This window comes from Bradyrhizobium sp. BR 1433, from assembly GCF_051547665.1.
GTDB lineage: Bacteria > Pseudomonadota > Alphaproteobacteria > Rhizobiales > Xanthobacteraceae > Bradyrhizobium > Bradyrhizobium australafricanum.
This window is the reverse complement of record NZ_JBPUGG010000001.1, coordinates 4903277-4958915: the sequence shown is the minus strand read 5'-3', so window position 1 is coordinate 4958915 and position 55639 is coordinate 4903277. Positions and strand designations below refer to the sequence as shown.

Annotated in this window: 53 protein-coding genes, 2 tRNA genes and 2 pseudogenes (2 of these 57 cut by a window edge); 33 read left to right on the top strand and 24 right to left on the bottom strand. The window is 64.4% G+C overall.

Going from position 1 to position 55639, the window contains the following annotated elements; translation table 11 throughout:
- The 3 genes from ACSKB9_RS23930 to tsaD form a co-directional block, all read right to left on the bottom strand.
- Positions 1-115, bottom strand: partial view of an alpha/beta hydrolase gene (locus ACSKB9_RS23930; RefSeq protein WP_438076192.1) — the 5' portion only. The gene continues 1013 nt to the left of window position 1, outside the view; only the first 115 of its 1128 coding nucleotides appear in the window; it begins with the start codon at positions 113-115; its stop codon lies beyond the left edge, outside the window.
- Between the two features lie 241 nt (positions 116-356).
- Positions 357-1334, bottom strand: coding sequence for an NAD(P)H-dependent glycerol-3-phosphate dehydrogenase (locus tag ACSKB9_RS23925; RefSeq protein WP_438076190.1), 978 nt, complete (start codon positions 1332-1334; stop codon positions 357-359).
- Positions 1335-1521: 187 nt separating this feature from the next.
- Positions 1522-2595, bottom strand: a complete 1074-nt coding sequence (tsaD, locus tag ACSKB9_RS23920; protein ID WP_438080370.1) for a tRNA (adenosine(37)-N6)-threonylcarbamoyltransferase complex transferase subunit TsaD — start codon at positions 2593-2595, stop codon at positions 1522-1524.
- Between the two features lie 174 nt (positions 2596-2769).
- Between tsaD and ACSKB9_RS23915 the strand changes: the two genes are divergently transcribed.
- The 7 genes from ACSKB9_RS23915 (at position 2770) to ACSKB9_RS23885 (ending at position 9079) form a co-directional block, all read left to right on the top strand.
- Positions 2770-3510, top strand: coding sequence for a uroporphyrinogen-III synthase (locus tag ACSKB9_RS23915; RefSeq protein ID WP_438080368.1), 741 nt, complete (start codon positions 2770-2772; stop codon positions 3508-3510).
- 112 nt (positions 3511-3622) lie between these two features.
- Entirely contained in the window at positions 3623-4900 is a 1278-nt protein-coding gene (locus ACSKB9_RS23910; protein WP_438076188.1) for a hypothetical protein, read from the top strand.
- A gap of 20 nt (positions 4901-4920) precedes the next feature.
- A complete protein-coding gene (locus ACSKB9_RS23905) occupies positions 4921-6702 on the top strand; it encodes a heme biosynthesis protein HemY (protein ID WP_438076186.1) in 1782 nt (593 codons plus the stop codon).
- A 108-nt stretch (positions 6703-6810) separates the two neighbouring features.
- Positions 6811-6886, top strand: a tRNA-Thr gene (locus ACSKB9_RS23900).
- A gap of 467 nt (positions 6887-7353) precedes the next feature.
- Positions 7354-7773, top strand: a complete 420-nt coding sequence (locus ACSKB9_RS23895; protein WP_438076184.1) for a hypothetical protein — start codon at positions 7354-7356, stop codon at positions 7771-7773.
- Between the two features lie 495 nt (positions 7774-8268).
- Positions 8269-8640 carry a hypothetical protein gene (locus tag ACSKB9_RS23890; protein ID WP_438076183.1) on the top strand — a complete coding sequence of 124 codons (372 nt, stop codon included), beginning with the start codon at positions 8269-8271 and terminating at the stop codon, positions 8638-8640.
- Between the two features lie 4 nt (positions 8641-8644).
- Positions 8645-9079 (top strand): hypothetical protein, encoded by a 435-nt coding sequence (locus ACSKB9_RS23885; RefSeq protein WP_438076181.1) that lies wholly within the window; start codon positions 8645-8647, stop codon positions 9077-9079.
- Between the two features lie 70 nt (positions 9080-9149).
- Here the strand turns inward: ACSKB9_RS23885 and ACSKB9_RS23880 are convergent, their stop codons facing one another.
- Both ACSKB9_RS23880 and ACSKB9_RS23875 read right to left on the bottom strand, forming a co-directional pair.
- A complete protein-coding gene (locus tag ACSKB9_RS23880) occupies positions 9150-9380 on the bottom strand; it encodes a hypothetical protein (protein WP_438076179.1) in 231 nt (76 codons plus the stop codon).
- Between the two features lie 244 nt (positions 9381-9624).
- A complete protein-coding gene (locus ACSKB9_RS23875) occupies positions 9625-10692 on the bottom strand; it encodes a hypothetical protein (RefSeq protein ID WP_438076178.1) in 1068 nt (355 codons plus the stop codon).
- Between the two features lie 307 nt (positions 10693-10999).
- Between ACSKB9_RS23875 and ACSKB9_RS23870 the strand changes: the two genes are divergently transcribed.
- The 4 genes from ACSKB9_RS23870 to ACSKB9_RS23855 all read left to right on the top strand — a co-directional run bounded on the left by ACSKB9_RS23870 (position 11000) and on the right by ACSKB9_RS23855 (position 14825).
- Positions 11000-12019 (top strand): helix-turn-helix transcriptional regulator, encoded by a 1020-nt coding sequence (locus ACSKB9_RS23870; RefSeq protein ID WP_438076176.1) that lies wholly within the window; start codon positions 11000-11002, stop codon positions 12017-12019.
- A gap of 593 nt (positions 12020-12612) precedes the next feature.
- Positions 12613-13530 (top strand): NADP-dependent oxidoreductase, encoded by a 918-nt coding sequence (locus ACSKB9_RS23865; protein WP_438080366.1) that lies wholly within the window; start codon positions 12613-12615, stop codon positions 13528-13530.
- Between the two features lie 97 nt (positions 13531-13627).
- The gene (locus tag ACSKB9_RS23860; protein ID WP_438076174.1) at positions 13628-14245 is read left to right on the top strand and encodes a nitroreductase family protein; all 618 of its coding nucleotides are present in this window, start codon (positions 13628-13630) and stop codon (positions 14243-14245) included.
- Positions 14246-14279: 34 nt separating this feature from the next.
- Positions 14280-14825: a carboxymuconolactone decarboxylase family protein gene (locus tag ACSKB9_RS23855; protein WP_438076172.1), complete on the top strand. Its 546-nt coding sequence runs from the start codon at positions 14280-14282 to the stop codon at positions 14823-14825.
- A 237-nt stretch (positions 14826-15062) separates the two neighbouring features.
- Here the strand turns inward: ACSKB9_RS23855 and ACSKB9_RS23850 are convergent, their stop codons facing one another.
- Positions 15063-16121 (bottom strand): polysaccharide deacetylase family protein, encoded by a 1059-nt coding sequence (locus ACSKB9_RS23850; protein WP_438076170.1) that lies wholly within the window; start codon positions 16119-16121, stop codon positions 15063-15065.
- 312 nt (positions 16122-16433) lie between these two features.
- On the opposite strand from ACSKB9_RS23850, the gene ACSKB9_RS23845 reads away from it, so the two are divergent.
- Positions 16434-16649, top strand: coding sequence for a cysteine rich repeat-containing protein (locus tag ACSKB9_RS23845; protein ID WP_438076168.1), 216 nt, complete (start codon positions 16434-16436; stop codon positions 16647-16649).
- Between the two features lie 137 nt (positions 16650-16786).
- Here the strand turns inward: ACSKB9_RS23845 and ACSKB9_RS23840 are convergent, their stop codons facing one another.
- Positions 16787-18466 carry an MFS transporter gene (locus ACSKB9_RS23840; RefSeq protein ID WP_092087790.1) on the bottom strand — a complete coding sequence of 560 codons (1680 nt, stop codon included), beginning with the start codon at positions 18464-18466 and terminating at the stop codon, positions 16787-16789.
- Between the two features lie 173 nt (positions 18467-18639).
- On the opposite strand from ACSKB9_RS23840, the gene ACSKB9_RS23835 reads away from it, so the two are divergent.
- The 7 genes from ACSKB9_RS23835 to ACSKB9_RS23805 all read left to right on the top strand — a co-directional run bounded on the left by ACSKB9_RS23835 (position 18640) and on the right by ACSKB9_RS23805 (position 26642).
- Complete coding sequence (locus tag ACSKB9_RS23835; RefSeq protein ID WP_438076166.1) at positions 18640-20046, top strand: hydrolase; 1407 nt, start codon at positions 18640-18642, stop codon at positions 20044-20046.
- An 84-nt stretch (positions 20047-20130) separates the two neighbouring features.
- Positions 20131-21516 carry a cytochrome P450 gene (locus tag ACSKB9_RS23830; RefSeq protein ID WP_438076164.1) on the top strand — a complete coding sequence of 462 codons (1386 nt, stop codon included), beginning with the start codon at positions 20131-20133 and terminating at the stop codon, positions 21514-21516.
- A gap of 41 nt (positions 21517-21557) precedes the next feature.
- A complete protein-coding gene (locus ACSKB9_RS23825) occupies positions 21558-22967 on the top strand; it encodes an adenylate/guanylate cyclase domain-containing protein (protein WP_076834983.1) in 1410 nt (469 codons plus the stop codon).
- A gap of 277 nt (positions 22968-23244) precedes the next feature.
- On the top strand, positions 23245-23748 hold the full coding sequence (locus ACSKB9_RS23820) for a TerB family tellurite resistance protein (RefSeq protein WP_016847256.1): 504 nt from the start codon (positions 23245-23247) through the stop codon (positions 23746-23748).
- Positions 23749-23974: 226 nt separating this feature from the next.
- Positions 23975-24754, top strand: a complete 780-nt coding sequence (locus tag ACSKB9_RS23815) for an SDR family NAD(P)-dependent oxidoreductase (RefSeq protein WP_438076161.1) — start codon at positions 23975-23977, stop codon at positions 24752-24754.
- A gap of 146 nt (positions 24755-24900) precedes the next feature.
- Positions 24901-25716, top strand: coding sequence for a glutamine amidotransferase (locus ACSKB9_RS23810; RefSeq protein WP_438076159.1), 816 nt, complete (start codon positions 24901-24903; stop codon positions 25714-25716).
- A 116-nt stretch (positions 25717-25832) separates the two neighbouring features.
- Entirely contained in the window at positions 25833-26642 is an 810-nt protein-coding gene (locus tag ACSKB9_RS23805; RefSeq protein ID WP_253605611.1) for an enoyl-CoA hydratase, read from the top strand.
- A gap of 322 nt (positions 26643-26964) precedes the next feature.
- Here ACSKB9_RS23805 and ACSKB9_RS23800 read toward each other — a convergent pair.
- A tRNA-Ala gene (locus tag ACSKB9_RS23800) sits at positions 26965-27040 on the bottom strand.
- A gap of 296 nt (positions 27041-27336) precedes the next feature.
- On the opposite strand from ACSKB9_RS23800, the gene ACSKB9_RS23795 reads away from it, so the two are divergent.
- From ACSKB9_RS23795 to folD, 3 genes are read left to right on the top strand one after another with little or no spacing between them, the layout of a single operon-like run.
- Positions 27337-27627, top strand: a complete 291-nt coding sequence (locus tag ACSKB9_RS23795) for a YggT family protein (RefSeq protein WP_016847252.1) — start codon at positions 27337-27339, stop codon at positions 27625-27627.
- 21 nt (positions 27628-27648) lie between these two features.
- Positions 27649-27984: a DUF167 domain-containing protein gene (locus tag ACSKB9_RS23790; RefSeq protein ID WP_016847251.1), complete on the top strand. Its 336-nt coding sequence runs from the start codon at positions 27649-27651 to the stop codon at positions 27982-27984.
- Between the two features lies 1 nt (position 27985).
- Positions 27986-28870, top strand: coding sequence for a bifunctional methylenetetrahydrofolate dehydrogenase/methenyltetrahydrofolate cyclohydrolase FolD (gene folD, locus ACSKB9_RS23785; RefSeq protein ID WP_438076156.1), 885 nt, complete (start codon positions 27986-27988; stop codon positions 28868-28870).
- Positions 28871-29024: 154 nt separating this feature from the next.
- Here the strand turns inward: folD and ppa are convergent, their stop codons facing one another.
- Together ppa and ACSKB9_RS23775 are read right to left on the bottom strand one after the other, a co-directional pair.
- Positions 29025-29555 (bottom strand): inorganic diphosphatase, encoded by a 531-nt coding sequence (gene ppa / locus ACSKB9_RS23780; protein WP_028337382.1) that lies wholly within the window; start codon positions 29553-29555, stop codon positions 29025-29027.
- A 165-nt stretch (positions 29556-29720) separates the two neighbouring features.
- Positions 29721-30230, bottom strand: coding sequence for a GNAT family N-acetyltransferase (locus ACSKB9_RS23775; RefSeq protein WP_016847248.1), 510 nt, complete (start codon positions 30228-30230; stop codon positions 29721-29723).
- A 372-nt stretch (positions 30231-30602) separates the two neighbouring features.
- Here ACSKB9_RS23775 and ACSKB9_RS23770 point away from each other — a divergent pair, with 372 nt between their 5' ends.
- From ACSKB9_RS23770 to ACSKB9_RS23760, 3 genes are all read left to right on the top strand, one after another.
- Positions 30603-31070: a DUF2269 family protein gene (locus ACSKB9_RS23770; RefSeq protein WP_253605604.1), complete on the top strand. Its 468-nt coding sequence runs from the start codon at positions 30603-30605 to the stop codon at positions 31068-31070.
- A 63-nt stretch (positions 31071-31133) separates the two neighbouring features.
- On the top strand, positions 31134-32462 hold the full coding sequence (locus tag ACSKB9_RS23765) for an SDR family oxidoreductase (RefSeq protein WP_438076153.1): 1329 nt from the start codon (positions 31134-31136) through the stop codon (positions 32460-32462).
- Between the two features lie 58 nt (positions 32463-32520).
- Positions 32521-32928, top strand: a complete 408-nt coding sequence (locus ACSKB9_RS23760) for a thiol-disulfide oxidoreductase DCC family protein (protein WP_438076151.1) — start codon at positions 32521-32523, stop codon at positions 32926-32928.
- 88 nt (positions 32929-33016) lie between these two features.
- Here ACSKB9_RS23760 and ACSKB9_RS23755 read toward each other — a convergent pair whose 3' ends face one another.
- The 6 genes and pseudogenes from ACSKB9_RS23755 to ACSKB9_RS23730 form a co-directional block, all read right to left on the bottom strand.
- Complete coding sequence (locus ACSKB9_RS23755) at positions 33017-34264, bottom strand: flavin monoamine oxidase family protein (protein WP_438076149.1); 1248 nt, start codon at positions 34262-34264, stop codon at positions 33017-33019.
- 174 nt (positions 34265-34438) lie between these two features.
- Positions 34439-36265 (bottom strand): translational GTPase TypA, encoded by a 1827-nt coding sequence (gene typA / locus ACSKB9_RS23750; RefSeq protein WP_438076147.1) that lies wholly within the window; start codon positions 36263-36265, stop codon positions 34439-34441.
- Positions 36266-36541: 276 nt separating this feature from the next.
- On the bottom strand, positions 36542-36763 hold the full coding sequence (locus ACSKB9_RS23745) for a hypothetical protein (protein ID WP_438076145.1): 222 nt from the start codon (positions 36761-36763) through the stop codon (positions 36542-36544).
- A 21-nt stretch (positions 36764-36784) separates the two neighbouring features.
- A complete protein-coding gene (locus ACSKB9_RS23740; protein ID WP_438076144.1) occupies positions 36785-37054 on the bottom strand; it encodes a hypothetical protein in 270 nt (89 codons plus the stop codon).
- Positions 37051-38496, bottom strand: coding sequence for a radical SAM protein (locus tag ACSKB9_RS23735; protein WP_438076142.1), 1446 nt, complete (start codon positions 38494-38496; stop codon positions 37051-37053). Before ACSKB9_RS23735 ends, ACSKB9_RS23740 begins: the two co-directional genes overlap by 4 nt.
- A pseudogene (locus tag ACSKB9_RS23730) lies at positions 38477-39195 on the bottom strand (prolipoprotein diacylglyceryl transferase). Before ACSKB9_RS23730 ends, ACSKB9_RS23735 begins: the two are co-directional and overlap by 20 nt.
- Positions 39196-40396: 1201 nt before the next feature.
- Between ACSKB9_RS23730 and ACSKB9_RS23725 the strand changes: the two are divergent.
- The 4 genes from ACSKB9_RS23725 to ACSKB9_RS23710 all read left to right on the top strand — a co-directional run bounded on the left by ACSKB9_RS23725 (position 40397) and on the right by ACSKB9_RS23710 (position 44942).
- On the top strand, positions 40397-40876 hold the full coding sequence (locus ACSKB9_RS23725) for a hypothetical protein (protein WP_438076140.1): 480 nt from the start codon (positions 40397-40399) through the stop codon (positions 40874-40876).
- A gap of 519 nt (positions 40877-41395) precedes the next feature.
- Positions 41396-41602, top strand: coding sequence for a hypothetical protein (locus tag ACSKB9_RS23720; RefSeq protein ID WP_438076138.1), 207 nt, complete (start codon positions 41396-41398; stop codon positions 41600-41602).
- Positions 41603-41736: 134 nt separating this feature from the next.
- Positions 41737-43473, top strand: a complete 1737-nt coding sequence (locus ACSKB9_RS23715; protein ID WP_438080364.1) for a type I secretion system permease/ATPase — start codon at positions 41737-41739, stop codon at positions 43471-43473.
- Positions 43470-44942 (top strand): HlyD family type I secretion periplasmic adaptor subunit, encoded by a 1473-nt coding sequence (locus ACSKB9_RS23710; protein WP_438076136.1) that lies wholly within the window; start codon positions 43470-43472, stop codon positions 44940-44942. The genes ACSKB9_RS23715 and ACSKB9_RS23710 overlap by 4 nt, the downstream gene beginning before the upstream one ends.
- Positions 44943-44948: 6 nt before the next feature.
- Here the strand turns inward: ACSKB9_RS23710 and ACSKB9_RS23705 are convergent, their stop codons facing one another.
- From ACSKB9_RS23705 to ACSKB9_RS23695, 3 genes are all read right to left on the bottom strand, one after another.
- Positions 44949-45728: a LuxR C-terminal-related transcriptional regulator gene (locus ACSKB9_RS23705; RefSeq protein ID WP_438076134.1), complete on the bottom strand. Its 780-nt coding sequence runs from the start codon at positions 45726-45728 to the stop codon at positions 44949-44951.
- Positions 45729-45895: 167 nt separating this feature from the next.
- A complete protein-coding gene (locus ACSKB9_RS23700) occupies positions 45896-46519 on the bottom strand; it encodes a hypothetical protein (RefSeq protein WP_438076132.1) in 624 nt (207 codons plus the stop codon).
- Between the two features lie 200 nt (positions 46520-46719).
- Positions 46720-47484: a Crp/Fnr family transcriptional regulator gene (locus ACSKB9_RS23695; RefSeq protein ID WP_057021301.1), complete on the bottom strand. Its 765-nt coding sequence runs from the start codon at positions 47482-47484 to the stop codon at positions 46720-46722.
- A gap of 201 nt (positions 47485-47685) precedes the next feature.
- Between ACSKB9_RS23695 and ACSKB9_RS23690 the strand changes: the two genes are divergently transcribed.
- Together ACSKB9_RS23690 and ACSKB9_RS23685 are read left to right on the top strand one after the other, a co-directional pair.
- A complete protein-coding gene (locus ACSKB9_RS23690; RefSeq protein ID WP_438076130.1) occupies positions 47686-48060 on the top strand; it encodes a response regulator in 375 nt (124 codons plus the stop codon).
- Positions 48061-48152: 92 nt separating this feature from the next.
- Positions 48153-49273, top strand: a pseudogene (locus ACSKB9_RS23685) (hypothetical protein).
- Positions 49274-49295: 22 nt separating this feature from the next.
- Here the strand turns inward: ACSKB9_RS23685 and ACSKB9_RS23680 are convergent.
- The 4 genes from ACSKB9_RS23680 to ACSKB9_RS23665 all read right to left on the bottom strand — a co-directional run bounded on the left by ACSKB9_RS23680 (position 49296) and on the right by ACSKB9_RS23665 (position 53750).
- Positions 49296-49514 carry an N-acetylmuramoyl-L-alanine amidase gene (locus ACSKB9_RS23680; RefSeq protein ID WP_438076128.1) on the bottom strand — a complete coding sequence of 73 codons (219 nt, stop codon included), beginning with the start codon at positions 49512-49514 and terminating at the stop codon, positions 49296-49298.
- Complete coding sequence (locus ACSKB9_RS23675) at positions 49508-50293, bottom strand: N-acetylmuramoyl-L-alanine amidase family protein (RefSeq protein ID WP_438076126.1); 786 nt, start codon at positions 50291-50293, stop codon at positions 49508-49510. The genes ACSKB9_RS23680 and ACSKB9_RS23675 overlap by 7 nt, the downstream gene beginning before the upstream one ends.
- Positions 50294-50602: 309 nt before the next feature.
- Positions 50603-52165, bottom strand: a complete 1563-nt coding sequence (locus tag ACSKB9_RS23670) for an alkaline phosphatase D family protein (RefSeq protein WP_438076124.1) — start codon at positions 52163-52165, stop codon at positions 50603-50605.
- A 181-nt stretch (positions 52166-52346) separates the two neighbouring features.
- A complete protein-coding gene (locus ACSKB9_RS23665; protein WP_438076122.1) occupies positions 52347-53750 on the bottom strand; it encodes a TAXI family TRAP transporter solute-binding subunit in 1404 nt (467 codons plus the stop codon).
- A gap of 212 nt (positions 53751-53962) precedes the next feature.
- Between ACSKB9_RS23665 and ACSKB9_RS23660 the strand changes: the two genes are divergently transcribed.
- Together ACSKB9_RS23660 and ACSKB9_RS23655 are read left to right on the top strand one after the other, a co-directional pair.
- Complete coding sequence (locus tag ACSKB9_RS23660) at positions 53963-54268, top strand: 4a-hydroxytetrahydrobiopterin dehydratase (RefSeq protein ID WP_092087879.1); 306 nt, start codon at positions 53963-53965, stop codon at positions 54266-54268.
- Between the two features lie 91 nt (positions 54269-54359).
- Positions 54360-54737, top strand: coding sequence for a YkvA family protein (locus ACSKB9_RS23655; protein WP_438076120.1), 378 nt, complete (start codon positions 54360-54362; stop codon positions 54735-54737).
- Positions 54738-54977: 240 nt separating this feature from the next.
- Here ACSKB9_RS23655 and ACSKB9_RS23650 read toward each other — a convergent pair whose 3' ends face one another.
- Positions 54978-55639, bottom strand: the 3' portion of a protein-coding gene (locus ACSKB9_RS23650; RefSeq protein WP_438076118.1) for an NADPH:quinone oxidoreductase family protein. Its footprint extends 319 nt past the window's final position; 662 of the gene's 981 nt are visible here — the last part of the coding sequence; its start codon lies off the right edge, out of view — the gene reads right to left on this strand; the stop codon is at positions 54978-54980.

Genomic DNA, 55639 nt, shown 5'->3' with positions numbered 1-55639 from the left:
CGTCGTAGGTGGCGGCCGCTTGGGCGTGGGCGATAGTGGATGAGGCGGCGAGGGCGACGGCAAGACTGATCGAGAGAAGGCTGATCGAAAGGATGGCGCGATGCGGTTGACGCATGGGTTTTCCCTTGGGATCCGTTTTTCGATTTGTTGGACCGGGATCCGACGGTTCGCCGCCACGCTAGAGCATTTTCGGTTCTGAATGAATCAGAACCGAGCTCTAGCTTTTTTGATTTGACGCGTTTTCATTGCGAACCGGGGTCCATCCCGCATCAAGTGCGGGACAGGCTTCGCTTGAAAACGCTCTGGTACGCCGCGCACGGATCGTGAAGCTCCGCCACGCGCGACCGTGACGTGCGTTACTCCGCCTTGAATGGCCGCGTCAGCAGGCCTTCGATCGCCGCATCGATGGTCAGCCGGTGGCTCAGGATCGCGGCGACCGCGTTTGACACCGGCATGTCGACCTTCTGCGCAGCGGCGAGCTCGCACAGCACCGGCGCGGTGAACGCGCCTTCGGCGAGCTTGCCGATCGGTGCGGCTTCGCCGCGGCCGAGCGCGAGACCGAGCGCGAAATTGCGCGATTGCGCGGTCGAGCAGCTGAGCAGGAGATCGCCCAATCCCGACAGGCCTGAGAGAGTTTCGGCGCGGGCGCCGCAGGCGCGGCCCAATCTTGCGAGCTCGCTGAAGCCGCGCGTGGTCAGCGCGGCGAGCGCGGAGGCGCCGAGATTCTTGCCGACCACGATGCCGGCGGCGATCGCCAGCACGTTCTTGGCCGCGCCGCCGATCTCGACACCGCGCACGTCGGTGGTGTGATAGGGCCGGAAGGTCGCCGAGCCGAGCGCCTGGACCAGCGCGCGTGCGAGCGCTTCGTCCCTCGTGGCCAGCGTGACCGCGGTCGGCAATCCGCGCGCGACGTCGTCGGCAAAGCTCGGCCCGGACAGGATCGCGGGGACCGCGCGCGGCGCGGCTTCCGCGATCACCTCGGTCATGAATTTGTGCGTGCCGTGCTCGATGCCCTTGGCGCAGGCGATGACAGGCGTGTCGGGATTGAGATACGGCGCAAGATGCCCGACCGCCGCGCGCAAATGCTGCGCCGGCGTCACGGCCAGGATGATGTCGGCGTGGGCCGCGGCGGCGATATCCGACGTCACGGCGATGCCGGGATGAAGCTGGACACCAGCCAGCCTCGGATTGACCCGCGTCGCCTGGATCTGCGCGGCATGCTCGGCATTGCGCGCATACAGCGTCACCTTGCGCCCGGCGCGCGCCGCGACATCGGCCAATGCCGTGCCCCAGGCGCCGGCTCCGATCACGCTCACTGACATATGCGCCGGCATCAGGCGGGCCTGTCTTCGCTCCCTCTCCCCGCTCTTGCGGGAAGAGGGTTGGGGTGAGGGGCTTTATCCGCGAGCGAGCCGAGTGTTGAGTCCTGTACCCCCTCACCCGGATTGCTGCGCAATCCGACCTCTCCCGCAAGCGGGGCGAGGTGCGACGGTGCCTGATGCGCGCCCCGTCGTACATTGTTCAATATCCGGCGCGGCTGTTGGCGTAGCCGGCCGGCGCCTTGGCGTTGGCGTCGAGCAGCCAGCGCGCGCGCGGCGGCGCCTCCATCGTGTCGGTGAGGCCAAGCGCCATCCGCTCGGCGCCGGCCCAGGCGATCATCGCGCCATTGTCGGTGCAGAGCGCCGGCGGCGGGATGATCAGCGTGGTCTGCGCCTTCGCCGCAACCTCCTGCAGCGCGCTGCGGATCGCATGGTTGGCGGCGACGCCCCCGGCCGCGACCAGTGCGCGCGGCGTGCCGAACCGCTCCTGAAACAGCTTTAGGCCGACGCTCAGGCGGTCCGCGGTCGATTCCAGCACCGCGGCCTGGAAACTCGCGCAGAGATCGCTGACGTCCTGCGGCTCGAGCGGCTCCAGCCGGCTGGCTGCATTGCGCACCGCGGTCTTCAGTCCCGACAGCGAGAAATTCGCGTCGGGGCGGCCGAGCATCGGGCGTGGAAAGTCAAACCGCGTCGGGTCGCCGCCGGCGGCCGCGCGCTCGACCTCCGGTCCGCCGGGATAGGGCAGCGACAGCATCTTCGCCACCTTGTCGAACGCCTCGCCCATCGCGTCGTCGACCGTGGTGCCAAGCCGCACATATTCACCGACGCCGACCACGGCGACGATCTGGGTGTGTCCGCCCGAGGCCAGGAACAGGCGATAGGGAAACGCCAGCGCGCAGGTCAGCCGCGGCGTCAGCGCGTGCGCCTCGAGATGGTTCACCGCGATCAGCGGCGTATCGTGCACCATCGCGATCGCCTTCGCGGTGGTGAGACCGACGATCACGCCGCCGATCAGGCCGGGGCCCGCGGCTGCCGCGACCGCCGACAATTGTCGGTAGCCGACGCCGGCCTCCTTCATGGCGGAGGCGACGATGCCGTCGAGCAGGTCGACATGGGCGCGCGCCGCGATCTCCGGCACCACGCCGCCGAAGCGGGCGTGCTCGTCGGTCTGCGAGCGCACCACGTTGGAGAGGATTTTCGCCTGCCCGTCAGCCTGGCGCTCGACCAGGGCGGCCGCGGTTTCATCGCAGGTGGTCTCGATCCCCAGCACCAGCATCGGCGGTTCGTGTCCCAATTTCGGTCCTTGTGCTACGAGCATGATCCGGACAGGCCGGAACCGGTGTCCGGCAAGATGATGCTCATCAAAACGTCCGTTCCGGGGTAGCATTGCGAGGTCTTAAAGTGCAATCGGTCGCCAACGTCCAATTTATACGGCTGGAGGCCTGAAACCCTGACAATCCTTGTCACACGGCCGCATCCGGACAATGACGCGACGCTCGCGACGCTGCGCCAGCGCGGCTTCGACGCCCTGTCGGCGCCGGTGCTGCGCTTCGAGCCGGTGCCGTTCCGCGGCGACGACGATGCGGATTATGATGCCGTCATCCTGACCAGCGCCAATGCGCTGCGTGCGGTCGACCTCGCGACCAGCCCGCTGTTGCGGCTGCCGCTGTTTGCGGTCGGCGCGCACACCGCGGATGCGGCGCGCGCCGCGGGCTTCGACAAGGTGATCGTGGCGAAGGGCGATGCAGTCTCGCTGCGCAAGCTGGTGCTCGCACGGGTCGAGGCCGGCGAACTGCCGGCATCGGCGACGCTGCTCTATCTCGCCGGCGCCGACCTGTCGCGCGATCTTGCCGGCGAGCTCGGCGAGCGCGGGCTCAGCGTCGTCACCCAGACCACCTACCGGATGGCGCCGGTGGCCGGCTTCCCGAGGGAGGTTAGCGACGCCTTCATGGCGAACCGGATCACCGCGGTGCTGCACTATTCCCGCCGCAGCGCGCGGGCCTTTCTGGACACGGTCCGCGCCGACGGGATCGAGATTTCGGCGCTCGCCTTGCCGCAATGCTGCATCTCGGCGGCCGTCGCCGCGGTGCTCCATGACGCCGGCGCGACCAAGGTGGTGGTGGCGGCGCGACCGGACGAAAATGCCCTGCTCGAGGCGCTCAGCCGGACCCTGCGGCCGAGACCGGAATAATTCTTTCGTCTGACCATGATGTTAGGCAATGCTCGGTTATTCGGATCGTGCTCTAAGAGCCTGGGCCGATTCTGGTACAATATGCGGCCAGCAGTTTTGAGGACCCCCCGCGATGGCTGAAGAAAGGCCAGACGACCCAGGATCTTCGCCGGATTCCCGGCCCAAGCGCGCGCCGCCGACCATCGATCTTCAGGCGACCGAAATCTCCAGCGAACCGTCGAAGGCGGAGGGGGCCGAGGAAGCCGCCAGAGAGGCCGACCGGGATGCCGGCAAGGCATCTGCGGACGCGGCGACGCCTGAGGCCGAGCCCCAGCCTGAGGCCGAGCCCCAAGGCGACGCCGCACCGCAAGCGGAGCCGCAGCCAGAGACCGCCTCCGCGGCGCCGGACGCCGAACCGGCGCGGCCGGTGTCGCCCTGGGTGGTGGCGCCGGTGTCGGGTGCGGTCGCCGCGGCGCTGGTGATCGGGGTTGGCTGGCTGCTCGGCTGGCCCGTCGTGCAGCCGGTCTCGGCGCCGCAACCCAGTGCCGCCATCGACGAGCTCGGCACGCGCCTGAGCGCGCTGGAATCGAAGGCCGGCAGGCCGGTCGCGGCGGCCGCCGATCCCGCGGCGACGGCGCGGCTGGAGGCGCTCGACAAATCGATCGCCGCGCTGCGCACCGAGCTCGCCGCGACGCGGGCGCAATCCGACAAGCTTGCGGCGGCGGTCAATGACGCGAAAGCCGCGCCGCGCGATGGCGCGGCTGCGGCTGATCTCTCCGGCATCACGGCGCGCATCGACAAGGTCGAAGGCGCGGTGAAGGCGCAGGGCGCCGCGATCGCGAGGCAGGACGGCAAGATCGCCGACACCAAGGCCGAGGCGAAGGCCGACGATGTGCCGCTGCGCCGCGTCGTCGCGGCATCGCTGCTCGACGTCGCGGTGCGTCACGGCGATCCCTATGCCTCCGCGCTCGAAGCCGCGAAGGCGCTGTCTGACGATGCCGAGGTGCTGAAGCCGCTCGCGACGTTTGCGACGTCGGGCGTGCCGAACCCGAACGCGCTGTGCCGCGAGCTGATCGAGATCGTGCCGAAACTTGCGCCGCCTCCGCCTGAGGCTGCGGCGGCCAGCGCCGGGCTGGTCGATCGTCTGAAGGCCGGTGCCTCCACGCTGATCCAGATCGAGCGGACCGACGGCACGGGCACCGATCGCGGCAGCATCGTCGCGCGCGTGACATCGGCCGCCCTGCATAATGACCTCGCATTGACCGAGCGTGAATTGAAGTCGCTGCCGCCGGCGGATCGCACGGCGGCGCAAGCCTGGCTCGCCAAGGTGGACGCGCGCCGCGCCGCGCTCGACGCGTCGCGTAAATTTGCCGACAACGCCATGGCGGCGCTCGCCACGGTCAACCAGTAAGTCTTTGCAATAGGTTTTTGATGATCCGGATCATTCTGTTCCTGCTGCTGATCGCGCTCGCTGCAGCAGGTGCGGCCTGGATGGCCGATCAGCCCGGCGATCTCGTGCTGAATTGGGGCGGCTTGCGCTTCACGTCCAAGCAGCCGATGTACCTGCTCGGCCTCGTCGTCGTCGTCGCGATGGTCGCCGGCGTGATCCTGCGCGGGCTCTGGAAGATCCCCTCGCACATCCGTCGCGGCCGGCGCGAGCGGCGTCACGCCCGCGGCCGCCACGCCATCACGCAAGGCCTGCTTGCGATCGGGCATGGCGACTCCGCAGGCGCCCGCGCGCATGCCGAAGTGGCGCGGCGTCACGCCGGAGGCGATCCGCTGGCGCTCTTGCTGCACGCGCAATCGGCGCAGCTCGACGGCGATCGCGACGGCGCGCAGCGCGCCTTCCGCGCCATGGCCGAGCGCGAGGACACGCGGCTGCTTGGATTGCGCGGTCTGTTCATCGAGGCGCAGCGCGCCGACGATCCGGTAGCGGCCGTGATGATCGCCGAGGAAGCGCTGAAGATGTCGCCGTCGTCGTCATGGGCCTCGCATGCGGTGCTCGGCTTCTGCTGCGCCAAGGGCGATTGGGCCGGCGCGCTGTCGATCATCGACAACAACCAGAGCGCCGGATTGATCGACAAGGCGACCTATCGGCGGCAACGCGGCGTGCTGCTGACGGCGCGTGCGCTGGAGTTCGAGACCGTCGATCGCGACCTGTCGCGCTCGAGCGCGATGGAGGCGGTCAAGCTGGCGCCGACGCTGATCCCGGCCGCCGTGCTCGCCGCGAAGTTCGAGAGCGAGGCGCATCAGGTGCGTCGCGCGATGCGCATCGTCGAGACCGCGTGGCTGGCGCAGCCGCATCCCGATCTCGCCGACGCCTATTCGCATGTGCGGCTCGGCGATTCCGCGCGCCAGCGCCTGGTGCGGGTCGAGACGCTGGCGGCGAAAAAACCTGGCCATATCGAGGGTGCGCTGGCGATCGCGCGCGCCGCGATCGACGCGGCCGAGTTCGCCAAGGCGCGCGCGGCGCTGGAGCCGTTTGTCGCAGCGCCGACGCAGCACGTCGCGCTGTTGATGGCCGAGATCGAGCGCACCGAGCATGGCGACAGCGGCCGGGCGCGCGCCTGGACCCTGCGCGCCGTGCGCGCGCTGCACGATCCGGTCTGGACCGCCGACGGTTATGTCTCGGACCGCTGGCGCCCGGTCTCGCCGGTCAGCGGCCGGCTCGATGCCTTCCAGTGGCAGACCCCGGTGGCGGCGCTGCCGTCCGACAAGGGCCATGCCATCGAGCCGTCGCCCTTCGAGGAGGCGATGCTGGCGCCGCGCCGGGTCGAGCCGCCAAAGGAAGTCGCCAGTGAGCCTGAAGTGGCCAGGCCGGTTGAGCCGGTCGAGGTGAAGCCCGTCGAGGTCAAGCCGGTCGAGGTCAAGCCCTTGGAGCCGGCCGCGCCGACGGCGCAGGATAACGCCCCGCTGCCGGCGGCCATCGAGGCCGAGCCCGCCCCGGCCCCGGCCGAACCCGCCGCGCCGGAACCGGCTCCCCCTCCGGCCGCCGAATCGGCGCCTCCGGCGCCGGCCCCCTTGTTCCGGTCCCGCACCGACCTACCCAAGGCCGCACCGGCGCCGATTCCGGCGGTGATCCCGATCATCAGGGCCCCCGACGACCCCGGGGTCGACGAGGACGGCCCGGTCGACGAATTTGCGGAACAAATCGGCCCGCCCAAGGCCCAGGTGGGCGGTTGGCGCGGATTTCTGTCACGTTTGGGAAGCTAATTCGGGGTTAGGTTAACGGCTGTATGGTTCGATAACCGCGTTGTCCTTGCCAATCGGGGTCATGCCCGATATCAGGTGGCCGCGTGATCGGCCGTTGCCGAACGGTTCGCCGCAATAGCTCAGTTGGTAGAGCACGTCATTCGTAATGACGGGGTCGGGGGTTCGAGTCCCTCTTGCGGCACCAGTTTTTTCAAGCACTTAGTAGAAAGTTCTGTCAAAAAAAGCTGTACCGGACCCGTACAGCTTTTTCGGGCCGCCGCAGCGTACTTTGGGCCAGCCGGAAACTGTTCTCAACCCGGAACAGTCGTCGGAACCGGTACCAAATCTGAATCGGTTCTGAGCCTGCGCAAATTTGCGCTGCCGAAAACGGTACCAAATCGGAACCGTTTCTGACCTTGGGCAAATTTGCCCACCCTCCGAGCCTGCGCCGATTGGCGCACCGTGGGAATTCTCAACGCACCATCATTCTTAGGATTAAAACCCTATCCTAGGACCGATTCCCTGCAATGGCGGCCGGAAGGTACTAGCGCGCGCGTAGCAACATGTATGCCAGTGCTCGCGGAATCCGTTAACGATTCGTCAACCATATTTTTGGATTCCGCTTTCGGCCAGAGACTTGCTCTTGCCGCGAGACTCACGTAGACGGGAACCATGAGTGATGCGCGTCAACTTCTGGAAAACCGAACGGTGGCGATAGACGCCGAATTGGAGCCGCTAACGAAGGAGTATGCAGAGCTGCGAACAAAGCTGGTCGAGATCGACATGCGCATCCGCAGGCTTCAGCAGGAGCGCGAGGAAATCGGCGAGTTTTTGAAAAAGACGCAGCCCAGTCAGCCGCGCATTACGATCATGGAAGCGATCTTGGCGACGCTCGATCACAAGACGAATGGCCTAACGGCACAGGAAATTTTGTCGGAGCTGAACGAGAAGTATTTCGGCGGGAGCCTGTTGCGGACATCGCTCTCGCCGCAGCTATCCCGACTCAAGGATCGCGACAAGAAAATCACGCTGAGGGGAGATCGCTGGTTCAAGGTTGCGCCGCAGGCCGATCTCTTCAAGAGGCGCCCGTGAACACGAATAAGGCCCCGGATTTCCCCGGGACCTCGCTCGAATGGGCGGCACACCGATGAGTGCTTCGTTCATCGGAGAAAGGGGAAGACCCCATGTGCTTCTGCGTAACGAGTTTCGGCGGAGACACCTTCAGGAATCGCTTCTGTCGTTGTCCCGGCTTCGGATTTGCCCATCCGTCGCCGTATCCGAAACTCATAATAGCCTAGCTTTCGTTGCGCGCATTGAGATGCGCAACATGATGTTCATTCTTCCAAACTCAACCGCCGGTCAAGTTGATTCTCTCACCTCTTGTTCCCGATTCTCCGGGCGACAGGACAACGGAAAAGCCGCCGCTACCGAGTTGAGGTCGGCGCGACGGCTCTCTTTACGTTCGGGCGTGATACGCAACCCGTACCGACACTTCCCCGCGACAGATGAAAAAGTCGTTAGCCGCCGAGGGTTCGAACAGGTCAAAGATTTTTGAGCGCGTGAGCGCACTATAGGGAAATTCTCCAGATGGCCAAAGCGTCAGCCAGCGGCATCACTCTCGGCTATAGAGAAACCTGCGTGGTGAAGGGCATGCTCACCCGTGGTGATCGACAACACGACATCGCATCATACTTCGGCGTCAACGGCGGGCGCGTCGCCGAGATCGCAACGGGCGAGGGCAACTATCCGAACGCTCAGCCGACCCCGGAGACCGATCTACCTCCGCCGGGTCCTTATCTGACAAGGTTCGCTGTGCAGTCAGTGATCGACAGCCTCACGGAAGCGCTCGCTGCGCTCGACTTGGCGCACGCGGAAAACGAGCTTGCTGATGTGAAGGCCGCGCTGCTGCTCGCCCGCGACACCATCCAGAAGAAGCTCGACGCTCTCGAAGAGGTCTAAGCCATTGTCATCAGGGGAAAGCTGGATTCTGCCCGCGCTGTTCGTCGGAGGCCTGAGTGTCGCGTTCGGGCCGCCGCTGGTCGAGCGAATGCGCAACGAGATCACTGTCTACACTATGTTCTGCACGAAAGACCGCGTTGACCGCGTTTGCAAGGGAGAGGAGCAGACGGCGAACCCCACGACGTTCAAAGTCTACCCCGAGCAACAGATTGTTGTTTCGTGGGTCGGCGACGGCCCAGTAACACGTGTGCAGGGCTGCGCTGTGCGCGATGTTTCGAATTGGCATTGTCGAGAAAGCCACTTCGAACACACCATGACGGATGGCAATTATCTCAGCACCGCCGACGAGCCCTTCGTCGGCTTTAGCAAGATGTTTTATCAAGGATCGCGCTGGCGTTGGTGGCTGACGCGACTGGTGGAGTACACCAAGAGCAAGTGAACCTTGGTTAGCTGACGCGTCGATACGCGTTGACCTTGCGCTCTTCAGACACGTCGACGGTCCTCTCGGCTCACGTCGTCGCTTTGTAGCTCTCTGCGAGAAGTTCTTCCAAGGTTAGCGGCTTGCTGGCCCTGATAAGGGCTGTACGAGGGAAGGGCCTCGACTTCACGTCATCCCTCACTGACCATGCGCACGTGATCCCGTCTTGGTCGATCGAGATAACAGTCATGATATGGCCGCCGCTGCGCAGCGACACGGTATCACCGACCTTCAACGGCTCGCCTTCTACCTTCATATTCATTTCTGCTTCTCGTGCTGTGGCTGCGCCCATAGACCGACATGGCTGTCTCCAATATAGGTCGAGACCCGGAGCGCAGGCTTCTTCCCATTCAAACACTGACGAAAATCGCGATTAGCGTTAAGGTACGTCGGGGTCTGTTAGACGAATTTTCGTGTTCGTAATGACGGGAGCGGGGGTTCGTTTCCCTCTTGCGGCGCCAGTTCGCAAGATATCCCGCCCTCGTTTCCGGTCGCCCCTTGGCCGCCTAGATCCGCGCTCCACACAATCCGCTCATAATCGCGACCGCGACCAGCCCGCTCGCCACGAGCTCGGCTGCCCAGATCCGGTTGGCGGCCGTGGTGGTGACGCCGTGCGCGATCAGGATGCCGCGCAATCCGGACGCCAGATGCGCGAGCACGAAGAAGACGCCGAGTGCGTAGTGCGGCACCAGGCGAATGCTCCAGGCGTCGTGGATCAGGCCGGTCGGTGCGCCCGACGCCCAGGCCCAGTTGGTGTCGATGTGGTGCACGGCGCGCGCCGAGACCAGCGCGGAATTCAGATGGGCGAGGATGAATGCCGCGAGATAGACGCCGGAGCCGATCTGAAACACGCGGTAGGCATCCGCCGGCAGCGCGCTCCAGCGCCAGGCGAGCCGCACGCCGACGGCGACCTGGAACAGCATCAATGCGACGAGGATGGGTTCGACGAGGGACGATCGATAGACCGTGCGTCCCGCCTTCATCATGGCGGCATGGACATCAGGTCCGAGCCAACCCAGCAGATGATTGGTGAGGTGAAACGCGACGTAGAGCAGGATGACCGCGGCGGCGACGCCATGCGTCACGCGCCATTTGGCGATGGATGGGGTAATCGCGGCTGATCCTGCCGGGCGCTCCTGCTCGCTGCCGAGCAGCACATAGAGACACGCGGCCGACCAGCCCGCGACCCATACAAGCTCGTCGCTGACCGGGATGTGCAGCAGGCCGAGACCGACGCCGGTCAGCACGAACAAGGGCGGCGCAGCGATGCTGGCATAGGCGAGACGGCGGGCGCGCAGCGCGAACGATAAAGGCTCGGCCTTGGTCATCCAGTACGCACAGGCAAGACCCAGCAAGGGCGCGGCGGTCGCGGCCAACAGGCAAAGCGCCGCCAGGACCAGCCGTCCAAACGACGCCGGACCAGCAGCGGGAGAGACCGCGAGATGAAATGCATCGAGCAGGAACGGATAAGCCATCGCTCCGGCCGCCGGGATCATCGAACGCAGCTTTTCGGCGGCCGTATTCGCCAAGCCATTGTCGGCGGGCCGCACGCGACCTTGTTCGAATGCACTCACAGAGCTCTCCAGGGTTCGGGCATCGTGCAAGAGAGGGCCAGACCGACGAATCTATTCCCGAGTCATCGTCGAAGGCGCGGCACACAGGCTGGTGCTGTGGATGCCGGCGTCTAAGGGCGCGGCGTTGCGCCGAGACCCTATCTCAAGGCGCAAAAACTACAGCGATACGGGCCCACCGATAGGACCAAGTTCCAACAATCCGACTGGACCACGCCAAGGTTCCTTTCGGCGTGCCACAAAATCCAGTTCAAGGGTGAAGGCAGATTCGCCTAGCGGATTCGCGGGTTGATCTTGTAAGCAGGTTGTTATGCAAAACACGGCCAAATCGCGGGCCGGAAGCGGACAGGGCGAGCGGCCAGATTCGCGGATCGCCGTCTCTGCCTCGAAGCTCGCCACCGCCGATCTCAACAACCTAATGCGGGCACTTGAGATCGATGTCGTCGCGCTCACCGAAATGCTGATTCCATCAGGCCATCGCGCCGAGATGGGGACGATCGATGCGCCGGCGGTCCATTACACCATTAGTGGCAGGGGACGAATTTCGATCGGCGATGGGCCTTGGATATCGCTTGAACCCCATCTCCTCATCATCAAGCCTGCGAGTACTCCGTTCGTAATCGAAGTCGACGGAACCAGCGGCCCGAAGAAGCTCATCTCCCGCGATTGCTGGAAGCAGCATGACAGCGTGTTGCGTATCGCAACACCGACCGAGCAGCCCGAGATCATCCAGATCTGCGGCTTCTTCAACGCATCCTTCGGACAATCCGTCGGGTTGTTTCGCGAATTGCGCGAGCCCGTGGTCGAGAAATTCGAGCCGACGGACAAGATCGACCTGAAGCTTCGCGAAGCGGTCGAGGAGCTTTGCGTGCAGGAAATCGGTATGGGCGCCATGACGGCGTCCCTGCTAAAGCAGGTCATCATCGCCCTGGTGAGGCGGTCGATGAAGTCCTCCCGCAGCTGGACTGATCGATTTTCGATTCTCGCGGATCGGCAGATCACGCGTGCATTCGCCGATATGGTGGCGCGCCCGGGGGCCGCTCATACCGTTCAGAGCCTTGCGCATAGCGCGGGTCTGAGCCGGTCGGCATTCATGGCGAAGTTCTCGGAGATCTTTGGCCGTTCGCCGATGGCCATCCTTCGGGATCTCAGGATGCGGCAGGCGGCGCTCGATCTCACGACGACGTCAGCCCCAGTCGATGTTGTGGCCTACAACGCCGGCTACGAGAGCCGGTCAAGTTTCGTGCGAGCATTCCGCAAAGCCTACGACGTTGATCCGAGCGAGTACCGGCTGCGCGTGAAGCACGGTGGGAGTGATACGGGCGCTTGAGCCAATACCGCCTCCGAGGCAGCTCTCCCGTCAAGCGTGCGATTTTGAATGGGCGTGCCAATAGCGACATCCGCTCATCTATTGAAACTGTTCGTCGGGCTATCAGCGTTGGCAGAGCTCGCTGCCTGACCGAAGAAAAAACTGGAAACAGCAAAGGCCGAAAGCAAGCCGCGTCGGCCCGTGCATGCCCGACGCTGCGCCCCAACCGGGCTCTTTCCCGTTCCCTAGAGCATGATCCGGAAAAGTGTGAAGCGGTTTTCCGAAAAAATCATGCTCAAACAAAGAGCTGAAGCGCGATGACGATTCAACCCGATCTCATCGCGCTTTAGCCAGATCCGCGCGCACTCGGTGCACCGATCCTCGGTGTTGGCCAGCTCCGGAGTCCAGAATGCGTGTCCGCGCGTCCAGGAACGCCCGACGCGGGTTTCATCGCGTCGGGACCAGTGGCAACGTGACTTCAGGAAATGCGCCGCGTCGATGGCATCGATTCAATATCCAAGGTCATTCGAGCCATCGAGTTTCGCCTTCCGGTTTTCGCTCGTCTGAAAAGGAGTTCGGAACATGATGAGCTGCCACACTCAGGCAGGTGCACGATGAAGGCAATTGTTGTGACGGACCAAGCGCCGGGAACGGCCGGAATGAAGCTGGTGGAGCGGCCCGAGCCGCAGGCCACGATAAACGACGTCGTCGTTGAGATTCGTGCGGCGGGATTCACCCGGGATGAGCTGACGTGGCCCTCGACTTGGACCGATCGCCGCGAGCGTGACCGAACACCGTCGATCCCTGGCCACGAGTTGGCTGGAGTGGTCACCGCCCTCGGCTACGGCACGGCGGGGCTGTCGGTGGGACAGCGGGTATTCGGTCTCGCGGACTGGTATCGCGACGGCACCTTGGCGGAGTATGTGGCCATCGAGGCGCGCAACCTCGCGCCGCTGCCGGGCGATGTCGATTTCACGGTGGGCGCGGCCCTCGTGATGCCAGGCCTTACCGCGTGGCAGGGGCTGTTCGATCACGGCCGGCTTCGGGCGGGGCAGAGCGTCCTTGTGCACGGTGCCGCCGGCGTCGTCGGTTCGATGGCAACCCAGCTCGCACGTGAGGCCGGTGCTTACGTCATCGGCACCGGACGCGCTGCCGGCCGTCAGACGGCCCTCGACTTCGGCGCACAGGAGTTCGTCGACCTCGACAACGACACTCTGGAAGATGTCGGCGGAGTCGATCTGGTGTTCGATGTCCTTGGCGGCGACATCGCGAAGCGGTCCGCGCGCGTGATTCGAGCCGGAGGAACGCTGGTGACCATCGCCGGTCCGACTGAGGCACGGCCCGCTGACGGCCGGACGATAGACTTCGTCGTCGAACCAGATCGCGCCCTACTGAGTGAGATTGTCCGGCGGGCGCGTGACGGACGTGTGCGGACAAACATCGGCAGTGTGGCTGCCCTCGACGATGCCGTTGCTGCCTTCAATCCGACCGAGCGGATCAGCGGGAAGACGATCATTCGCGCTCGTCCGTGAGCGGCGCGCGCCTATCGATGAATGCGGCCGGCCGGCTCTCAAAGAGAGCGAATGCACTCTCGTGCCTCAACCTATCCCTTCACTTATAGGACCAACCATGACCAATGCTGTTATCGAATGTATCCTGAGCCGCAGCTCCACGAAGTATTACGACCCCGCCGCCACCCTGAGCGACGACCAAATCCGAGAGCTCGTGCAAATCGGCACCGCCGCACCCACATCCTTCCACATGCAGAACTGGCGCTTTATCGCGGTGCGCACGCCTGAAGCCAAATCTCGGCTGAGTCCGATCGCTTGGAATCAACCCGCGATCACCGACGCAGCCGTTACCTTCATAGTCTGCGGCAAGCTGGCCGATTCCAGCGTAATACCAGAGCGCCTGGCGCCGCTGGTGGAATCGGGCGTCATGCCGGCGAAGATGGTGCCGGAATGGGAGATTCCCGCGCGCAATCTGTACATGGAGTACCCACAGCGCCGGCGCGATGAAGCGGTACGAACCGCCTCCTTCGGCGCGGCGACGATCATCTTTGCGGCCCGCTCGCTAGGCCTGGGTTCGACGCCGATGATCGGTTTCGATGCTGAACCGGTGCACCGCGAGTTCGGCTTGGCTGAGGACGAAGTGCCGGTGCTGCTGTTGGCCGTGGGGCCGGAGCGTCCGGGAAACTGGGCGCAGAAGCCGCGCCGCCCCGTGACCGATGTGCTGCACCTCGTATAACATTAGTTAAATCAGCTATTTACGGAGATTGCTGATGGCTCGAACTGCATTGCCAACGCCGGCTCAGATACCGGCAGGCTCGAAACCGACTCTCGATGGGTTCACCAGGAACATCGGGTTCACTCCGAATATGTTGGCGACCTTCGCGCTGAGCCCGATCGCGTTCAACGCATGGGCTGCACTGCTCGGCTCTTTGAGCAAGGCGCTTGACGTGAAGACGCGTGACAGCATCGGCCTCGCTGTCTCCGAAGTGAATGGGTGCAACTACTGCCTGACGGTTCACAGCTTTACGGCCGAGCAAATGGCCAAGCTGCCGGCTAATGAAATCATTCTCGCTCGGAAGGGTCATGCCAGTGATCCGAAGCGGGACGCCGCTCTCCAGTTTGCGCGCAAGGTCATCACAACCCGCGGCAAGGTCGGTGACGCCGATATGAAAGCCGTCCGTGACGCCGGCTACACGGATGCGAACGTCATGGAGATCGTCGCGCTGGTGGCCATGTACTCCCTGACGAACTTTTTCAACAACGTGTTCGATCCCGAGCAGGATTTTCCCGCCGTCGCGCCGGCTGGCTCGATCTGAACTCTATCCGATCGCATCGACGGCATCCGCCGGCTCCTTTGCATGGGGTTGTTTTCGATATTTTGGTGGGAGCCGCAGCCACCGGGCGCGATGGTGCCACTCTCGAAGGCACACAGGCGTTCAACGTCGTCCGGCCGTGTCCGGCCAGCGGAAGGTGGCTGCGATCAGAAAGCGAAAGCGCCCCTGGATCCGATCCAGGGGCGCTTTGCGTTGAGCGTGTTGCGTGCGTTCGCTGCGTTACTCGGCGACCGTCTGCACGACGTTGCCGATCGGCCGGCCCGTCGCGATCGGCTTCTCGGTCTTCGCCATCATCGCGTCGTATTCGGGCAGCGTCTCGAGCTGGGTCTTGGCCTTCATCCAGACCACCTTGTAGCCGCCGGCCTTCAGCTTGCGGAGCAGCGTCGGCAGCGCCTGCGCGGTGTGCTTCTGCAGGTCGTGCATCAGGATGATGCCCTTGTGCTCCTTGTCGAGCTTGGTCATCACGTTGTTGATCACCTCGTCCGCGCTCTTGGACTTGAAGTCGTTGGAGTCGACGTCGACCGAGAACATCGCGATGTTGCGGGTGCCGAGATAGGCGGTTGTCGCCGGGGTGTGCGCCAGCGCCGGGAAGCGGAAGAACGGTGCCGGGTTGGCACCCAGCGCCAGCTTCACCGCGCTAAAACCCTTCTCGATCTCGTCCTTGGCCTGCTGCTCGGTCAGCTTCTTGCTGGCGAGATGCGCATGCGACCAGGTATGGGCGCCGATGGTGTGGCCGGCGGCGGCGACCTGGCGCAGGATGTCCGGGTGATAGGTGGTGTGCAGGCCGATCGGGAAGAACACCGCCTTGGTGCATTCATCGGCCAGCGCCTTGAGCACGGCCGGCGTGGTCGGCCACGGACCGTCGTCGAAGGTCAGCACGACCTCCTTGTCAGTCAGGAAGTCATACTGCTTGTACTGCAGGAAGCCGAAGCCCGGGCCGCCATTGGTGTCGACCACGACGGTGCGGCTGATGCCGAGCGCATCGGGGTTGGCGCATCTGGGCGCGGCCGCGACGGGGGCTGGCACCGGAGCCGGAGCGGGAGTGGCGGCCGGTGCCGCGGCCTGGGTGGCATCGGCGCGCTTCGACAGCGCGGCGGTCGTCTCGACATCGTCCTTGGCGGCCTGTCTTGCCGCCGCAGGCAGCGGATCGGCCTTGGCCGCGGCCGTGGTTTGCGGAGGAGCCGCGTCGGCACGCGGCGAGGAGGTCCAGAACCACACGCCGGCGATCACGATCGCCGTTACAACACTGGCCAGCATCAGGCCCAACGCACTACGCATCGCTACACACTCTCTCGGAACTTAAGGATACGCCACAGCCGTAACGAGCGATTAATGCCAACAAGGTCTTAACGCGATCCCAACAAGGCGCCGGAAGGACAAGAAAAAGCGGGCGTTACCATGCGTGATGACCGTCACAGTCGGTTTCAAGCTTCTGCGCGGCACGGAAACGCTATAGAACCGGCGTCGCATTCGCTGGAGCCGCTTCCGCTGCGATGAAGTCGGAACGGGGCTCCGGATTCCTTATTTGACGCGTCTTCTTCGCGCGAACCGGCACCCCTTCGCGCGAAAACGCTTGAAAGGCTTTGAGAGATGATCCGATTTCTGTTTGCCGTCGTTCCGCTGGTTTTGTTGACGTCGGCCGCCTCGGCGCAGCAGCAGGGGCGCGATGCCTGTTCGCGCGATGCCTCGCGGTTCTGCCGCGCCCATCTCGGCGAAGGCGATCAGGTCGTGCTGGCGTGCCTGAAGGAGCATCGCAGCCGCCTCAGCAAGGCCTGCCAGCAGACGCTCGCCGAGAACGGGCAGTAGACCCCTCAGCTGTCATTCCGGGGCATCGCGGAGCGATGAACCTCAGATGCGCAACTGCGCATCGGGGAATCTCGAGCTAATAATCTCCAGATTCCGGGTTCGCGCTATTCGCGCGCCCCGGAATGACAATGGAGAGACTACGTGCTGCTGCCCGCTGCGGTCGCGACCACCGGGATCACCTCCTTGGCGGCGCGGTCCGGGGTCTCGTCCTTCCAGCGCACCGATCCGAACGGGCGCTCCAGCATCCGGCGCACGCGGATCGGCTCGGCGCCGATGTGGAAGTCGGCCGCCTTCTGATGCAGTTCGCGCTCGATCTGCGTGGCGCGGTTGCGCTGGCGCAGGAAATCGAGCCAGGTCGGGCAATGGTAGCGCTCGGTCCACAATTCGGGATCGGCGATGTCGCGGGCAATCGACCAGCCGTAGGCGCCGTTGCGCTGGCGGCTGAGCTGCACGTCCTGCATCACATTGTGGAAGGCGCGGGCATTGTCTTGCGCCACCCGGTATTCGATCTCGACCACCAGCGGCCCGCTGCGCCCGCTCAGTTGCAGCCGCACCTCGGGATCGGCCAGCGCATCGGTCGCGTCCTCGTTGCGGGCGCCGATCGGCGGCATCCTGAGCCAGATGCCGAGCAGCGGCGACAGCAGCATCAGACCAGCGGAGATCAACAGCGCCATCTCGACGCCGCCGACGTCCGTGATGCGTCCCCAGCACCAGCTTCCGATCGCGATGCCGCCGGCGATCGCGGCCTGGAAGGCCGCCAGCGAGCGGCCCGCGACCCAGCGCGGCGCGGAGAGCTGCACGCCGATATTGAACAGCGCGATCGCCAGCATCCACACCGCGCCGGCAACTACCAGCGCGGCGGCGGTGATCACCGGCTGCTTGCTCACGGCAACCGCGGCGATCGCCGCGCCCATCGTCAACGCACAGACCCGTATGGCGGCTTCGCCGCTGAGCCGGCTGCGGATCTCGCTGATGTTGAGCGCGCCGATCACCGCGCCCATGCCGAAGGCGCCGAGCATGATGCCGTAGGTCTGCGCGCCGCCATGCAACAGGTCGCGCGCCACCAGCGGCATCAGCGCCGAGACCGAGCCGCCGATGATGCCGGTCACCATGGTGCGGGTCAGGACGATCTTGATCGACGGCGAATTGGTGATGTAGCGCACGCCGGAGACGATGGCGCGGTTCAGCCGCTCGCGCGGCAGCCGCGACGGCTCGCTGACGCGATTCCACAGGAACAGCACGACGAGCAGCGGCAGATACAGCACGGCATTGGCGGCGAAGGCGGCGACGGCGCCCGCGGACGCGACCACAATGCCGCCGATCGCCGGACCAAAGCTGCGCGCGATGTTGTAGCTGATGCCGTTCAGCGCGACCGCCGCGGGCAGCGTCTCCGGCGGCACCTGCTCGCTGACCGAGGACTGCCAGGCCGGGCCGAACAGCGCCATGCCGCTGCCGACGACGAAGCACAGCGCGAGCAGGATGTTCGGCGTCACCAGATTGAGCCAGGCCAGCACGGTCAGGATGGTGGCGCCGGTCAGCGCGATCGCCAGCGACACCAGCGCGACGATGCGGCGGTCGTGCATGTCGGCGATCGCCCCGGCCGGCATCGAGATCAGCATCACGGGCAACATCAAGGCGGTCTGCACCAGCGCGACCTTGTCGGCCTCCGCGGTCATCTGCGTCATCGCCCAGGCCGCGCCGACGCCCTGGATCAGGATGCCGAGATTGGAGAGCAGGCTCGCGAGCCAGATTCGCCTGAAGATTGAATGCCGCAACGGTGCAGTGATACTGTCGGAGCGATCACGCGGTTCGGTCATATCCAGTTCCGGTTGGCCTGCTATGGCTTGTTGGATGATTCCGGCTGCACCAACTGATGCCCGCGAAACGCGTGTCCTGTCCAGCGATTACGGCATCCTTGGCGGGGATAGGGCACAGCTAAAGCACTGAAAGAGCTGAGGAAGGTCAAGGGAAGGCCTGGGGAAGGGGACCAATGACGCTGTCGCGGCGGAGAATATTGCAAGGGGCCGGCGCCCTGTCCCTGCTGGCCGGCCGCCTCGGCGCCCCGGCCTCGGCTCAACCGGTCTTGGCTCAGTCGGCCTTGGCTCAGTCGGCCTTGGCTCAGCCGGCGCCCGCCGGTGATACCCCGCCGATCCTGTTCGTGCATGGCAATGGCGATCAGGCGCCGCTCTGGATGACGACGTTCTGGCGGATGGAATCGAACGGCGTGCCGCGCGAGCGCATGGCCGCGATCAATTTCACCGATCCCTTGGCGCGCACCGACGACAAGGTCGAGCAGGCCAACCGCTCGTCGACTGAGGACCAGCGCCGCGAGCTCGGCGAGGCGATCAAGGACCTGAAGCAAAAGAGCGGCGCCGCGCGCATCGCGCTGGTCGGCAATTCCCGCGGCGGCAATGCGATCCGCAATTACGTCAAGAATGGTGGCGGCGGCGACGTCAGCCACGCGGTGCTGTGCGGCACGCCCAATCACGGTGTGTATGCGTGGGACGACGGGCTCGGCAACGAGTTCAACGGGCGTGGTCCGTTCCTGCGCGGACTGAACGACGGCGACAGCGAAGTGACTGTTGGCACCCTGTTCCTGACGCTGCGCAGCGACGGCCTCGACAAATATGCGCAAGCCGACGGCCGCTTCGTCGGCAAGCCGGGCACGCCGACCAACGTCACGACGGACGGCCCGGCGCTGAAAGGCGCGACCAATCTGGTGCTTGGCGCGGTCGATCATCGCGAGACCGCCTTTCATCCGCGGGCCTTTCGCGAGATCTACAAATTCATCGCAAGGCACGAGCCGTCGCGGATCGAGATCGTGCCGGAGACGGCGGTGAGGCTGAGCGGCCTCGTCACGGGCACGCCCGGCGGCGTGCCGACCAACCGGCCGGTGCCGGGGGCCACGGTCGACATCTATCATGTCGCGGCGGAGACCGGCGAGCGCATCGGCGGCCCGCTGCACAGCTCGCAGACCGGCGCCGACGGTCGCTGGGGTCCGGCGCAGGTCGACCCGTCGTGGCCGCTCGAATTCGTGCTGACATCACCTGGTACGGCGACGACGCACATCTATCGCTCGCCGTTTCCGCGCTCGTCCGAGATCGTGCATCTGCGCGCGGCGCGGCCCCTGGGACCGGCCGATGCCGGCGCAGGCGCGGTTGTGCTGATGTCGCGGCCGCGCGGCTATTTCGGCCTGCCGCGCGATATCGTGCTGTTCGATGGCAAGGAGCCGGCCGATGTAAAGCCGGGCGTGCCGACCGATTCGGTGACGACGCTGCGGCTCGCCGCGGACGATGTCGGCCGTCCGGTCGCCGCGATCTTCAACGGGGAACGCATTATGACGCGGGCCTGGCCGGCATCGGAAAATCGGATTGCGGTCGCCGAGCTGACTTATTAGGTCTGGTGGAGGGTCCGCGCGCCTTCTTGGCGCCGGGATCGCATGGCCGGATCGGCCGTCGCGTGAGGCAGGGAAGCGAGGACCATGAGCATAGCCGAGGTCTACGATATCACGGTCACGCGGCGTCCCCTGGTCCCGCCGGCCCCGCCGCGCGCGCCCGCCGACATGGGCGCGTTCCAGCGCATGCGGGTGATGCGCAACTCGCCGATCGAGACCTGGGGCCAGCGCGCCTATGAGGACGATATCGTCCAGGGCCGCTTCCTCAAGCACTCGAGCTTCATCCTCAACACGCCGGATGCGATCCGCCATGTGCTGGTCGACAATTACGAGAACTACACCCGCACGCCGGCCGGCCTTCGCGTGCTGCGTCCGATGCTCGGCGAGGGGCTATTGATCGCCGAAGGGCGTGCATGGAAACACCAGCGCCGCACGCTGGCGCCGGCGTTCACGCCGCGCGCGGTGACGACGCTGGTGCCTTACATGATTGCGGCGGTCGACGAGACCATCGCCAAGCTGAACTCCGCCAGCGGCGGCCCGGTCGATCTGCGCGAGGCGATGCAGCGTATGACGCTGGAGATCGCCGGCCGCACCATGTTCTCGTTCGGCATGGATCGCCACGGCGCCGCGCTGCGCGACTTCGTGATGGAGTATGGCGATACGCTGGCGCGGCCGCACATGCTCGATCTGGTGCTGCCGTTGAATTGGCCGACGCCGCAGGATTTCCGCCGCGCCCGCTTCCGCAAGCGCTGGACCGCGTTCGTCGGCATGCTGATGGCCGAGCGACGTGCGGCCGGCAAGGATGACAACGCGCCGGCCCGCGACCTGTTCGACCTGATGGGCGCCGCGCGCGATCCTGAAACCGGCGAGGCCTTCACCGATGCCCAACTCGGCGACCAGGTCGCCACCATGATCCTGGCCGGCCACGAGACGACTGCGACCGCGCTGTTCTGGGCGCTCTATCTGCTGGCGCTCGATCCTCTGACCCAGGAACAGCTGGCAGCAGAAGTCAGGAGCGCGGCGACGTCTGGCGCGCTCGATATCGAGCGGCTGAAATTCACCCGCGCGGTGATCGACGAAACCATGCGGCTTTATCCGCCGGCGTTCCTGATCGCGCGTGCGGCGGGCGGTCCCGATACCATCGCGGGCCGTCCGGTCAGGAAGGGTGACGTAATCCTGATCGCGCCGTGGCTGTTGCACCGGCATGAGAAGCTGTGGCGTGATCCGAACGCGTTCGTGCCGTCGCGTTTCATGACGGGAACGCCGCCCGATCGGTTCGCCTATCTGCCGTTCGGGGTCGGCGCGCGGGTCTGCATCGGCGCGCATTTTGCGCTGGTCGAGGCGACGCTCGCGCTTGCGAAGATTGTCGGCGCATTCCGCGTAGCGCTGGCGGACAAGGATCCGGTGCTGCCGATCGGCGTGGTGACGACACAGCCGAACCGTTCGCCGGTGTTCACGATCAAGCCGCGCTGATCTTGCGCGGCGGTGTCCCAATGCTCATCTAGGGGCTCACCATGAGCGATACGCAGGCCCATTTCGCAGTCCTCAGGCAGACGACCGATCCGGCCGTCGTCGATGCCATGCAGCAGCTGATCGCGGACGGTCATGATAGGGATCTCAATCGCATCAATCTGCTGGATTTCTCGAGCCGCACCGGGCTTGACCAGGAGAAGGTGATCTCCGGCTTCCTGCATGCGTCGCGGCTCGGCCTGTTCGACATGAGCTGGAATGTGCTGTGCCCGGGCTGCGGCGGCGTGCTCGATGCGCATTCGACGCTGAAGTCGTTGCGCCATGACGACTACAATTGTGCGCTGTGCGCGGCCGGATACGAAGCGTCCGTCGACGATCTGGTCGAGGTCGCCTTCACCGTCAGCCCGCGCGTGCGCCGCATCGGCGCGCATGATCCGAATACGCTGCCGATCTGGGAATATGTCCGCCAGATGTTCTGGAGCTCGGGTATCGAGCTCAACGAAGACTCGCTGGAGCGCCTGCTCAAGGAGGTGACGCTGGAATCGCTGGAGTTGCCGGCCGGCGAAAAGGCGCTGCTGTCGCTGCAATTGCCGAAGCAGTTCCTGATCGTGTTCGAGCCGGTGACGCACTCGGCGCATTTCTTCGACGTGCAGGGCGAGCCGACCACCGAGCGCCAGCAATTCTCGATCGTGTTCAACAAGCTGCAGGCGCCGACCGGCACCACAGTGCTGCGGCCGGGGCCGCTCCGGCTGTCGCTGGACAACCAGACCGACACCCGCGTGCTGCCCGCTGTTTGGGTAGCGGCCGATGCGCTGCATGAGTTGCTCGGCAAGCGCAAGCCGATCCTCACCGCGAAGCGGATGCTGTCGAACCAGACCTTCCGCGATGTGTTCAAGGCCGACAACCTCACGGTCGACCAGCGGCTGAAGATCACCGCGCTCACCTTCCTGTTCACCGACCTCAAAGGCTCGACTGCGCTCTATGAACGGGTCGGAGATCTCGCCGCGTTCGATCTGGTGCGCGCGCATTTCCACGCGCTGCTCGAGATCATCGCTTCCGAGCACGGCGCCGTGGTGAAGACGATCGGCGATGCCGTGATGGCGACCTTCATCCGGCCAGAGCATGCATTGTCGGCGGGCCTGCGCATGCGGGCGGCGATGAAGCAGCTCAACACCGCGCGCGGCAAGGAAGATCTGATCGTCAAGATCGGCATCCATGAGGGGCCGTGCCTTGCGGTGACGCTCAACGAGCGGCAGGATTATTTCGGCCAGACCGTGAATATCGCAGCCAGGGTGCAGAGCCTGTCGACGTCGCAGGAAATCCATTTGACCCAGCCGGTGATGGAATCGGCTGAGGTCGCGGGCATCCTCGATCGCGCCGCGATCAAGCCGATCCAGAAGGAAGCGGCACTGCGTGGCATTGCCGACAAGCTCGTGGTGTACGAGATACCGTAGTTGAGCACATCGTCATTTCGGGATGGTCCGTCAGGATCAGACCTCAGATGCGCAATTGCGCATCAGGGAATTTCGAGATTCCGGGTTCGATGCTTCCGCATCGCCCCGGAATGACTCAATCCATGTTGCCGAAACGTAATGTCGCAGCGGGAACCTGCGCGGATTGCACCGGTTCTGTTTCCACGCCATATAGATTTCAACGGAGCGGGATCCGGGAAAACTTGATGGCCGGAAGATCACGCTCGAATCAGGCAGGCTTCATTCCACAGAGAGAACGATGCTCGACGGACTTCGCCAATTCATTGCCGATATCGTTTCCCCCGACGCTCAGGCCGACCGCACCTTCGATGACGGCGACTATCGCCTGGCGGCGACGGCGCTGCTGGTGCATGTCGTCTCGCTGGACGGCGAGCCGACGCCTGCCGAGACGCGCAAGCTGCACGGCCTGATCGAGAGCCGTTTCCAGCTCGACCGCGGCGCGGCCGACAAGCTGATCGCCTCTGCCATGCGCGTCGAGGGCGAGGCCGTGGATCTCTATCACTTTACCAGCGTCATCATGCGCTCGGTGAACGAGGAGGGACGGCTGCGCATCGTCGAGATGATGTGGGAGCTGGTCTATGCCGACGGTCAGGTTAGCGAGTTCGAGGACAATGTGGTCTGGCGCGCCGCCGATCTGCTCGGCATTTCCTCGCGCGACCGCATCGATCTCAAGCATCGGGTCGCCGAGAAGCAGGCGGCGCTGCCAAAGGGCCCCTGGGGCACGGCGGACGCCGCAATCTGACGCGATCGCCTGCGCCGGCGGAGGCATCGTCACCGGCGCCAGGGATGACGAAATTTTAATGTCCGCCGCGATTATGGTCGATCCGACTGAAAATCTGGCGTTTCATCACGAAACCAGTGCCTCGCAACTGTCCACAAGCTTACACACGGCTTGCGTCCCACCGCATCCCTATGCTCTCGTCGCCTTGTTGGGGACCTCACTAGAATTTGCAGTAAGAGTTTGAAACGTGACCGAGCGTGTGACGCTGATAACCGGGGCATCGGCGGGCATAGGCACCGAACTGGCGCGCGTATTTGCATCGAATGGTCACCGTGTGGCGCTGGTGGCGCGGCGCGCCGACCGCCTGAAGGCGCTTGCCGACGAGCTCGGGGCCAAAGGCGGCGCAGCGCCGATTGTGATCCCCTGTGATCTCCAGCACGCCGATGCGGGCGACCGGATCGCGCAGGCCCTGACCGACGCCGGGGTTGAGGTCGAATTTCTCGTCAATAATGCCGGCTTCGGCCTGTTCGGCCGCGCCATCGAGCGCGACCGTGCCGAGCAGCTCAACATCATCAATGTCAACATCCGCGCGCTGACCGATCTGACGCTGCGCTTTGCCGACCAGCTGATCCGCAACCGCGGCGGCATCCTCAATCTCGGCTCGATCGCGGGATTCCTGCCGGGCCCCGGCATGGCCGTGTACTACGCCAGCAAGGCCTATGTGCTGTCGTTTACCGAGGCGTTGCGCTGTGAGCTGGCGCCGCACGGAGTGCGTGTCACCGTGGTTTGCCCGGGCCCGGTACCGTCGGAGTTTCAGGATCGCGCCGGGTTTGCCCCCGGATTCGATTCCGCCATCCTCAACGTTTCGCCGGAAGAGGTGGCCCGCCAGGCCTATCGCGGGTTGATGGCCAACAAGCGCGCGGTGCTGCCTGGCGCCTTCATCAAGCTGGTGCCGTTTCTGCTCCGGCTGTTTCCGCGCTCCTTCATCCTGACGGCGGTCGGCGGATTTCAGCTCCGCAAGCGATAGCTGTCCCTGAAACGCGCCCCACTCGTCGCCGTTAAGGCTGTTTCTGGCCCGCGATTTGCTTCGCTTGGGTGTGCGCAAACTCACACGATGTTAACGACCACTTAGCTATGATCGCGCCTTACGTGCCGAAACTTTAAGCAGAGGCAATGTCGTTCCGGACTGACCAGAGCCGTGTCGTGGTGCCCTTCGCCAGCCGAAGGCTGGCCGCGGTCACGCCCAGGGATCAGATTTTGGATCAGGTGTCGCTGCGGCCGGTGCTGATCGTGCTGCATCAGGAGACATCGACTCCCGGCCGGATCGGCAACGCCCTGCGCGCGCTGGGCTACCGCCTCGACATCCGCCGCCCTCGCGTCGGCGACGCGCTGCCCGAAACGCTCGACGCGCATGCCGGCGCGGTGATCTTCGGCGGTCCGATGAGCGCCAATGATGGCGACGACTACGTGCGGCGCGAGATCGACTGGATCGCCGTTCCGCTGCGCGAGCAGCGCCCGTTCCTGGGCATCTGCCTCGGCGCGCAGATGCTGGCGCGGCAGCTCGGCGCCAAGGTCGCGCCGCATCCGCAAGGCCGTGTCGAGGTCGGTTATTATCCGGTCAGGCCGACCGACGCGGGCCGCGCGCTCTGCCCGGACTGGCCGGCGCGGGTCTATCACTGGCACGGCGAGGGATTTCAATTGCCGGCCGGCGCCGACCTGCTCGCGGCGGGCGACGATTTCCCGGTGCAGGCGTTCCAGTTCGGCAACGCCTTCGGCCTGCAATTCCATCCCGACGTGACCTACGCGATGATGCATCGCTGGACCACGCGCGGTTGCGCACGGATGGATTCGCCGGGCGCACAACCGGGTCATCTGCACTTCGCCGAGCGTGCTGTGCACGATGCCGCCGAGCGCGCGTGGCTGAAGCATTTCATCGACGGCTGGATCGCGCGCGTGCCGCAGCGGCAGCTGCTGCAGGCCGCGGAATAGCCGCCACGCGGAATTTCGCGCCGGCTTTTCATTCTGGTGAATGTGTTACTGTCGGCCGCCGCGCGCGGGCCGCATCGCCGCGCGTATCAATAACAACAAGGCACAGGGAGATCGCCGTGAGCTACGAGCACATCCTGTATGAGGTCAGCGACAGGATCGCGACCATCACGCTCAACCGCCCCGATCGCATGAATGCGTGGACCGCGATCATGGAGCGCGACGTGCGCCACGCGATGGAGGCGGCGGCCAACGACGACAACGTTCGCGTCATCGTGCTGACCGGTGCGGGCCGCGGCTTCTGCGCCGGCGCCGACATGGACGCGCTGAAGGGGATCGATCCCAACGAGGTCAGGCGCGGCGAGAACATCCCGTTCGACATGAACCGCCGCGCCGACTGGCAGACGCGCTACGCCTACTATCCCGCGATCAGGAAGCCGATCATCGCGATGCTCAACGGCGCCACCGCCGGCATCGGCCTGGTCCACGCGCTCTATTGCGATTTGCGCTTCGCCGCCGACACCGCGGTGTTCACCACCGCCTTCGCGCGGCGCGGCCTGATCGCCGAACACGGCATCAGCTGGATGCTGCCGCGTATCGTCGGCCACGCCAATGCGCTCGATCTGTTGATGTCGGCGCGGCGGGTGTCGGCCGAGGAGGCGCTGCGCATCGGCCTCGTCAACCGGCTCTCTTCGCCGGAGAAGCTGCGCGAGGAGACCTATGCCTATGCCCGCGACCTCGCCGATTTCGTCTCGCCGAGCGCGATCGCTGTGATCAAGCGCCAGATCTACGACGTGCCGTTCCAGACGCTCGCCGAAGCCACCATCGATGCCAACCGCGAGATGCAGATCGCGCTGAAGGGCAATGATTTCAGGGAAGGCGTCGCGAGCTTTGTGGAGAAGCGGCCGCCACGGTTTACGGGGACGTGAGGGGCTAACGGACAAAGTCCATCTTCGCCCTGCGGGCAGATTGCCTCGGCCCGGCTTCGCCCTTCGGGCTACGCCGCGGCAGCCTTCGCTTGCTTCGCTACGATGGACTATCCGGGCTTGCCGAGCCGAAGCTCGCGAAGCGAGAGCTTCGTCGGGAAGCGGCCACCGCGGTTTACGGGGACGTAAGGGGGAGGGATTGGGTCGGCGTTCATAACACCAGCCCGGCTTCGCCCTTCGGGCTACGCCGCGGCAGCCTTCGCTCGCATCGCTACGATGGACTATCCGGGCTTGCCGAGCCGAAGCTCGCGAAGCGAGCGAAGGCTGGTGGAGCCAGGCGGGATCGAACCGCCGACCTCGTCATTGCGAACGACGCGCTCTCCCAGCTGAGCTATGGCCCCATCGCGGCCGGGTGTTGCTGAGTATCCCGGCCGTCAGTCGGGCGCCATTTACAGTCCCGCCCAAGGCCAAGTCAAGAACAGTGAAAGCGCGGTTTTCGGGCCCGCTGGCCGGCAGTTCCCTTGTTTGCGGGGGGATGAACCGATATTTAGAGCGTGATCCCGACCCGGCGGACCGCCCGAGCGCCCAGTGCATAGCGGTTTTCCGAAACGATCCTGCTCAAACAAGAAGCGCGATGGCGGCTCAGTCCGGTCTCGTTGCGCTTCAATCGGTTGTCTTACCCGCGAGCCCCCCTCATATGCGCGCTGTTCTCGACATCGTCATCATCATCCTCGACCTCTATGTCTGGCTGCTGATCGCCTCCGCCATCCTGTCCTGGCTGGTCGCCTTCAATGTGGTCAACACGCGCAACCAGTTCGTTTCCGCGGTGGCCGAGTTCCTCTACCGGATCACCGAGCCGGTGCTGCGGCCGATCCGCAACGTGATGCCGAATCTGGGCGGGCTCGATATCTCGCCGATCATCGTGATCCTGATCATCATGTTCATCCAGCGGGTGATCGCCTATTACATCTATCCCAACGTGATCTGACCCTTTCTCGACGGGGCCTTGATGGATCCGTGGCGCTATTCCACCGAGGGCATCAGCATCGCGTTGCGCGTGACGCCGCGCGGCGGCCGCGACGACATCGACGGGATCGAGACACTGGCCAACGGCCGTTCGGTGGTGAAGGTGCGGGTGCGCGCCATCGCCGAGGGCGGCGAGGCCAACCGTGCGGTGACTGAGCTGCTGGCCAAGGCGCTCGGCGTGCCGAAGGCCAGGGTTAAGCTGCTGTCCGGGGCCACCTCGCGGCTCAAGCAGGTCGCGGTGGACGGCGATCCGAAAGGGCTCGGCGATACATTGAGGAAGCTGACTGCGGCCAAGCCGAACCAGCAGACAAGGGACTGACATGACTGCTCGCATCATCGACGGAAAAGCCATCGCCGCCGAGCTTCGCGCCCGCGTCGCCGACGAGGTCGCCCGCGTCAAGCGCGACCACCAGCTCACGCCGGGGCTCGCCGTCGTGCTGGTCGGCCATGATCCCGCGAGCGAGGTCTACGTCCGCAGCAAGCACACCCAGACCCAGGCCGCCGGCATGGCCTCGTTCGAGCACAAGCTGCCGGAGGATGTGTCGCAGGCCGATCTGCTGGCGCTGATCGCGCGGCTCAACCGCGATCCCATGGTGCATGGCATCCTGGTGCAGCTGCCGCTGCCGAAGTCGCTGCACACCGAGACCATCATCAACGCGATCGATCCGGCCAAGGACGTCGATGGCCTGCACCCCGACAATGCCGGCCGGCTCGCCGGGGGCTTGGCGGCGCTGTCGCCCTGCACGCCGCTCGGCTGCATCATCCTGACCAAGAGCGTGCACGCCTCGCTGGAGGGCATGAACGCGATCGTGATCGGCCGCTCCAATCTGGTCGGCCGTCCGCTGGTGCAATTGCTGCTGAACGAGAACGCGACGGTGACGATCGCGCATTCGCGCTCGCGCGATCTGCCGAAGCTCTGCGCCCAGGCCGATCTGGTCTATGCCGCGGTCGGCCGGCCCGAGATGGTGCGGGGCGACTGGCTGAAGCCGGGCGCGACCGTGATCGACGTCGGCATCAACCGTATCCCGGTGCCCGGCGGCAAGCCGAAGCTGGTCGGCGATGTCGCGTTCCAGGAAGCGCTCAATGTCGCCGGCGCAATCACGCCGGTGCCCGGCGGCGTCGGGCAGATGACGGTGGCGTGCCTCCTGGTCAACACGCTGCGCGCCGCCTGCGCGATTGCCGGCCTGCCGGCGCCGGCGGTGTGAAATGCTCCCTCGCCCCGCTCTTGCGGGGAGAGGGTTGGGGTGAGGGGCCCCTCTCCGAGATGGGACTGTCGAAAGACCTGTACCCCCTCACCCGGATCGCATTCCGCTCCGCTACATGCGATCCGACCTCTCCCCGCAAGCGGGGCGAGGTTAGTCACTTCTTCTTCGCGCGCTCGATGCCTTCGAGGATCAGCCTGCGGGCTTCGTCGGCGTCGCCCCAGCGCAGCACCTTCACCCACTTGCCCTTCTCGAGGTCCTTGTAGTGCTCGAAGAAGTGCTGGATCTGCTGCAGCGTGATGTCGGGCAGGTCGCTGTAGTTCTGCACCTTGTCGTAGCGCTGGGTCAGCTTCGATGACGGCACCGCGATGATCTTCTCGTCGCCGCCGGCCTCGTCCTCCATCAGGAGCACGCCGACCACCCGGACGCTCATCACCGCGCCCGGCACGATCGCGCGGGTGTTGACGATCAGCACGTCGCAGGGATCGCCGTCGCCGGACAGCGTGTGCGGGATGAAGCCGTAATTGCCGGGATAGCGCATCGGCGTGTAGAGGAAGCGGTCCACCACGAGCGTGCCGGCTTCCTTGTCCATTTCGTACTTGATTGGCTCGCCGCCGACGGCAACCTCGATGATGACGTTGACGTCGTGGGGCGGATTTTTTCCGATCGATATGGCGTCGATACGCATGGATTGCTCCGCGTGGCCTCTGGAAGTTGAGAACGATGTGATTTTTTGGTTGGCGCCGCCGGGCCGCGAAACGGCTCCCGGCCCGGCCTTGAGACCGGGCTGGCCGACGCGCGCAGCGCTGGAGGCTGGTTTAGCCTTGCTGCAGCTGCGAGAGAAGCAGGATTTTCAGTTGGCCCAGGCGAAAGCGACCTTGTCGAGCGACTTGGGCCCGAACCGCTCCGAGGAGCGCGCCACCATCCGGCCGCCCAGCGCACGGTAAAACTCGGTCGCCGGCTCGTTGTCGGAGAGCGCCCAGATCACCATGCTCTTGAGGCCGCTCTGCATCAGGTCGCGGCGGGCGGAGGCGAACAGGCGCCGGCCGAAGCCAAGCCCCTGGAATTCCGGCCGCAGATAGAGCTCGTAGATCTCGCCTTCGAAATGCAGGCTGCGGGCGCGGTTGCGGCCGTAATTGGCGTAGCCTGCGATCCGGTCGCCGAACACCAGCACGCTGACGCGGCTGCCCTTGCGGATGGCGCTGTCCCACCACTGCGGGCCGCGGCGATTGATCAGCTTTTCGAGTTCGGCGCCGGGGATGATTCCCTGATACGCCGAGCGCCAGGCTTCGTCATGGGTAGACGCCACCGCCGCCGCGTCTGCAGCTTTGGCCGGCCGGACCTCGATTAGCGTTGTGCTCATGCCTGTAATCAAAGCAAGTCGGCGGGCCGCCTTCAAGGTCCATCGTTAATTATCGGTTAATCTGTGGATTTTTTGCATCAGTGTCGTGAGAACTTGTTCCGAAAGAGGACACTTGCCGGAGTTCAAGCGGCCAACCGCCGATCCGGAGCTGTGCAAAGCGTGGATCGCGAGCGCAATATGACACTGCCATAGTTGGAAAAAGCTTATTCGGGGCTGATTCGCCCAGGATTCCGCGGGCTAATCCAGACGCGATGTGGGGTACTCCGACCGCGCCACGCCTGCGCCGCCGCAGTGGATTTTCGCGCCCGACCGGCCTATGGCAGCGGCGGTATTTGTGCGCGCCGAAGTTGGCCTGATTACGAGCGGACTGCGATGACGCTCTACTTCCTGATCAAATATCTGCACGTGCTCGGCGCCATCGTGATCCTGGGCACCGGGACCGGCATCGCCTTCTTCATGCTGGCGGCGCATCGCACGCAGGATGTGGCGTTCATCGCGCGCACGGCGGCGACCGTCGTGATCGCGGACATGATCTTCACGCTGAGTGCCGTGCTGCTTCAGCCGGTGAGCGGCGGACTGCTGATGCTGTTGTCGGCAACGAGCATCACCGAGCGCTGGCTGGCGGTTTCGCTTGCGCTCTACGCGCTGGCCGGCGTGTTCTGGGTTCCCGTCGTCTTCATGCAGATGGAGATGCGCAATCTCGCGCAGGCGGCCGTCGAAAAAGGTCTTCCGCTGCCGCCGCGTTATTTTGCGCTGTTTCGCCGCTGGTTCCTGTTCGGTATTCCCGGCTTCGGCTCCGTGATGATCATCCTCTGGCTGATGATCGCGAAACCATTTTAGCGCATGATCCCGGAAAAGTGTGCAGCGGTTTTCCGAACAGGATCATGCTCAAACAAGACTCTCATGAGTGACGACGCATCACACAACATCCTCGTGCTCGGCGCCTCGGGCCTGATCGGGCGCACCATCACCGACGATCTGAGGGCGCGCGGCTTACACGTAATCGGGGTCGCGCGGCATTTCACGCCGGCGCAAAAGATGAGCGCGGCCGACCTCGAGCTGCCTGTCATGTCGATGGATGCCGCGGCGCTGACGCTGATGTTTCGCACGCATGAGGTCGACGTCGTCGTGAACTGCCTCGGCGTGCTGCAGGACGGCCCGGGCAGCGACACAAGCGCGGTGCATCGCGACCTCGTCGCGCGGCTGTTGCAGGCGATCGGTGACAGCCACCGCGCCATCCGTCTCGTCCACATCTCGATTCCCGGCACGGCCGATGCGGACCGCACCGCCTTTAGCACCACCAAGCGCGCGGCCGAACGGCTGATCGCGGCGTCCGGAATTCCCCATGCGATCCTGCGTCCGGGCTTCGTCATCGCGCCGTCGGCTTATGGCGGCAGCGCCATGCTGCGCGCGCTGGCGGCGCTGCCGGTCGATCTGTCGGCCGAAGAGGCTGCGACGCCGTTCCAGCCGGTTACAGTCGAGGATATCGCCGCCACCATCGCCTGGCTTGCGGCGCGCGATGTCGCCGATAAAGCGGTGCGATCGGTGACATGGGACCTGATGCACGAGCAGCCGATTTCGCTCGGCGGCGTCATCGCCCAGTTCCGCCGGTCGTTCGGCACGGCAAAGCATGTCCGGATCGCGACGCCGCCGTTCCTGATCGATCTCGGCGCCCGTCTCGGCGATCTCGCAAGCCGGCTCGGCTGGCTGCCGCCGCTGCGCTCCACCGCGATCGCCGAGCTGCGCCGCGGCGTCACCGGCGATCCCGCAGGCTGGATGCAAGCGACCGGCATCGTGCCGAAGACAATCGCGCAAGCGGTCGGCGGACGCCCCGCGACCATTCAGGACAAATGGTTCGCGCGGCTGTTCCTGATCAAGGCACTGATCTTCGTAAGTCTCGTGCTGTTCTGGGTCGCGTCCGGCTTCATCGCGCTGGTGATCTCCTATGACGCCGCGGCAGGCATTTTGCGTGCGCACCATTTCCCGCCGGCTTTGGTCGGGCCGGTGACGGTGCTGACCAGCCTGATGGACATGAGCATCGGGGTGCTGATCGCGATCCGCCGCACCGCGGCGTTCGGTCTGATCGCAGGCATCATCGCCTCGCTCGGCTACATGGCGGGATCGGCGATCCTGACGCCGGATCTCTGGATCGAGCCGCTCGGCGCGCTGGTGAAGACGGGACCTGCGATCGTGCTGATGCTGGTCGCGCTGTTGATCCTGGATAACCGGTAGCGTTTTCGAGCGAAGTGGGAACCGGTTCGCGTGAAGAAAACGCGCTGAGGGAATCGAGATGAGCACTTGGCCCGACGACGACGTGATCCTCTATGACGGCGTCTGCGTCTTCTGCTCGCGCTGGGTCCGCTTCGTCATCGCCCGCGATACCGACAGGCGCTTTCGCTTCACGCCGATCCAGTCCGGCTACGGCACGCGGCTGGCCAAGAGCTTCGGCATCGATCCTGACGACCCCGACACCAACGCCGTCGTCCATGGCGGCATCGCCTACATGAAATCCGACGCGGCGCTGACGGTACTGAGCCATCTGCCCGGCTGGGGCTGGACCCGCGCGCTGTTCGCGGTCCCCAAGCCGCTGCGCGATGCCGTCTACAGCCTGATCGCCCGCAACCGGTACAAGATCTTCGGGAAATACGAGACGTGTTTCGTGCCCGACGCGGACATGCGGGCGAGAGTGCTGGAGTAGTCTCCGTCATTGCGAGCGAAGCGAAGCAATCTATCTCTCCGCTTGCGGTAGCATGGATTGCTTCGCTGCGCTCGCAATGACGATGCGACTATTTGCGGGGCAGTGCCGCCACCACTTCCCTCGCTGCCCGCTCCCCCGAATCCCGCGCGCCGTGCGCGGTCGAGAAAAACTCCGGCGAAGTCGCTTCGCCGGCGAAGAACAGCCGGCCGTCGACGGGCGCAGCCAGCACGGCGCGCTTGTCCGCGTGGCCGGGCAGTGCGTGCGAGTAAGAGCCGCGGGCGAACGGGTCGTGGGCCCAGCGGGATTCGCTGAGCGGCCTCAGCTTGCGGCGGAAATCATTGCCGAGGAAGGAGACGATCTCGTCGATGCTGTGCGCGGCGATCGCGCCGTCGCCGGCATCTTCGAGCTGTTGCGCAAAACGGCCGCCGAAGAAACCTTCGATGCAGGGCTGGCCGAACGGGCGGATGTGATAGGTGCCCATCTCGGTGCGCATGGTGGCGCCGCGCAGATTGCCTTCCTTCGGCAGCGCCTCGGGCTCGGCGAGCGCCAGCGTCACCTTGTCCGCGAGGCCGAGCGGCAGGCCGCGCGCGGCGTCGAGCTTGTCCGGCAGCGCAGGTAAAAAGCGGATCGCCTGATCGGCGATCAGGTTGGTCGGCACCGTGACGATCACCTTGTCCGCCTCAAGCACGCCGCGCGAGGTCTCGATGCGGATGCGCTTGCCGGAGTGATCGATCAGCCTGACCTCGCAGTTCAGCGCGACCGGCACCTGCGCGCCATAGGCCGCGACCAGTGCGCCGTAGCCGCGCCGCACCCGCCAATTGATGTCGGTGTCTTCATAGGCGTCGACATCGAGGATCGAAACCTGGTCGAGCTCGCAGCCGTTCACATAGGTGGAGATCGCATCGATCATCGGGTTCCAGCGGTTGCCGGGCTCGAGGTACAGGCTGGCCGGGCAGTCCTTGCCGTGCCGCGCCGCCTGCTCGATGCGGTCGTAGAATTGGTCGAGTGCGTGCGTGAAGTCGTCGCGAGCGGCCTGCGGGAACGCCTCGCCGTAGGCGCGCTCGCGCCACGGCGGCAGGTCCGTGTTGAGCTCGAAGTTGAGTTGCCGGGCGATGCCGACAAAGCTGTTCTGGTCGGCCGAGTGCAGCCAGCCGCAGCCGACGTCGAACACCACGTCAGGCGCGGCCTGAATCGTATGGGCGCGGCCGCCGAGGCGGTCGCGGGCTTCCAGCACGATCGTGGAGAGGCCGGAGTCCTTCAGCGCATTCGCGGCACCGAGGCCTGCGGCGCCGGCGCCGATGATGGCAACATCGACCGTGGAGGGAGGGGAAGTCATGTCCCGGCTCTAGCACGTCCGCCGCCGGGCCTGAAGCCGCCACATGCATGACTGTCATCACCCGCTGATGCGGGTGATTCAGTACTCCAGAGACGGAGGAGATTGAGCCGATAGGCCGCGGCGTACTGGATGCCCCGGTCGAGCCGGGGCATGACAGATTGTCCTACGCGACGCTTACGCCACCGCTTCCTTGGCCTTTTCGGCGCGCTTGCGGTCGTTCGGGTCGAGGTGCTTCTTGCGCAGCCGGATCGACTTCGGCGTCACCTCGACAAGCTCGTCGTCCTCGATATAGGCGAGCGCCTTTTCCAGCGTCATCCGGATCGGCGGCGTCAGGCGCACCGCCTCGTCCTTCGAGGTGGTGCGGATGTTGGTGAGCTGCTTGCCCTTCAGCACGTTGATCTCGAGGTCGTTGTCGCGGGTGTGCTCGCCGACGATCATGCCCTTGTAGACCTTCCAGCCCGGCTCGATCATCATCGGGCCGCGGTCTTCCAGCTTGAACATCGCATAGGCCACCGCTTCGCCCTGGTCGTTGGAGATCAGGACGCCGTTGCGGCGGCCCTGGATCTCGCCCTTGTAGGCGGCATAGCCGTGGAAGATGCGGTTCATGATCGCGGTGCCGCGGGTGTCGGTCAGCAGTTCGCCCTGGTAGCCGATCAGGCCGCGGGTCGGCGCGTAGAACACCAGCCGCAGGCGGTTGCCGCCGGAGGGGCGCATCTCGATCATCTCGGCCTTGCGCTCGCTCATCTTCTGCACGACGACGCCGGAATGCTCCTCGTCGACGTCGATCACGACTTCCTCGATCGGCTCCTGCCAGGCGCCGGTCGCCTCGTCCTTCTGCAGCACGACGCGCGGGCGCGACACCGAGAGCTCAAAGCCCTCGCGGCGCATGGTCTCGATCAGGATCGCGAGCTGCAATTCGCCGCGTCCGGAGACTTCCATGGAATCCTTGTCGGCGGCCTCGACGACGCGCAGCGCGACATTGCCCTCGGCCTCGCGCATCAGGCGGTCGCGGATCATGCGCGAGGTCACCTTGTCGCCTTCGGTGCCGGCGAGCGGCGAGTTGTTGACGATGAACGACATCGACACCGTCGGCGGATCGATCGGCTGCGCCGGCAGCGGCGTCTCGACGGTGGGATCGCAGAAGGTGTCGGCAACGGTGCCCTTGGTGAGGCCCGCGATCGCGACGATGTCGCCGGCCTCGGCCTCCTCGAGCGGAGTGCGCTCAAGGCCGCGGAAGGCGAGGATCTTGGTCAGGCGGCCGCTCTCGATCAGCTTGCCGTCGGCGGACAGCGCCTTGACCTGCTGGTTCGGCTTGATCGATCCCGAGGAGATGCGGCCGGTGATGATGCGGCCGAGATAGGGATTGGCCTCGAGGATGGTGCCGATCATGCGGAACGGACCTTCCTCGACCTTCGGCGGCTCGACGTGGCGCACGATCAGGTCGAACAGCGGCTGCATGCCGAGGTCCTTCGGGCCCTCCGGGCTTTCCGCCATCCAGCCCTGCTTGGCCGATCCGTACAAGATCGGGAAGTCGAGCTGCTCCTCGCTGGCGTCGAGCGCCGCGAACAGGTCGAACACCTCGTTGATGACTTCGGTCGGGCGTGCGTCGGGACGGTCGACCTTGTTGATCACGACGATCGGCTTCAGCCCGATCTTGAGCGCCTTCGACACCACGAACTTGGTCTGCGGCAGCGGGCCCTCGGCGGCGTCGACCAGCACCAGCGCGCCGTCCACCATGTTGAGGATGCGCTCGACCTCACCGCCGAAGTCGGCGTGGCCGGGGGTGTCGACGATGTTGACGCGGATGTCCTTCCACTGCACCGAGGCGGCCTTGGCCAGGATGGTGATGCCGCGCTCGCGCTCCAGGTCGTTGGAGTCCATGGCGCGCTCGGTGACCTTCTGGTTCTCGCGGAAGGTGCCGGATTGCTGCAGCAGGCGGTCGACGAGGGTGGTCTTGCCGTGGTCGACGTGGGCGATGATGGCGACGTTGCGAAGGTTCATGGCTCTTCTTCTGGTCGTGCAATGGTCAGATGCGCGATCTCGCCGGACCAGTTTGGCCGGCCGCTCGCTCGCGTGGCCCATTCGGGCCCGGATCACGCTCATACCCAAGAAATTTGACGGGGACGCATCACCCCAAAAAGGAAGCCCGGTCAGAGGACCGGGCACCTTGCGCGTTGCGGCGCAATATAGTCAGAAAACGCCAAAAAACAATGATTTATTGGCTGTTTGGAGGGCTGATTTTGGTTCCAAAGGCGGGTTTTGAGGGGCTTTCAGGTCCTACTTCCGGGTAATCGCGAACACGATCAGGCCAAGCCCGCCCAGCGCCACCATCATCACGAACATGGTGATGGGGTCGCCGCCGGCCCCGGCGCCCATCTTGGCGTTGAGAATGGCGCACAGGACCCCCGGGATCAGCAGGATCACCCCTACCACCAGCATGAGGGCGGTCAGGCAGCCGTAGCGCTGTCTCTGTTCCGGGTTTTGCTGAGAACTGCTCACGATACCCCGGACTAGCGTCCCTTAATCGCGGCGCGGATCAGCATCACGCCGGCGAAGCAGACCGCGAGCCCGAGCAGGATCAGGAAGAGAATGGAGGGATCGGTTTTCGAACTCGCTCAGGACGCCGAACCCGAACAGAAGGGCGCAGAGCCCGGGCAGCAGCAGGACCAGCCCGAACAGCACCATGAACGCCGTCGCGCAGCCGCTGCGTGGCGACGGTGGCGGCGGGACGTATTGGTAGGGTGGCTCCGGTGGTGCAGGCGGGATGGGCGGTGGATTGGTCTCGCTCATCGCGGCGCCTCCTCGCTTTGCCGGGCTTCACGATAGGTCTGGCCGGCCAGCGCGGCGCGGATGCCGTCGATCTTTCCGTCACGGTAGAACAGATTATAGGTGTCGAACGGGATGATCGCGCCGCTCTCGGTGACGAAGTGGATGCAGCTTCGCTTGACGTTGCCGACACAGAAATTGAAGCGGTCGAGAAACTGCACGATGGTGACGCGGAACACGTTCTCGTAAGTGAGCCCTTCCGGCACCTCGAAGCTCGGCAGGCAGCACAGCAATTCGCAAACCCGCTCCGAGGTGTTCAGCGGCCCCGACGACAGCGAGAACAGGTCGACAAACTTCTCCCGCAACACCGGATACTTCTCCGGGCTGATGGTGTTGGGCATCACGGCGATGAGCTGCTCCTGCGGGATCAGCGAGGTCAGCGGCAGTACCTTGTCGCCGTTGCGCAGGCCGTAGCCGATCGAGATGCTCTCGGGATTGCACGGCAGCGGGATCATGTCGTCAGCGCCGAACACTCCGGTCTCGATCACGCGCCGGCGGATTTCCGACAGCATGATGCGGTCGGTCTCCTTGTTGAAATGCTCGTTGCGGCCGGCGTCCTGCACCGGCTGCAGCGTGACGCCGCGGATGCATTTCCAGGTCAGCGCGTGGCGGACGATGTCGCCGATCTCGCCGTCGTTGACGCCGCGCTTGATGGTCGCGACCAGCGTGGTCGAGACGCCCTCGCGCTCGAGATTCTCCAGTGCCTGCTGGCGGATTTTTCGCAGATCCGCGCCGCGCAGATTGACCAGCGCCTCGCGCTGCAGCGAATCGAACTGCAGATAGACCTCCAGCCCGCGCTTGTTCTCGGCGAGCCTCGCCACGAAGGCGGGCTCGCGCGCGATCCTGAGGCCGTTGGTGTTGATCATGACATGGCGGATCGGGCGGGCGCGCACCGCATCCAGGATCGCGAAGAAATCCGGATGCAGCGTCGGCTCGCCGCCGGAGATCTGCACCAGGTCGGGCTCGCCCTCGCTCGCGACCAGCGCGTCCAGCATCTTCTCGATCTTCGCCAGCGGCGTGAAGCGGGTCCGCGTCGGCGAGGAATCCGCAAAGCACACCGGGCAGGTCAAATTGCAATGCTCGGTAATCTCGATCAGCGCCAGGCAGGAGTGCTGCTCGTGGTCCGGGCACAGCCCGCAATCATAGGGGCAGCCGAATTCGGTGTGGCGCTGGAACGCGAGCGGCCGGTCGCCGGGCTTGATGAAATCCTTGCACAGTCGCCAATAGGCCGCATCCGTCGAGACCAGCGTCGACTGCACGCCATGCTGCTTGCAGCGCTTCTCGTACCAGACCTCGTTGCCTGATATCTGGATCTTGGTCGGCACCAGGGCCAGGCAGGTTTCGCATAGCGACTGGGTCTGGCCCCAGAAGATGTAAGGGCGTGCCTTACGCAGCGGCGCGTTCATGCTTCAAGCTCACATTCGGCGCCGTCGCCAGCATGACGGCGGCGTAAATCACGACAAACAGCGACAGCAGGTGAAACAGCGAGAATGGTCCGACCAGCGCGCCATAGGGCTTGATGAATTCCCACAGGAAGCGCTGCAGCCCGTAGTAGAACAGCACGAGGTAGAATCCGTTGGTGATGACGGCGGCATTTCGGTTCAATACGGCCCAGACATAGAATGCCGCGAACCCCGCCATCGCCAGGCTTTCATAGAGCTGCACCGGATGGCGCAGCACGCCGTCGCCGAAATCATGGCCCCAGGCAGCGTGGTCGGCGTGCCATAGGTGAAATCCTCGAGCCCCGCGAAATAGCAGCCGAGACGGCCGACCGCGACGCCGATCGCAAGCGGCAGCGCGAACCGCGCGCCGGTGCGCAGCGAAATCCCGTGTCGCCATTTGTAGAGCTCGATCGCGACGATGCCGCCGGCCAGCGCGCCCTCGACCGAGCGGGCGAGGCCCGCCATGCCCGAGAACCACAGGTTCAGCGTGCCGAAAATGTAGGCGCCGATCCCGGCGCCGAACGCCAGCGCGGCGATGTAGGGCAGCTCGAAGGATTGCCGGGGGAATTGCAGCCCGCGCCGGCGCGACAGCCACCACATGGCGAGCGCGGCCGCGCCCCATGCTGCAACGTCGAAGACGGCGTGAAGTTCAGCCCCACTCATGAGGCGAGTGTAGCGTGATTTTCGCGGTCCGCGATAGCGGCTTCCCGATTGCAATGGCGGAGCGAGGTTATCAACCGCCTGGGAGCGGCGAGCTGATGGACCACGCCGGCGACGCCGGCCCGCGCAAAGCTACAAAGGTTGTAACCGCGCCAGAACGGATATAGCCGATGTTACGGCGTCCATCCGAAGCGCTATATCCGAACTGACGGCTGGGCTTTCGACCTTCCCAGGATGACATTCTGTCCGCAGTGCAGAACCCGTCCCGATTGCGCGGAGCGATTGCGATGAGGAAGGCTACGATGGATTTTTCGCGGATGTCGGATGGGATCCGGCTGCATCACGCCTCTCATCGCCACGATGGGCACGATGGTGACGACGGGTCGGGTTCGGCACCCAGCGGCCCGTTTGCAGGGCTCGATGCGCATCCCGCGACGTCGAATTCCCCGCCCTATGACTCTGGCCTAGGCCAATCCGACCATCCCACCGCGTCGGGGGTCGACACGGGCGGCCACGTCGGCAACCACGCTGCGGCGAGCCTGGATGCTTCGGCAACGAAGCCTGCCGCCGGCGCATCTCATTCCGCGACGGGCATCGCTTCGATCGAGAGCGGGGCGAACACCGCCGGGAACGGCGGAGACGGTTACTTTTACGGAGGTATCATTCACGCATCCCTGTTGATCTATGAACCGATCAACATTTCGGTGAGTTTGGGATACGGCTCGGCCGCCGTGGCCAACCAGTCGAACGATTTGAATGTCGATCAATCCGCCTTTCAGATCGCCGGCGTCGGCGGACATGGTGGGAATGACAACCTTGCATCGGGAGGCAGCATCAGTGCTTCTCTGGGCTCCGGCGTGATCGGGAGCGGCGACAACGGCGCCGGAAACGGCGGCAGCGGCTATTTCTCGGGTGCGTTGGTGGACGCTCCCGTGGTGATCTATCATCCGATCAATATTGCGGTGGCGAGCTCAGGCGGCACGGCCTATGCAAGTCAATCGAACACAGTCGACATCGATCAATCGGCCACGCAGATCGCGGGCGTCGGCGGAAGTGGCGGAAATGGCAACGTGTCCTTCGGCGGCAGCATCATCACGCTCGACCCCAGTTGGGGATCAAGCAACGGAGGAAGCGTCTGGGACGTTCAAACGGGCGGGAGTCTAGGCCGGCAATGGCGGCGACGGCGCGTTCTACGGGAGTTCTCGTGCATTCCTCGATCTTGGTGTACGACCCGATCAACATCGCGGTCGCGGGCTATGGCTCCAACGTTCATTCAGTCCAGACGAATGACGCCGGCGTGGATCAATCCGTACTTCAGATCGCCGCCATGGGCGGGCATGGCGGCAATGGCAACGCCGCGACGGGCGGCCATGCAAGCCTTCTTTCCCACGGCTTGTGGGGCGGCTCCGACACGATTGCGACCGGCTCGAACGGCGCAGGCAACGGCGGCAACGGCTATTTTGCCGGCAGCCTGATCGATGTCGGCGTCGCGATCTATGCACCCATCAATATCGCAGTCGCGGGGCCCCATTCGACGGCCGTGGCCGATCAGGTCAACAACGTGCACATCGACCAGAGCGCGGTCCAGATTGCCGGACTTGGTGGGGACGGCGGCTACGGCAATCTCGCGCTGGGTGGCGATCTTTCCGCCCATCTTCTGTCCGATCTTCACCTGTTGGCATAGCGAAACATCGCACCGCTCGCGCAGGCCGGTCGCAAGGTAGCAGGACTCCCTGCGCATGCAAATCTCGCGCAGGGGCGCCTCCCGATGTTTCGAGCTCCGATGTTGCGCGACGAATGTCATACTTTCGTACGTAGGTCGACCAACCCGGATGGTGTCCGATTTGACATCTATCGGCAGCGCACATTGCCGGATCAGACTCGCCCGTGCGCGTCCGCCTGATCGGGATGGATGATGCACGACAGCCAACACAAGGACGGAGGCTCAAATGTTGCCCAAGGCGATCAGCATCTCGGATTCGATCGAATTCAAATCGATCAACACCGGTGGTCAAAGTGTCGGAAATGGCGGCGACGGTACCTTCAAGGGAGCTATCATCAGCAAGTCGACCGTCAACTTCGATCCAACCAACAAGGCAGAAGGCGCCGATGTGCATGTGAACACCGGCGACCACGTCACTCAGACGGCAGATTCGGGACGCTGGCGGCGCAAACGCGACGGCCTCGGTGTTTGCGAAGGCCCATGGCGGAAGCGCCAGAGTCGAACGGAAGCCAGAAATCCTACAGCGGCCACGATACCTCCAAGGTATATGCCAATACGGATGCCACTCAGATCAACAAGCTCGCGGTGGACCAGCACCAGGATGTCCTGGCTGGCATCGGCGGCAATGGCGGAGACGGCAACGCCGCGCTGGGTGGAGAAGTGAGCTTCCACCTCGATACATTCTGACCATCGCTCGTCCGACCGCGGCGGGACCGGCGGCCTTTGCTGCCGGTCCCGCAGTTCAAGCCGATGCCCTTCTTGGCAGATCGCGTTGGCCGTCGGGCAAGTGCGCCGGACTTCGATTTCAGGCGGTGACGATCATGCTGATGCCGCCCATTCGGTTGCCTGTCCTGCCGCAGATCTCGACGCCACTGCACGCGGCCCTTTGGTCCTGTGCGGGACCGCTTGGTCTCGTATTCGCGTATAGCTGCAGCTACAACCTGCTTTTGTTTGCGCCCTCCATCTACCTTCTTCAGATCTACGACAGGGTGTTGTCGAGCCGGAGCGGCGACACGCTGCTCCTGCTCACGCTCATTGTCGCGATCACGGTCGTGGTCGGCGGCGTGTTCGATGCCTTGCGGCGCGCTGTCCTGGGTCGCCTTGGCGCCTGGCTCGACGATCGGCTCCGTCCTTGCGTGCTTTCGGCCAGCCTCGAATCCGCGTTTCGCAGCGATTGGACGCGGGCGTCGGACGCATATCGGGATCTCACCGCGCTGCGCCAGTTCATCGATTCCGGCGCATGTCCGATGCTGTTCGACGCACTCTGGGCGCCCCTGTTCCTCCTGGTCCTCTTTCTCATCCATCCCCTGCTTGGCGTGGTAGGCGCCTGCTGTGTGGCTTTCCTCTTCGCTCTCACGGTTGCCGGAGATCTGGTTACCGAGGACGTTCTGCTCAGATCCGGCGCCGCGCTGTCCAGAAGCTACGGCCGCCTCCAGGCCGCCGCAGGCAACATCCATATGATCCGCGCCATGGGAATGCTCGATAGCGCTGCGCGCGCGATCTATCATGACGCGCAGCAGGCACGCAGAGAGCACGATGTGGCAGTCCGGCGAAGCGAGATCGTGATGCTGGTCACCAAGCCGGTCCGCGCGCTGTCGCAGGTGTTGATAATGGGGGCTGCCGCGTGGCTTGTCCTCGAGCACGGAAAGAGTCCGGCGATCATTTTTGCTTCGACACTGATGTTCAGCCGCGCGCTCGCGCCGGTCGAAAGTGCGATCGCAGGCTGGAAGTCACTCAGGACGGCCGTGAGTGCCTGTCAGCGGCTCGGCGCGGTTCTCGCCGCGTCCCCCGCCGCCGGACAGCAGGATCCGGAGGTCTCGCAGCGGCAAGCGTCGAGCGGTCTCGTTGTCGACAACGTCGGCGTGAGGCTATCGGGGACCAATCACCTTCTGCTGAACGGTGTCTCGTTCACGCTCGCGAGCGGAGAATGCCTTGGCATTATCGGTGCGTCCGGGTCAGGCAAGTCCCTGCTTGGCCGGGTGATTGCCGGGCTGTCGACGCCAACTCATGGCTGTGTCCTGCTCGACAATACCGACGTCTCGCTGCTTCGCGAGGGCCTAAGCGGTCACCGTCTCGGTTATCTCCCCCAGGACATCGACCTGCTCGGCGATACGATAAGCGATATCATCGCACGGCTTGATGATGCCGATCGGCGGAAGGTCGTGGAAGCGGCCAAGCTGGTCGGAATTCATGAGGCGATCATGCGCCTGCCGCACGGGTACGACACGGTGATTCACCGTGAAAAATCCTTCTCGCGCGGATATCGGCAGCGCCTCGGTCTTGCCCGGGCCTTTTTCGGCGGTCCACGCCTGATCGTTCTCGACGAACCGAATGCCAGTCTCGATTACGGGGGCGAGCGAATGCTGCTGGACGCTATCGAGCGCATGAAGCTCGCCGGTGTCATCCTGGTCGTCGTCACTCATCGTATGGGTCTCCTCGCAGCCACAGACAAGATTGCCATTATGGAAGAGGGGGCGGTCGTCGCTTTCGGCGACAGCGAGGAAATCTTCGAGCGGCACCTGAACCGACCCCAGGTTACATCGCGGATTGCGCCATGATCCGCAATCCTCTCACCATCTGGAAGCTTCCCACGATATCGAGGCTACCCACGATCTGGGACCAGCTCGTGCGAACGCCGGCAAGCCCCCCGCTCGCCGGACAACTCGGAGTCGTGGTTACCGCGATCGACGATTTCGAGCCCCTCGAATATCCATGGTGTGCGACCCCGACACCCATCTCCCCGCGTAGACGGCTTCGCGGTATCACCCTGGCGGGCAACCTGCTGGTGCTCTGCTTCATGCTGGGGCTTGGCACATGGGCGTGCCTCGCGCCTCTCGAGAGCGCCGCGATCGCTTCCGGCGTCGTGGAATCGGAATCGAGCCGCAAGACGATTCAGCACCTGGAAGGCGGGATCGTCAGGAAGATCCTGGTTGCGGACGGCGATATCGTGCGAAGCGGACAGACGCTGATCGCGCTGGACGACACACGGCCCGGTTCGGAGGTGCAAAGCCTTCAAGGCCAGTTGTGGGATGCAATTGCTCGTGCCGCACGGCTTCAGGCCGAGCAGCAGAACTTCGAGAGCATCGCAATCCCGAGCGCGCTGGAGCAGGACAGCAAGCGAAATGGGGTGGCCGCCGCCGCGGTATCGGCGCAGCAGTTCATTTTTCTGGCGCGCCGGCAGGTTCATGAGTCGCAGCTTGCGGTCGTTCGCGAACGGAGGCTTCAAGTCGAGAGGGAGATCGAAGGTCTCAAGGCTCAGCAGAACGCCACCGGGCAGCGGGTCGACATCGTCCGGGAAGAACTGGATATGGTCACGACGCTCGTGAACAAGGGACTCGAACGGCGGCCGCGGCTTCTGAACCTGCAACGTGAACTGGCCGACGTTGAGGGTCGCCGCGGCGAGATCACCGCGCAGATTTCTCGCGCCGGGCAGGTCATCAGCGAGCAGCAGGCCACATTGTTCAAGCTCGAGAGCGATAGGCAGAGCGAGATCGCACAGTCGCTTCGTGAAGCACAGAACCAGATGTTCCAGCTCCGCGAGCGGTTGCTTGCGGCCAGGGATCAGCTATCGCGAACGGAGGTGAAGGCGCCTGAGGACGGCGTGATAACCGACTTGCGGATTCATACAGCGGGCGGCGTCATCGGGGCGGGTGCTCCGCTCATGGAGCTGGTGCCCCGGCAAGACCGCCTCATCGTGACCGCCCGCCTGAGGCCGGAGGACATTGATGTGGTTCATCCCGGCCTCAATGCCGAGGTGCATCTCGTGCCGTACAATCAGCGTCGCGTACCGCGCCTGAAGGGAATCGTCGTGCACGTATCGGCAGACCGGCTACTCGACAAGCGTACCGACCAGCCATACTACGCGACCAAGATCCGGATCGACGACGCGCAGATCGCCGCAAACGACTTCCAGATCGTCCCCGGTATGCCGGTTCAAGTGTTCATCACCACGGGGCGCGGTACCGTCGCACTTTACGCGCTCAGGCCCCTGCTCGACAGCTTCCGCGGTGCATTCAGAGAGGATTGATCCCGATCAGGGTGACGAGGTCTCCGGCATTGGGGCTGTGCCCGGGTCGTGATCGCGATTCTGCGCGAGCGACCGGCCGCGCCAGCGGAGGACCGCTTCCGTGCGATTGTGAGCGGCACATTTCCTCATGATATGCTGAATGTGCATTTTGACGGTGCTTTCCGAGAGTTTCAATTTGGCTGCGATCAGCTTGTTGGGCAGGCCGAGCTCCAATTCCGCGAGAACGTGCTGCTCTCGAGGCGTGAGACCGCTCCTGTCGATTGCCGCCCTGGCTGCCTCGTTCATCAGATATGCGGACGCAAGCCCGCGCGCGTCCGGCGGATCGAAACCCGGCATCCTGTTCATCTCGGCGACCGGCAACGGCCTGTAGACGCCGCCGACAAGAACAAGGCGCAGGCCGGCGATGACGACCTCGATTGGCAGCGAGGTGGGAAGAAAGCCGCGAACACCCCGCTGCATCGCGGCTTGCGCGGTCGGCTCGTCGTCATGGTTTGACAGGATTGCGACGGCGGCATTGGGACAGTGCTCGGCCACGAAGGCGAGATCGTCCTCGACCGAGGGATCGCCGATGGGCTTGTCCGCGATGCTCAGCAGCACCAGACGAACGTCGCGGGTTGACATGCAGTCCAGGCCTCGGACTGTTGCCATGTCGAGGATCTCGAAGTCGGCCAATTCCCGCCTGAGGACGTTAAGAATACATGTGCGGGGCAACAGGTGCGGCTCGATGATCACCAGAACCGGTACGTGAAGCGCTCCATTGAGCCGTTTTGAGGTTATGTCGTCCATGATTTCCTCGGAATGAAAAGAATTTCTGCGACAGTCCCATCGATCCGTATTGCGCATTTACCGTTGCGGCATTCATCCTGAATGCATCATCACGCGCAGCCCCGACATCAGGATCGCATCCATTGCGGGATAGCCTGGCGCCTCGGTGGAAATTCTTTCCGATCAAATCATTTGGACGCGCGCCGTTGCGCGGTCGACGCATCCCCTATTTGCAGAATATTTCGATACGCCGTTGACGCCGCCGACCCCGACTTGCCGTCGACGACATACGCTTCATCCTCCTTCACAAGATACAGAAACGGCCTCCCTCCAGTCTCTCCGTCCGACGCACTTCTTGCTTTCACGCGCCCGCAAATCGTATCCACGGCGCGTCCGAACGTGTTCTTTCGCATGGCGCGCTTCATGTCGCTGAATTCGGCCGATCCCGGATCCTCTATCTGCGCTGCAATCGTGACCTTCGCTTTGGTGAGGACAGGATCTGCTGTGTCCGCGGCGTGTTCGGGTGTCGGGACGTTGATCCTCGTCCGCGGGGACGCCGCCTTGGCGAGGTCGGGCGGTCCGTGTTTCTTCGATGATGATCTCCTGCCGGATTTTGCCGGGGTTGCAGAATTCGATTTGACGATCGCAGGCGCTGGCGCTAACGCCGCCGGCATTGGCTCTGTGGGTCGGGCGACTGCAACCCTGTCGAAACAGGGTCTTGACCCACACCCAAGGAAATACCCTCGGGAAGGCGCAAACCAGCCAAAGCCGACCAGGATTCCTGCCAGCGCTCCGACAACAAGCAGTCCCATCCGATTCCCCTCCTCGGGAGCTCGGCTCGCACTCATAACTAGGACTAATTCCGCGCTGGTGATCCTATCTGTTGCGCAAAAGCGTTAAGCGCTCATTAAGCGCGCGGGCTTGGGGCGATAGGACGAACCGCTACGGCGATGTCGGGTTCAGCGTGGGCTTCCGGAAGCATGGCGGATGCGACGAATAATGAGTACACACCCTAGTTCTGCGGGTTATCCTCGCTTGGATACACGCCGCGCAGCACTTCCTCGAAATGATCCTTGACGGCGTCGTTGCACAGGCAGGAGCGCTGCCGCAGCTTGTCCGCGTCGCGGATCACGATCGCGCCGCGGCGCGTCTCCAGCACGCCTTCCGCCTTGAAGTTCTGGATTACGCGGCTGGTGTAGCTGCGGCCGACGCCGAGCAAAGTCGAGAGCTGTTCATGCGTGAGTGGCACCATGCCGTTGCCATTGGTGCGCTCCATCGCCGAGATGATCCATTTCGCCGCGCGCTGCTCGATCGAATGGATCGCATTGCAGGCGGTCGACTGAAAGATCTGCGCCAGCATGCAATCGGCATAGCGCGCGAAGATGTTGCGCACGGAGATCGACGTCAGCTTGGCGGCGTCGAGCTTGCTGACCGGCAGCCGCGCGAACGGGCCGCCGAACTTGACGGTGATGCGGGTGTAGGCCGGCAGGAAGCCCTGGCTGACGATGCCGCCGACCGCGCCCTCGCGACCGACCAGGATGGTCTCGACATCGCGGCCGTCCTCATTGGGCACCATGTAGGACGCAAGGCTTGGCCCGCATGGAAAATGCACGGTCTGGACGTCGTCGCCGGGATTGTAGAGCAGATCGCCGGCCGCGGCCTCGACCAAGGCAAGGTGCGGCGCGATCAGTTCGTAATCGGCGGCGTTCAGCCGGCGCAAAAGATTGTTGAACGGCCGGTCACTCGTCCCGGCCAACTCGGTCCGTTTCGTGATCATTGGAAATCCTGAGAACCCAACGCGGACCATAATCGGAAAGTTCCCGGATTTATGTTCACTAGTGAACAGACGCGGCAGCCCGCGATGTGATGGGTTTCACCTCGGGAACAGCCGGCGTGCTTTCAGGCGCCGGTCGCGGGCCAATCCGGCCGGACTGATCCGGTCTTTCATCCATGCTTTAAAAACGGAAACTGGCACGCCATGGACTTCACCCCCAATGCCGGCATGCCCGGTGACGTCCTCGTGGTTGAGGACGATCCGATCATCTCGCTCTATTTCGAGGACACCATCCTCGGCTTCGGCGCCCGGACGGTGCGCACCGCCACGAACGTCGCCCGGGCGCTCGAGCTGATCGCCGAACGCGCGCCGGATTTCGCGCTGCTCGACGTCGGCCTCGTCAGGGGCGAGATGACGTTCGCGATCGCCGAGCGGCTGGATGCGCTGAAGGTGCCCTTCGCGTTCGTCACGGGTTATGGCGCGGACATCCGGCTGCCGGCGTCGCTCGCCGACAAGCCGCGGCTGACCAAGCCGTGCTCGAGCGAGGCGCTGGAGGCGGCGCTGCGAAACGGACGTTGACGCATTGCCGGCTTCGGCCTCGCCGTCGGCGCGTTCGTCGTCTACCATCCAGCCTGTCGGATTCGGTGACGCAAGCGCTTCGGGAAAGCGTCATGGTGATTAGGATATTTGCCGCGCCCGCAGCCGCGCTCGCTCTCGGGCTGCTGCTAGCGCCGCCGTTCGGCTCGGCCGTCGTCGGTCGCTTCGTGTCGCCAGCTCTCGCTACGCCGGCCGCACTCTCGAGCGAGCAATCGGCCGCGCTTGAGACCCATGACAAAGCCCTGAAGGGCTTCGAGTCGATCCTGCGCCAACGCCGCGCGCAGATCGATGCCAATCAGCCGCTGCCCGACTTGCCGGGCCAGGCGATCTATCTGGCCCGTGTCGAGATGATGAGCGCCTACAAGGACCTCACCGATGCGCTTCCGTCCAGGATTGGAAGACCCAACAGATTCGGAATCCCCCGGCCTACTTCAACGCCGACAATGAGCCGCTGCTCGATGAGTACAGGAAGCTCTTCGACGTCATGGAGGCCCCGCCCGCCGGTGCGCAAACATCCGATACGCCATTCAAGGACGTGGTCGATCTGGCGACGGTGATCGCGCGGGCCAAGGGTCTTGACGCCGCCGACGCCGCCGTCGCGGGCCGTATCAGCCTCGGCCTCTTCTTTGCCGAGACGAACGGCAAGCAGAATGCGGGCAATGCACGATCGAACACCTATAAAGGAAGCCTGCAGACCGGCCCGTCCGAGGATCGCGACGGCCGAAGGAAATGGGCCGCCATCAAGGGGTCGATCGCGACGCTCGATCCTGCGCTGAGCCGTCGCGACGACCGGGAAGAGGCGCGGGTCGGCAACCTCGATCACAGGTTCAATCACTGGACCGCCGTGCGGGACGGCCTCATGAACGCACACGCCGAACTTTTCCCGCAGGTCGCGGCGATCCAGAAAGCGCTGCCGGACCCGATCGATCAGATGAAGGTTTTTGAGCTGATCCAGATCATTCCCACGCCGACCAGGGCAGCGCTCAAATCGGGCAACCTCGTCGGCTACAGAATTTCCGATCCCAGGATCATGCGATATCTGCGCAACAACAGCGTCTTCGCGTTCGGCCGGGCCGACCGGGCAAGAACATCCGCGACCTTCCGCGAGATCCTCGATGCGATGTGGCTGTTCAACGCCAAGTTCGAGCAGGCGCTTGCCAAGTTCAAGGAGATCAAGTCGGGTATGCCGGGCTGAGGAGGAGTTGATCGCTCGGCCGTCAGGGTGGCCCGAGCAGCGCCCATCGCGGCTCGCAGAATTCCTTCACGGCGGAAGCGACGCTGCTGCTGATGAGGTTTTGGCGCTCGGGCGAATCCATCTCGCGTTCCTCGTCCCGGTTGATGATCGAGCCCGCCTCCAGCAGGATCGCGGGCATCGCGGTCTTTCTCAGCACGATGAGTTCATCATTGCTGTAGACGCCGGTATCCTTGTTCAGCAACGGGTGCTGGTAACGACCATGATGGCCTGGCTGTATTGCTCGGCATAATGCAGGCCCTGGGCCTTCATTTCCCCGGCGACCAGTTCGGCGAAGCGGAGGCTGGTCTTGAAGTCCGGATTGTCCCGGGAGACGAACACGGAGTAGCCGCTGAAGCGGTCGCTGAAGTGGCTTTTCTTGCCCTCGAACTCCCAGTCCTCGAGCATCTTGTTGGGCACGGAGTCATGGTGGATCGACATCAGCAGATCCGCGTGCAGATTGTTGGCGGCGGCGACCCGCTTGAAGAGGCTCGGTCTCGCTTTGCCTTCGGTCAGCAGCAGCCTGGTTTCGGCAAAGCCTTCGGCTTTCAATCTCTCCTCGATCAGCTTCGCAAGGCGCAGGTTGAAGGTGAACTCGGCGACATTGCGCGCGCTGATCGCGCCTTCCGATTGCGCGGTATGTCCGACATCCAGCACGATCCGGAACGTCGCGGGATCGCATTTGGCAGCGGCCGGCTTGAGAGCTGAAAGCGGCAGGGTGACTGGCCCAAGGGCGGCCAGCCGCGTGGCGCGGTGCCTGGGCGGAGCGCGGTGCCTTGCCAATTTGCCAGCCCTTGTCGCCTTCGCGCGCTTCGGCGACTTGGCATGCTTGGGTGAGCTCCTGAAGAGATCGGGCAGCCAGCCGGCATCGCTGACTTCGATCGGCAGCAGCGCGAACACTGCGATCGCGACGACCAAAAAGCGGCGAGGCCGAAACCTCGCAACGCTACCACCGAGCACGCGAAAGAATTCGCAGCACCTCATGTTCCGCCCCTCCGGGCCCCCAGCATAACGGCTCTGACATCGGTACCGGAAGATGCCGGGGAGGTCCATCCCCGGCAATCGCGTTGCCTCGCCTTGGCGGCAAGGCCGTCAAGACCAAGAGTCCGGTTCCGTCGTGGCTGTGACCGAACTAGTGTCCCGAATCCGAAGTTCGCATCATTTGCCGCACCTTCGGAGCGAACTTCGGATTCGATAAGGACACTAGCAAACTTATAATTCTAGTGTGCTTTATGAATGCGAAGTTCGTGAAAGTGGCTGCCGCGAAATCGCACGAACTTCGCATTCAGCACACTAGACCGGCTTCGGGTCGAGCGTGATCGCCCACAGCTCGGCGTCGACGCGGTCGCGCAGGCTCACCGTCATCTGCCCGCTCTTGCCGTCGATCTTGACGTGGCCGAAGAACTGCATGCCCGCCGACGGCGGCAGGTTCTGGTTGCCGTCGCCCGGCGCCTTGATGAACTTCACCTCGGGGCCGAAGGTGTTGTCGAGCTCGTTCGGACCGAACGTGCCGGCATGCAGCGGGCCGGAGACGAATTCCCAGAACGGATCGAACTCCTGGAACTGGGCCTTGTTCGGGTTGTAGTAGTGCGCGGCGGCGTAATGCACGTCGGCGGTCAGCCACACTGTGTTGACGATTCCCGCGGTCTTGATGAAGCGCAGGATATCGGCGATCTCGAGCTCGCGGCCGCGCGCCGGACCATCGCCCTGCGCAAAGGCTTCCGAGCCCTTCTTGTTGGCCGCATCGTCATAGACGATCAGCGAGAGCGGCATGTCGGAGGCGATCACCTTCCATGTGGCGCGCGAGTTGAGCAGCGCGCGCTTGAGCCAGGCCATCTGGTCCGGGCCGATGAAATAGGCGTCGGGGCCGTACTGCTCCTGCAGGTTCGGGCCGTTGGGGCCGCGATAGCTGCGCTCGTCGAGCATGAAGACGTCGAGATGCGGACCGTAGCTCAGCGTGCGATAGACGCGGCCCGGCTCGACGATGCTCTCGCCCATCGGATACATCTCGTGGAAGGCCTTTGCCGCGCGCGCCGCGAGCACGGTGATGTCGCGCTCCTTGTAGGCCGCCGGCAGCTGCTTCGACAGCGACCAATTGTTGGTCACCTCGTGATCGTCCCACTGCACGAAGATCGGCACCTCGGCATTGAAGGCGCGGACGTTGTTGTCGAGGAAGTTATACTTGTGGGCGGCCCGGTATTCGTCGAGCGTCTCGGCGACCTTGGCCTTCTCGGGGATCGTGACGTTCTTCCAGATCTTGCCGTCGGGAAGCTTCACCTCGGACGGGATCACGCCGTCGGCGTAGATCGTGTCGCCGGAGTGCAGAAGGAAATCCGGAGCGTGCTTCTTCATCGCGGCGAAGGTGATCATGCCGCCGTCGTCGGGATTGATGCCCCAGCCCTGGCCGGCAACGTCGCCGCCCCACACGAAGGAGACGTCGCGGCGATCGCTCGGCGCGGTGCGGAAGCGGCCGACCACCGGCTCGCCGACGATGTCGATATGGGCGAGGTCGCGGAAGCGGACGCGATAGAAGATGTCCTGGCCGGAGGGCAGGTTCTCCAGCAGCATTTTTGCGGTGAAGTCGCTCTCCGGCAGCGCCGTGATCGGCGGCAGCGTATGGGCGTCCTTGAACGATTCAGTGGTCGCGACCTCGACCATCATCTGCGCCGGCCGGTCCGCACGCGCCCACACCACGCCGCCGTCGACGCCGACATCGCCGGACTGGACGCCGTGGGTGATCACGGGGCGGTCGGCGGCGCGCGACAGATAGGGCATCGCAATCACGCCGGCGCCGGCCGCAGCCGCCGTGGAGAAAAAACGTCGGCGGGTGAGATTTCGCGAGAACCGGATCGTCATGGGGAGCCTCCTCAGGTCACAGCGACAATGCGCCGCAGGCGCGCCAAGACCTAGAAAAATTCCATGACGGAGAGATTACAGCGGCGGGAGTGCGGGACGTAAGGGAAGCACATCTGTCAGGCTCCCTCCCCCGCAAGCGGGAGAGGCAAGGGGAGTTTGCGGTTAGAGAATGGCGGCGCCTCTACGCCGTGCCTGCCGCCCGGAACTGCGTCGCAGCCCGTTGCAAATTCTGCGGCATGCTGAACAGCAGCGCCTTGCGGTCGGCGACGGCGTTATGAAGCTGCTCCAGCGCGATGTTGAACGCGGTCAGCGTGCCTTCCTCGATGGCGCCGTGCTCGAAGCAGTCCAGCGTGTGGCGCAGGATGTCGTCGGCCTCCGCCTGCATCTGGTCGAGTTCCTCGATCGAATCGCTTTGCCGTGCGGTCTTCAGCATCTCCAGCAGGCGTTCGCGCTGCGAGGTGTTGGTGTTGCGCTCGTCATGCTTGAGATAGCCGGCGAACCACGCGCCGGCTGAGCCCATCGCCGAGAACGCCATCAGGCTCCACCAGATGTAGTCGCTGTAGCGGTCGAGGAAGGTTTTCTCCTCGCCGTCGACGAAGGCGGCGGCGCCCGGATGCACCGGAATGGTGGCATCCTTGTCGGTGTCCGGCGTCTCGATCTTGGCGGCGAGCGGGAAATCGGTCTTGAGCGACTGCCGGATCGCGAACAATTGCCGCGTGAAAGCCGCGACCGTCGAGTCCGACAGGCCCTTCCGCGCAACGATGTGATGCGAGAAGCTGATCGTCTTCACCTCATCGTCGGGCCGGTCGGCGGAGCCGAGCGAGCCGGCGGGGATTTCCGCGGCCTCATAGGCCGGATGGTTCTGCGCGATCGCCTCGGAGGCGTCGATCGCAAGGAAGCTGGGCTCGCCGCCGTCGCGGACCGACGCCGTGATCGCATCGATCGTGATCTTGCTGTTGGCCGGGCCGACGGCGAGATAGGCGTCGGCCTTGAGATTTTTGATCGCTTCCGCCGCCTCATTGGCCGGGAATTGAACGATCTCGACCTTCATCGGGTCGACGCCGTATTGCGTCAGGATCAGCTTCAGCAAATTGACATTGGCCGGGGTGCGGCCGACGACGCCGATCTTGCGGCCGGCGAGCTGTGCGATCTTGGTGATCCGCGCGGATTTCCGAACTTTGCCCTTGGCGGGCGGTACCCACATCACCACGACATTCTTGCGCAGGGTCGCGACCGCCTGGGCATTCTTCGGCACTTCGAGATCGCCGCGGATGATGGCGAGATCGGCCTTGCCGTCGGCCAGCGTCTGGGCGCTGGCGGTAGCGCCCTCGGTCTGCACCGGCCTCAGCTTGACCTGGGTGTTCTGCTGGTTGTTGAGGGCCTGCGCCAGAGCCTGCACGACCTTGAGGTCATCGCTGTTGGCAGGACCGACCGCGATCCGCAGCGTCACCGGACGCACGGCGAAATAATAGCCGGCCAGCAACGTGCCGATGATGGCCAGCGCGCCCGCGATCAAAACGAACATCAGCCGCCGCTTTGCCGAACGCAGCGGCTTGGGCGACATGCTGGCGGAGCCGTCTGTCATCGATCTCGCAAACAATCGTCGGGGCTCAATCTCGCAAAACTACCAACGCGCATACATCCTCTATGTGTAGCAAATTACTGAATGGACAGATGTTACAACTCCGTCATGGTTACCAGCGGCGATAGGACGCGATTTCGGCCTTAATTTGGGCGTGGATCCCATCCCGGAGGCCGGTTGTTAGGCTAAAGTCGGCGTCAAACGGGAGGGTTACCATGGTCGAACGGCTGTCAGCGGAGGCGAGGAAGGCCGCCCTTTGGGAACTGGCCGGCTGGTCGGAGGCGTCCGGCCGCGAGGCGATCGCCAAGACTTTCGTGTTCAAGGACTTCAACGAGGCCTTCGGGTTCATGGCCCGCGCCGCCCTGGTCGCCGAGAAGAGCGACCATCACCCTGAGTGGAAAAACGTCTACAAGACCGTCGAGGTGGTGCTGTCGACCCACGATGTCGGCGGGGTGACCAAGCGCGACATCGACCTCGCCAAGGCCATGAACGCGATCGCAAGGCAGCTTGGGGTCAGTTGACCCCGGCGCGTGGAACCTTGCGCGGGTCCGCCGATGTCCCCAGATTCGCATCGTCCGCCGCCGAACTGGCGCGGCGTCGAGGAACCTTGCGATGACATCGAGCGAACACGGTGTGGGATTTGGGCCTGCCGATCGGCTGGCGCAGGACCCTGAAAGCGTGCGCCGCCGTTTCTGGATCAAGTTCAAGAAGGTGGTGGCGGGCCTGCCCTTCGCGGAGGACCTGTTGGCCGCCTATTACTGCGCCTTCGATCGGCAGACGCCGCGCCATGTGCAGGCGGCGCTGCTCGGGGCGATCGCCTATTTCATCCTGCCGTTCGATTTCGTGCCCGACATGTTGCCGATTCTCGGCTTCACCGATGACGCCGCGTTGCTCGCAACCGCGCTCCGCATGGTGGCAAGCCACATCACGCCGGAGCATCGCGATGCCGCTCGCGCCGCGCTGAAGCGCGGGGTGCCTGAAGAGGAGTGAGATCTGTCTTCTCCTTCCCCCTGAAAGGGGGAAGGTCGGGATGGGGGTCAGCCGCAGGCGATACTGCAAGCGGAGAGAGCCGATCCCCACCCGCTTTGCTCTCGCGAGCAAAGCGACCTCCCCTTTTCAAGGGGAGGTTAGGTCGTCCCGGATGGAGCGCAGCGCAGTCCAGGCTGCTCTTACCGCGGATGGCTCGGTCCGGATTTCGCTGCGCTCCTTCCGGGCTACGCAATCTCTTCCTCAGCTTCCCGGGTGCAGGATCACCTTGCCCATCGCCTTGCGGCCGGCGAGCACCTTCAGGGCTTCTGATGTCTGCGACAGCGGGAAGGTGCGGTCGACATGCGAGGAGATCTTGCCTTCCGCGGTCCACTGCACGAGCTTCTCGAGGTTCTTGCGGTTCTTGTCCGGATTCTGCCGCGCCCAGGCGCCCCAGAACACGCCGCGGATATCGCAGCCCTTCAGCAGTGCGAGGTTGAGCGGGATCTTCGGAATCTCGCCGGCGGCAAAGCCGATGACCAGGAAGCGGCCTTCCCACGCGGTCGAGCGCAACGCGGCTTCGGCATAGGCGCCGCCGACCGGATCGAACACGATGTCGGCGCCCTTGCCGTCGGTCAGCTTGCGCAGGCCCTCTTTGAGATCTTCCTTCGCATAGTTCAGCGTCAGCTCGGCGCCGTGTTGCTTGGCGAATGCCAGCTTCTCGTTCGACGAGGCGCAGGCAATCACCTTCAACCCCATCAGTTTGCCGAGCTCGCACGCAGCAAGGCCGGTGCCACCGGCGGCCCCCAGCACCGCGAGCGTCTCGCCCGGCTTCGGGCTCGCGCGATCTTCCAGCGCATGCAGCGCGGTGCCGTAGATGATGATGATGCCGGCGGCGCGGTCGTAGTCGAGATTGTCGGGAATCT

What these genes read in the sequence shown, in the direction of transcription:
- ACSKB9_RS23925 (WP_438076190.1), bottom strand. Translation starts at nt 1,334, where the DNA reads ATGCCGGCGCATATGTCAGTGAGCGTGATCGGAGCCGGCGCCTGGGGC.
- tsaD (WP_438080370.1), bottom strand. Translation starts at nt 2,595, where the DNA reads ATGCTGGTGCTGGGGATCGAGACCACCTGCGATGAAACCGCGGCCGCC.
- ACSKB9_RS23910 (WP_438076188.1), top strand. Translation starts at nt 3,623, where the DNA reads ATGGCTGAAGAAAGGCCAGACGACCCAGGATCTTCGCCGGATTCCCGG.
- ACSKB9_RS23905 (WP_438076186.1), top strand. Translation starts at nt 4,921, where the DNA reads ATGATCCGGATCATTCTGTTCCTGCTGCTGATCGCGCTCGCTGCAGCA.
- ACSKB9_RS23895 (WP_438076184.1), top strand. Translation starts at nt 7,354, where the DNA reads ATGAGTGATGCGCGTCAACTTCTGGAAAACCGAACGGTGGCGATAGAC.
- ACSKB9_RS23890 (WP_438076183.1), top strand. Translation starts at nt 8,269, where the DNA reads ATGGCCAAAGCGTCAGCCAGCGGCATCACTCTCGGCTATAGAGAAACC.
- ACSKB9_RS23880 (WP_438076179.1), bottom strand. Translation starts at nt 9,380, where the DNA reads ATGAATATGAAGGTAGAAGGCGAGCCGTTGAAGGTCGGTGATACCGTG.
- ACSKB9_RS23870 (WP_438076176.1), top strand. Translation starts at nt 11,000, where the DNA reads ATGCAAAACACGGCCAAATCGCGGGCCGGAAGCGGACAGGGCGAGCGG.
- ACSKB9_RS23865 (WP_438080366.1), top strand. Translation starts at nt 12,613, where the DNA reads ATGAAGGCAATTGTTGTGACGGACCAAGCGCCGGGAACGGCCGGAATG.
- ACSKB9_RS23860 (WP_438076174.1), top strand. Translation starts at nt 13,628, where the DNA reads ATGACCAATGCTGTTATCGAATGTATCCTGAGCCGCAGCTCCACGAAG.
- ACSKB9_RS23855 (WP_438076172.1), top strand. Translation starts at nt 14,280, where the DNA reads ATGGCTCGAACTGCATTGCCAACGCCGGCTCAGATACCGGCAGGCTCG.
- ACSKB9_RS23850 (WP_438076170.1), bottom strand. Translation starts at nt 16,121, where the DNA reads ATGCGTAGTGCGTTGGGCCTGATGCTGGCCAGTGTTGTAACGGCGATC.
- ACSKB9_RS23845 (WP_438076168.1), top strand. Translation starts at nt 16,434, where the DNA reads ATGATCCGATTTCTGTTTGCCGTCGTTCCGCTGGTTTTGTTGACGTCG.
- ACSKB9_RS23840 (WP_092087790.1), bottom strand. Translation starts at nt 18,466, where the DNA reads ATGACCGAACCGCGTGATCGCTCCGACAGTATCACTGCACCGTTGCGG.
- ACSKB9_RS23835 (WP_438076166.1), top strand. Translation starts at nt 18,640, where the DNA reads ATGACGCTGTCGCGGCGGAGAATATTGCAAGGGGCCGGCGCCCTGTCC.
- ACSKB9_RS23830 (WP_438076164.1), top strand. Translation starts at nt 20,131, where the DNA reads ATGAGCATAGCCGAGGTCTACGATATCACGGTCACGCGGCGTCCCCTG.
- ACSKB9_RS23825 (WP_076834983.1), top strand. Translation starts at nt 21,558, where the DNA reads ATGAGCGATACGCAGGCCCATTTCGCAGTCCTCAGGCAGACGACCGAT.
- ACSKB9_RS23820 (WP_016847256.1), top strand. Translation starts at nt 23,245, where the DNA reads ATGCTCGACGGACTTCGCCAATTCATTGCCGATATCGTTTCCCCCGAC.
- ACSKB9_RS23810 (WP_438076159.1), top strand. Translation starts at nt 24,901, where the DNA reads ATGTCGTTCCGGACTGACCAGAGCCGTGTCGTGGTGCCCTTCGCCAGC.
- ACSKB9_RS23795 (WP_016847252.1), top strand. Translation starts at nt 27,337, where the DNA reads ATGCGCGCTGTTCTCGACATCGTCATCATCATCCTCGACCTCTATGTC.
- ACSKB9_RS23790 (WP_016847251.1), top strand. Translation starts at nt 27,649, where the DNA reads ATGGATCCGTGGCGCTATTCCACCGAGGGCATCAGCATCGCGTTGCGC.
- folD (WP_438076156.1), top strand. Translation starts at nt 27,986, where the DNA reads ATGACTGCTCGCATCATCGACGGAAAAGCCATCGCCGCCGAGCTTCGC.
- ppa (WP_028337382.1), bottom strand. Translation starts at nt 29,555, where the DNA reads ATGCGTATCGACGCCATATCGATCGGAAAAAATCCGCCCCACGACGTC.
- ACSKB9_RS23775 (WP_016847248.1), bottom strand. Translation starts at nt 30,230, where the DNA reads ATGAGCACAACGCTAATCGAGGTCCGGCCGGCCAAAGCTGCAGACGCG.
- ACSKB9_RS23770 (WP_253605604.1), top strand. Translation starts at nt 30,603, where the DNA reads ATGACGCTCTACTTCCTGATCAAATATCTGCACGTGCTCGGCGCCATC.
- ACSKB9_RS23765 (WP_438076153.1), top strand. Translation starts at nt 31,134, where the DNA reads ATGAGTGACGACGCATCACACAACATCCTCGTGCTCGGCGCCTCGGGC.
- ACSKB9_RS23760 (WP_438076151.1), top strand. Translation starts at nt 32,521, where the DNA reads ATGAGCACTTGGCCCGACGACGACGTGATCCTCTATGACGGCGTCTGC.
- ACSKB9_RS23755 (WP_438076149.1), bottom strand. Translation starts at nt 34,264, where the DNA reads ATGACTTCCCCTCCCTCCACGGTCGATGTTGCCATCATCGGCGCCGGC.
- typA (WP_438076147.1), bottom strand. Translation starts at nt 36,265, where the DNA reads ATGAACCTTCGCAACGTCGCCATCATCGCCCACGTCGACCACGGCAAG.
- ACSKB9_RS23740 (WP_438076144.1), bottom strand. Translation starts at nt 37,054, where the DNA reads ATGAGCGAGACCAATCCACCGCCCATCCCGCCTGCACCACCGGAGCCA.
- ACSKB9_RS23735 (WP_438076142.1), bottom strand. Translation starts at nt 38,496, where the DNA reads ATGAACGCGCCGCTGCGTAAGGCACGCCCTTACATCTTCTGGGGCCAG.
- ACSKB9_RS23720 (WP_438076138.1), top strand. Translation starts at nt 41,396, where the DNA reads ATGGCGGAAGCGCCAGAGTCGAACGGAAGCCAGAAATCCTACAGCGGC.
- ACSKB9_RS23715 (WP_438080364.1), top strand. Translation starts at nt 41,737, where the DNA reads ATGCTGATGCCGCCCATTCGGTTGCCTGTCCTGCCGCAGATCTCGACG.
- ACSKB9_RS23710 (WP_438076136.1), top strand. Translation starts at nt 43,470, where the DNA reads ATGATCCGCAATCCTCTCACCATCTGGAAGCTTCCCACGATATCGAGG.
- ACSKB9_RS23705 (WP_438076134.1), bottom strand. Translation starts at nt 45,728, where the DNA reads ATGGACGACATAACCTCAAAACGGCTCAATGGAGCGCTTCACGTACCG.
- ACSKB9_RS23700 (WP_438076132.1), bottom strand. Translation starts at nt 46,519, where the DNA reads ATGGGACTGCTTGTTGTCGGAGCGCTGGCAGGAATCCTGGTCGGCTTT.
- ACSKB9_RS23695 (WP_057021301.1), bottom strand. Translation starts at nt 47,484, where the DNA reads ATGATCACGAAACGGACCGAGTTGGCCGGGACGAGTGACCGGCCGTTC.
- ACSKB9_RS23690 (WP_438076130.1), top strand. Translation starts at nt 47,686, where the DNA reads ATGGACTTCACCCCCAATGCCGGCATGCCCGGTGACGTCCTCGTGGTT.
- ACSKB9_RS23675 (WP_438076126.1), bottom strand. Translation starts at nt 50,293, where the DNA reads ATGAGGTGCTGCGAATTCTTTCGCGTGCTCGGTGGTAGCGTTGCGAGG.
- ACSKB9_RS23670 (WP_438076124.1), bottom strand. Translation starts at nt 52,165, where the DNA reads ATGACGATCCGGTTCTCGCGAAATCTCACCCGCCGACGTTTTTTCTCC.
- ACSKB9_RS23665 (WP_438076122.1), bottom strand. Translation starts at nt 53,750, where the DNA reads ATGACAGACGGCTCCGCCAGCATGTCGCCCAAGCCGCTGCGTTCGGCA.
- ACSKB9_RS23660 (WP_092087879.1), top strand. Translation starts at nt 53,963, where the DNA reads ATGGTCGAACGGCTGTCAGCGGAGGCGAGGAAGGCCGCCCTTTGGGAA.
- ACSKB9_RS23655 (WP_438076120.1), top strand. Translation starts at nt 54,360, where the DNA reads ATGACATCGAGCGAACACGGTGTGGGATTTGGGCCTGCCGATCGGCTG.